Annotated in this window: 36 protein-coding genes and 1 pseudogene; 13 read left to right on the top strand and 24 right to left on the bottom strand. The window is 46.7% G+C overall.

Translation table 11 applies throughout. The annotated features are described in order from the left end of the window. Positions 1-406: 406 nt before the first annotated feature. The 3 genes from EA408_04210 (at position 407) to EA408_04200 (ending at position 3029) form a co-directional block, all read left to right on the top strand. The gene (locus tag EA408_04210) at positions 407-778 is read left to right on the top strand and encodes a type II toxin-antitoxin system VapC family toxin (GenBank protein ID TVR73756.1); all 372 of its coding nucleotides are present in this window, start codon (positions 407-409) and stop codon (positions 776-778) included. A 614-nt stretch (positions 779-1392) separates the two neighbouring features. Beyond that, positions 1393-2205, top strand: coding sequence for a transcriptional regulator (locus EA408_04205; protein ID TVR73755.1), 813 nt, complete (start codon positions 1393-1395; stop codon positions 2203-2205). Then, on the top strand, positions 2202-3029 hold the full coding sequence (locus EA408_04200) for a nucleotidyl transferase AbiEii/AbiGii toxin family protein (GenBank protein TVR73754.1): 828 nt from the start codon (positions 2202-2204) through the stop codon (positions 3027-3029). Before EA408_04205 ends, EA408_04200 begins: the two co-directional genes overlap by 4 nt. A 389-nt stretch (positions 3030-3418) precedes the next feature. On the opposite strand, the gene EA408_04195 is transcribed toward EA408_04200, so the two are convergent. From EA408_04195 to EA408_04120, 16 genes and pseudogenes are all read right to left on the bottom strand, one after another. Then, positions 3419-4741: a hypothetical protein gene (locus EA408_04195; protein ID TVR73753.1), complete on the bottom strand. Its 1323-nt coding sequence runs from the start codon at positions 4739-4741 to the stop codon at positions 3419-3421. Positions 4742-4917: 176 nt separating this feature from the next. Then, positions 4918-5979 carry an arsenical-resistance protein gene (gene arsB / locus EA408_04190; GenBank protein ID TVR73752.1) on the bottom strand — a complete coding sequence of 354 codons (1062 nt, stop codon included), beginning with the start codon at positions 5977-5979 and terminating at the stop codon, positions 4918-4920. Positions 5980-6078: 99 nt separating this feature from the next. Next, positions 6079-6504, bottom strand: coding sequence for an arsenate reductase ArsC (locus EA408_04185; GenBank protein TVR73751.1), 426 nt, complete (start codon positions 6502-6504; stop codon positions 6079-6081). A 14-nt stretch (positions 6505-6518) separates the two neighbouring features. Then, positions 6519-6869, bottom strand: a complete 351-nt coding sequence (locus EA408_04180; protein TVR73750.1) for an ArsR family transcriptional regulator — start codon at positions 6867-6869, stop codon at positions 6519-6521. Positions 6870-7103: 234 nt separating this feature from the next. After that, entirely contained in the window at positions 7104-7370 is a 267-nt protein-coding gene (locus EA408_04175) for a Txe/YoeB family addiction module toxin (protein ID TVR73749.1), read from the bottom strand. Next, positions 7367-7621: a type II toxin-antitoxin system prevent-host-death family antitoxin gene (locus EA408_04170; protein ID TVR73748.1), complete on the bottom strand. Its 255-nt coding sequence runs from the start codon at positions 7619-7621 to the stop codon at positions 7367-7369. Before EA408_04170 ends, EA408_04175 begins: the two co-directional genes overlap by 4 nt. 87 nt (positions 7622-7708) lie before the next feature. Further along, positions 7709-8681, bottom strand: a pseudogene (locus EA408_04165) (efflux RND transporter permease subunit). 204 nt (positions 8682-8885) lie between these two features. After that, on the bottom strand, positions 8886-9689 hold the full coding sequence (locus EA408_04160) for an SDR family NAD(P)-dependent oxidoreductase (protein ID TVR73747.1): 804 nt from the start codon (positions 9687-9689) through the stop codon (positions 8886-8888). A 177-nt stretch (positions 9690-9866) separates the two neighbouring features. After that, positions 9867-11186, bottom strand: coding sequence for a beta-glucosidase (locus tag EA408_04155; protein ID TVR73746.1), 1320 nt, complete (start codon positions 11184-11186; stop codon positions 9867-9869). A gap of 89 nt (positions 11187-11275) precedes the next feature. Further along, positions 11276-12127 carry a LamG domain-containing protein gene (locus tag EA408_04150; protein ID TVR73745.1) on the bottom strand — a complete coding sequence of 284 codons (852 nt, stop codon included), beginning with the start codon at positions 12125-12127 and terminating at the stop codon, positions 11276-11278. A 52-nt stretch (positions 12128-12179) separates the two neighbouring features. Then, complete coding sequence (locus tag EA408_04145; GenBank protein ID TVR73744.1) at positions 12180-13556, bottom strand: beta-glucosidase; 1377 nt, start codon at positions 13554-13556, stop codon at positions 12180-12182. A 30-nt stretch (positions 13557-13586) separates the two neighbouring features. Further along, positions 13587-15044, bottom strand: a complete 1458-nt coding sequence (locus EA408_04140) for a RagB/SusD family nutrient uptake outer membrane protein (GenBank protein ID TVR73743.1) — start codon at positions 15042-15044, stop codon at positions 13587-13589. Between the two features lie 4 nt (positions 15045-15048). After that, positions 15049-18066, bottom strand: a complete 3018-nt coding sequence (locus EA408_04135) for a SusC/RagA family TonB-linked outer membrane protein (GenBank protein TVR73742.1) — start codon at positions 18064-18066, stop codon at positions 15049-15051. A gap of 246 nt (positions 18067-18312) precedes the next feature. Next, positions 18313-21108, bottom strand: coding sequence for a hypothetical protein (locus EA408_04130; GenBank protein TVR73741.1), 2796 nt, complete (start codon positions 21106-21108; stop codon positions 18313-18315). 86 nt (positions 21109-21194) lie between these two features. Further along, a complete protein-coding gene (locus EA408_04125; protein TVR73740.1) occupies positions 21195-21746 on the bottom strand; it encodes an energy transducer TonB in 552 nt (183 codons plus the stop codon). 135 nt (positions 21747-21881) lie between these two features. Further along, on the bottom strand, positions 21882-23249 hold the full coding sequence (locus EA408_04120; protein TVR73739.1) for an NAD-dependent succinate-semialdehyde dehydrogenase: 1368 nt from the start codon (positions 23247-23249) through the stop codon (positions 21882-21884). Between the two features lie 58 nt (positions 23250-23307). Here EA408_04120 and EA408_04115 point away from each other — a divergent pair, with 58 nt between their 5' ends. The 3 genes from EA408_04115 (at position 23308) to EA408_04105 (ending at position 27742) form a co-directional block, all read left to right on the top strand. Then, positions 23308-24360: a 2-hydroxyacid dehydrogenase gene (locus EA408_04115; protein TVR73738.1), complete on the top strand. Its 1053-nt coding sequence runs from the start codon at positions 23308-23310 to the stop codon at positions 24358-24360. A gap of 125 nt (positions 24361-24485) precedes the next feature. Then, a complete protein-coding gene (locus EA408_04110) occupies positions 24486-25997 on the top strand; it encodes a DUF4976 domain-containing protein (GenBank protein ID TVR73737.1) in 1512 nt (503 codons plus the stop codon). Positions 25998-26149: 152 nt separating this feature from the next. Beyond that, positions 26150-27742: a hypothetical protein gene (locus EA408_04105; GenBank protein ID TVR73736.1), complete on the top strand. Its 1593-nt coding sequence runs from the start codon at positions 26150-26152 to the stop codon at positions 27740-27742. Between the two features lie 114 nt (positions 27743-27856). Here the strand turns inward: EA408_04105 and EA408_04100 are convergent, their stop codons facing one another. Together EA408_04100 and EA408_04095 are read right to left on the bottom strand one after the other, a co-directional pair. Further along, on the bottom strand, positions 27857-29266 hold the full coding sequence (locus EA408_04100; GenBank protein TVR73735.1) for a gfo/Idh/MocA family oxidoreductase: 1410 nt from the start codon (positions 29264-29266) through the stop codon (positions 27857-27859). Then, on the bottom strand, positions 29267-30262 hold the full coding sequence (locus EA408_04095; protein ID TVR73734.1) for a sugar phosphate isomerase/epimerase: 996 nt from the start codon (positions 30260-30262) through the stop codon (positions 29267-29269). A 279-nt stretch (positions 30263-30541) separates the two neighbouring features. On the opposite strand from EA408_04095, the gene EA408_04090 reads away from it, so the two are divergent. The 7 genes from EA408_04090 to EA408_04060 all read left to right on the top strand — a co-directional run bounded on the left by EA408_04090 (position 30542) and on the right by EA408_04060 (position 36645). Further along, the gene (locus EA408_04090) at positions 30542-31528 is read left to right on the top strand and encodes an NAD-dependent epimerase/dehydratase family protein (protein ID TVR73733.1); all 987 of its coding nucleotides are present in this window, start codon (positions 30542-30544) and stop codon (positions 31526-31528) included. A gap of 127 nt (positions 31529-31655) precedes the next feature. After that, positions 31656-32300 (top strand): hypothetical protein, encoded by a 645-nt coding sequence (locus EA408_04085; GenBank protein TVR73732.1) that lies wholly within the window; start codon positions 31656-31658, stop codon positions 32298-32300. A gap of 4 nt (positions 32301-32304) precedes the next feature. Beyond that, positions 32305-32850, top strand: coding sequence for a sigma-70 family RNA polymerase sigma factor (locus tag EA408_04080; GenBank protein TVR73731.1), 546 nt, complete (start codon positions 32305-32307; stop codon positions 32848-32850). Between the two features lie 2 nt (positions 32851-32852). After that, entirely contained in the window at positions 32853-33998 is a 1146-nt protein-coding gene (locus tag EA408_04075) for a hypothetical protein (protein TVR73730.1), read from the top strand. A gap of 81 nt (positions 33999-34079) precedes the next feature. Beyond that, positions 34080-34973, top strand: coding sequence for a DUF4382 domain-containing protein (locus EA408_04070; protein ID TVR73729.1), 894 nt, complete (start codon positions 34080-34082; stop codon positions 34971-34973). A 182-nt stretch (positions 34974-35155) separates the two neighbouring features. Beyond that, complete coding sequence (locus EA408_04065; GenBank protein ID TVR73728.1) at positions 35156-36037, top strand: bile acid:sodium symporter family protein; 882 nt, start codon at positions 35156-35158, stop codon at positions 36035-36037. Between the two features lie 98 nt (positions 36038-36135). Next, positions 36136-36645, top strand: coding sequence for a 3'-5' exonuclease (locus EA408_04060; protein ID TVR73727.1), 510 nt, complete (start codon positions 36136-36138; stop codon positions 36643-36645). A gap of 94 nt (positions 36646-36739) precedes the next feature. Here the strand turns inward: EA408_04060 and EA408_04055 are convergent, their stop codons facing one another. The 6 genes from EA408_04055 to EA408_04030 all read right to left on the bottom strand — a co-directional run. Beyond that, on the bottom strand, positions 36740-37465 hold the full coding sequence (locus tag EA408_04055) for a nucleotidyltransferase family protein (protein ID TVR73726.1): 726 nt from the start codon (positions 37463-37465) through the stop codon (positions 36740-36742). A gap of 313 nt (positions 37466-37778) precedes the next feature. Then, entirely contained in the window at positions 37779-39503 is a 1725-nt protein-coding gene (locus EA408_04050; protein ID TVR73725.1) for a sodium:alanine symporter family protein, read from the bottom strand. Between the two features lie 61 nt (positions 39504-39564). Further along, positions 39565-40353, bottom strand: a complete 789-nt coding sequence (locus EA408_04045; GenBank protein TVR73724.1) for an SDR family oxidoreductase — start codon at positions 40351-40353, stop codon at positions 39565-39567. Positions 40354-40418: 65 nt separating this feature from the next. Beyond that, positions 40419-41297, bottom strand: a complete 879-nt coding sequence (locus tag EA408_04040; GenBank protein ID TVR73723.1) for an FAA hydrolase family protein — start codon at positions 41295-41297, stop codon at positions 40419-40421. A gap of 51 nt (positions 41298-41348) precedes the next feature. Next, the gene (locus EA408_04035; protein ID TVR73722.1) at positions 41349-41732 is read right to left on the bottom strand and encodes a co-chaperone GroES; all 384 of its coding nucleotides are present in this window, start codon (positions 41730-41732) and stop codon (positions 41349-41351) included. Between the two features lie 183 nt (positions 41733-41915). Then, positions 41916-42638, bottom strand: a 723-nt coding sequence (locus tag EA408_04030; protein TVR73721.1) for a T9SS C-terminal target domain-containing protein, incomplete at its 5' end; no start/stop codon positions are given.

Raw genomic sequence — 42638 nt, 5'->3', positions numbered from 1 at the left:
ACAACCGGCGCGTAAAGAGAAACAGGATAGGCCTGGAGCATCAGGAACTCCTTATTCATGCAATAATCGGCATAATTGTGATTTGAATCATATTAAGCCCCTGTTATAGTCTGCTTATTTATGGTTACTTTTTAATAAACCCGGGATTTTACAATGAAAAACAAATTATATTTTATTTGATAAGCAATAAAAAGCTTATTCATTTAGTCTTATGTTTACTATATTTGTGTAAACAACAGCGTCATGGGGAAAATAATAGAAGTGAAAAAATCTGTAAGCCGATCGCAGGTTGACAATGAGATTGAGAAAATTACAGCAAAGAAACGCAAATTCAACCTGCGGAAGTACATGGGCAAAGTTCAATTTCAGCATATTGATCCATTGCAATATCAGAAAGAAATAAGGGATGAGTGGGAATAGTCTCTTAGTCGATACCAATATCCTTATCTACCTTTTTAAAGGTAATGAAAGAGTATATGAGCTACTTTACGAAAGGGATTTGTGGGTTTCCTTTATAACAGAGATGGAATTACTCTCTTTTGATGGCCATACTACATTAGAAATTCAGACTATCAGGAGGTTTTTAAGTAATTGTAAGATTATTGATATTAATAGAAGTATAAAAGATACTGCCATTAACATTCGAAAAACCAATAACCTTAAATTACCTGATGCCATTATTGCTGCCACTGCTCATTATCTTAATATTCCGCTAATAACGGCCGATAAAGGATTTAAAACCATAGATGATATTATTTCGGTCATTGTGGATTTTTAGTTATTGGTGTAAACCCTGATTTTTTAAATATTAGATGAGTTTTTTTCGCCAGACTGGTTAAAACTATCTTCCTGCAAGTGAAAAAAGCGTCCCCCGAAAATCCCGCTGAAAGCGGGAAAAAATTGACGACGGTATCCGCCGTGTCAACTGTGTCTGCCGTTTTGTTGAAAAATTAGCCCGATGGTCTGAGGTTCCCGTTTATCCTGACGGCTGATGTGTCCGCCGACCTGCCGAACAGCCCCGTCGCCCGGTTAATATTGATGGCCAACGCATCCCGACGGGTGGGGTGGTCCCTGATAAATATCTGTAATATGTTGATATCTAATTGTCTCTGTGAATTTTTTGTTGAAAAAAAGTTCGAACTTCGTTCAGAAGTTTGCGACATGACAGGACATCTTCCATTTTTTGGTCGGTGTCCTTTACTTTCCTACCCCCACCCGGTTCTCCACAGAGATAATTCATGACTTATCAAACCAGAATTTATTACAGGTAATTACTATCTGTGAATTATCATATTATATATAATAACCGAATAATAATTGTTAATTATTTAACATTTATTATCTTTGTATTGCTGAATAGTGTATAATAACGGGATAATATATATCTGCAAGATGAGAAATACAGTTAGTTGGGACATTATTAAAAGGTTTTCTGGTGCTGATCAGGATTGTTTTACTTTTCAGGATGTGTTGTTTAAGTATCCCGATGTTAATAAAATTTATCTTTCGAGAGTTCTTTCAGGGATGGTTGAAAAGGGCATGTTGATAAAACTTAGCCGGAATCTTTATTACATTGTCCCTCCAAGTGCTGATCCCCAAAAGTATGTTCCGGATTGGCACCTTGTTGCCAAATATTTAATGAGGGGTAAAAAATATTACATTGGATATTATTCAGCAATGCAGGTACATGGATTAATAACCCAACCAAGCCTGAAAGAGATTATCGTAACTGATCTACAGATAAAACCTTCCATAAAAAAAATCCGGGGAGTTGAATTCCAATTTGTATATCACATAGAAAAAAGATTCTTTGGGTTTAAAAACATATGGATCGACAAGCATAATAAAGTAATGGTCAGTGATCTTGAGAAAACATTTGTTGATGCTTTGACACGCCCGCATTTAAGTGGTGGATTGGTTGAAATTGGCAAAGCATTGTATGAAACAAAGGAAAAAATCGATTATCGGAAATTACTTGAGTACTTAAACCGTAATGCAAGCGAGGCCACAAAGAAGAGATACTTGTTTCTTGTGGAATTGCTCGGTCTTACCTGGACAAACCATTATGATGAAATGTTAAAAGAAATTGGTCCAAGTTTTCCAGTTCTCGATACCACCGGTCCAAATCAAGGCCGGAAAGACTCAAAATTCGGCTTGAAGATCAATATTGATATAAGTACTATTATAAACTCAATATTCACATGATCAAATCTCAGGAGATTTTGAAAATAGCAAATAGCGAAGGCGTCAGACCTCAGCAAATTGAAAAGGATTATATTATATCCTGGGTATTATGGGGTGTTTATAGCCATGGTATTTTAAAGGATGCTTTAATCTTTAAAGGTGGAACTTGTATAAAAAAGATCTTTATCGTGGACTACCGATACTCTGAGGATATTGACTTCACGATTGAACCATCATTGGAAAAAACACTTTCGGATGAAGAAATTTACAAAGCATTTAATGAAGTATTTGGAAACATCAGAGAGGCTGCCAATATTGATCTGACTATAACTGAAGATTCAAAGGAAGTTCATGAATCCGGATCCATTAAATTCTACATTGAATATATCGGCCCGCTCGGAGGCAAAAGCTATCATATCAAGACTGATATTGGGAGAGGTGAAAAACTTGAATTTGAAGTTGTGAAAAAACCAATGGTGAATAATTACTCAGATCTTGAGGAAGAGGATGAGGTAACCATTACAAGTTATAGTCTGGAGGAAATAGTCATTGAAAAAATGGTTGCCCTGATGGGAAGGACAATACCACGTGATTTATATGATTTTGAGTACTTAATAAATATACAAGGCATTGAATTACAGGATGTATTTATCGAATTTCAACTGAAAGCAGAACATAAAGGTCATGATTCCAAAGAATTTGTTCAAAAAGTGATTGCTAAGGAGAAAATTTTTGAGAAAGCATGGACAAAGAATCTAAGTCATCAGATTAAAGATCTGCGAAACTTTAAAGATGTGTGGAGGGATTTCAACAAGCAATTGAGAAAATTTGAAAAATGTAAATAATAAATCGGTCTGAATGCCACTGTTCACAAGTATTACAAAGGCTCTTCTATCCAACTCAGCGTTTATAACGAGAGATTATCCTTATGGAATCCCGGCATATTGCTGGATAAGGAGTGGGCTCATAGTTGGCTCACAATGGGCTCAAATTTGGCTCAAATATAAATGCCCTCAACACATAGTTTTTTGTCATATTTCTTTTCCGCCAAAAAACTATTTTCCTGCAAGTAAAAAAAGCTCCCCCCGAAAATCCCGCTGAAAGCGGGAAAAAATTGACGGCGGTGTCCGCCGTGTCAACCGTGTCCGCCGTTTTGTTGAAAAAATAGCCCGATGGTCTGAGGTTCCCCTTTATCCTGACGGCTGATTTGGCAGGTTGTCTTTTTTTGAGAGTATTATCCGGTTGATACTATAGAACCATATATCAATCCGCTGAGTGTTGCCATTACTATCACCAGTCCCACGAAAACCGAAGTCTTTCTGGTTCCCATCACACTATGGATTACCAGCATATTGGGTAATGAAAGTGACGGTCCTGCAAGTAGCAGCGCCAGAGCCGGTCCCTGTCCCATTCCTGACCCGATCAGGCCCTGAAGGATAGGCACCTCTGTGAGGGTTGCAAAATACATAAAAGCGCCGACTACTGAAGCAAAAAGATTACTCCACAATGAATTTCCGCCGACAAGGGTACTTATCCAGTGGTCGGGAATAATACCGGCAATTGCCGTGTCGCCATGAGTCGAACCAAGCAGGAAGCCGGCAATAATAACACCAAGCGCAAGAAGGGGCATGATCTGCTTGGCAAAGTCCCATGACGAAAGGGTCCATTCCCGGTTTTCTTCATCACTGGTTAATGTAATGACAGCCAGGGCAGCTATAGCTACAAGAAACGGCACCATCGGTCCCGGGAAAACAAGTGATGAAATCACTACGGCCAAAGCAGATGCAGCAACTTTCCACCAGGCTATTTTCAGAACCCTTATAAGTGAATATGCCAGAACCAGTCCGAGCAACCCTGTTATATACCATTTATTCGACCAGATGAAATACCATCCTCCGCTCTCAACTCCGCCCTCCGGCGCTCCCCAGTTGGCGAACACGAGGATCAGCACCAGGGTGAAAAAATGGAGCGAAGTCTGCCAGAGAGGACGCTTTTCCGGGGGAGCAGCAATATTCATCTGAGCTTCCTCCTTTTCCTTCTCTTCTTTCCTGAAAAAAAACGCCATCAATAGCCCGATAACAATAGCAAATATAACAGCTCCGACCACCCTGGCAACTCCCAGTTCCCAGCCCAGTATACGGGCTGTAAGAATGATCGCAAGTATATTTATAGCTGGTCCGGAATAAAGGAACGCAACCGCAGGGCCCAGTCCGGCACCTCTTTTGTGAATGCTTGAAAACAGTGGTAAAATTGTACAGGAGCATACTGCAAGTATAGTTCCCGATACAGATGCAACAGAATAGGCCAGGTATTTATTTGCCCGGGCACCGAAATATTTCAATACTGACCCCTGACTTACAAAAACCGCTATAACCCCGGCAATAAAAAACGCCGGGATAAGGCATAGAATAACATGCTCTTGTGCGTACCAGCGAACCAGGTCGAGAGTAGCAGCAACAGCTTCCTGGAAACGGGCACTTTCAAGTGGCATATAATATGCAAGCAGAAAAAAGAAGCCTATCCACCAAAGCTTTTTAACTTCAACTTTCCAATCCATAATAAAATCTTATAATTGTTCGCAAAATAACGAACAAGTATTGAAAAAGTTTCAACAATTACAAAATAAATACTGAAATAATATTCAGGACCTTGAAAGGTCAGAAAATGACTTCAGAAATGTCCAGGGATCCAATATTGCTTATAAATTTATTGTCCGGGAAATCATCAATTAGCTCAAAACTTCTTCCTGTTGGCAAAGGCAACAAGTGAAAGCATGACAGGCACTTCAACAAGTACCCCTACAACCGTAACCAGCGCAGCGGGTGATTGCAGTCCGAACAGGGCAATAGCCACGGCAACTGCCAGTTCAAAGAAATTACTGGCGCCTATCATGGCTGCAGGTGCACAAACGGCATGTGGAAGCTTCAGTTTTTTTCCGCCGTACCAGGCAATAAAAAAGATAAAGTAGGTCTGTATCACGAGCGGCACGGCAGCAAGCAAAATTATCAGCGGATTGTTCAGGATATTCTGTCCCTGGAATGCAAACAACAGAACAAGAGTTATCAAAAGGGCTATAATGCTTACCGGCTTTAACCTGGGAAGGAATTCTTTCTTAAACCACTCTTCTCCCTTTGATTTCATAAGGATCCGCTGGGTGATAACCCCGGCAACAAGAGGAACAACCACGAAGATCACTACACTGGCGACCAGTGTGTCATAAGGAATGATCACATCTGTTATTCCAAGTAACAAGCCAACGATGGGAATAAATGCCACAAGGATGATCAAATTGTTTACGGAGACCTGTACAAGAGTGTAATTCGGGTCTCCATCGGAAAGGTAGGACCATACAAATACCATGGCGGTACAGGGGGCTGCACCCAGAATAATGGCGCCGGCAATATATTCCCCGGCTAAGGCCGGATCAATCCACGCAGCATAAACCTTGGTGAAAAATATCCACGCAAAAAACGCCATGGTAAAGGGTTTTATCAGCCAGTTAATTATTACGGTCCACACTATTCCCCTGGGCCTTTTTCTGATATTCCTGATACTTGAAAAATCTATCTGGAGCATCATGGGGTAAATCATCAGCCAGATAAGAATGGCAACCGGTATATTCACCCTTGCTATCTCCATGCTGCTTATTATTTCAATGCTGTCGCCGGCAATATGACCTATCAGAATACCTGCAAGAATTCCGAGAGCAACCCAGATTGTAAGGTACTTTTCAAAAAGTCCGATGGTTTTTTTTGGTTTATCGGGTATCGTTACCTTTTCGTAACTATTTGTCATGGCAATACAATTTTTCAGATTAACATTACTATTATAAACACACTGTTTTACCGACGCTTATGGCCAGTAAAAAAACTGTTATCCGGTTCCATGTGCATCCTATAATTGAGGTTTAATTTCTTCTTTATACAGTTTGAAAAAGCCTTCCTTTATCTCATTCCTGACACGGATAAATTCGCTGTGAATATATTCTTCAGTTCCGGTAACATGGGAGGGGTCGTCAAAGCCTATATGGAGACGTTTTTTTACATTACCCGTAAATACCGGGCAGTTTTCATTAGCCCCTCCGCATACTGTTATGACATAGTCCCATTCATCTCCCAGGTATTTATCCACAGGGTCGGAAGTGTGGTGACTTATATCGATGCCAATATCTTTCATCACTTCAACAGCCTTCTTATTAAGCTGTCCTGAAGCTTCCGTTCCGGCAGAGCGTACAATCAACCTGTTATCAAATGATTCCATAAATCCGTGTGCCATCTGGCTGCGGCATGAATTTCCGGTGCAAAGGATAAGTATCTTCATCTTATTTTAAATTATCAACAACAATCATTTTCAGTTTTTATAATTCCGGGATCAGTTTTTATCTCCTCAATAAATGATGAGAGTGTTTTTTCCAGCAAGTCCACGGTGGCCGTATTAAGGCAATAATTTGTTTTAACCCCGTCAACTGTACCGGAGATCAGGCCAACTTTTTTAAGCTCCTTCAGGTGCTGGTTCACGGTTGTCCTGCTCAGAGGCAACTCATCGGATATATCACCGCTGATGCATGTCTTTATCTCTGCAAGATATTTTAGTATAGCCAGCCGGGCCGGGTGTCCGAGTGCCTTGAACATTGCGGCGCTGGCCTGAAGTTCTTTTCCGAACAATGAAACCTTTGTTGCTGCCATATTATCATTATTTTATAGAACCAATTTATCTAAATTCACTTGTTTTACAGATATTCCTGATAACCACATTAATATAAATCCGGCTTATTGTGACGCAAATATACGTCATTTAATTTAAGCGACGTAATTTTACGTCACTTATTTTTATATAAATAGTTACCGGGAGTAAATTATCTGGTTTCAGGGTTTGCGGAAGATGCATATAAATAACAAATTGAATATATGCAATGTTTTTTATTTATTGTCATAGTGGTATCTGCAACTATAGATAAACAGATCTTCTTCTTCTACACTATATACAATTCTGTGCTCTCTGTCAATTCGTCTGGACCATAGACCGGCGAGGTCGTACTTTAGGGGTTCGGGTTTCCCGATACCTTCATATGGTGAGGACTGGATATCCTTAATTAGAGAATTAATCTTCTTTAATGTCTTCTTTTCGTGAGTCTGCCAGGATGTGTAATCTTCCCATGCATTTTTTGAGAAAATGATTCTTTTCATTCTTCAATCAGTTCCTTCTGGAATGTCTTCCCACTTTTTATTTGTTCAATTGATTCAAATAACCTGGTAGCATTCTTTTGAGAACTAAGAAGATGTAATGTCTCCATTATTGAGTTATACTCTTCAAGTGAAATCATTACTGCTCCCTTGCCTGTTTTCCTCTTAATAATGAGAGTCTCCTTGTCATTCTCCACACTATCGAGATAATCCTTTAGATGTGTTCTAAATTCTGTAAAATTAGCTGCTATCATAACTACAGGTATTTTTATAAGTACAAAATTAAGTACTCTTATAGTAACATCCAAACTTCTTAGCAATTATTTTCTATTATTACAAACTTATTTTCGTTCAAAAATGTAATATAGACAGGGCAGTAGTAACAGGGTAACAAAAAGTGAAAACAATAGTCCGCCAATGACAGCAATAGCCATCGGTTGAAGCATATCGCCTCCTTCACCTATATTCAGGGCAAGCGGTAAGAGTCCGAGTACGGTAGTTGCCTGGGTCATCAGGATCGGCCTGAGACGCAGGGGCGCACCGGTGAGTATTGCTTCACGGGTACTCATTCCTCCGGCACGGTATTGATTGATAAACGAAATAAGTACCACGCCCTGTGTGGCAATGCCTCCTATCATTATAAGCACTCCGATCAAAACTGTGGCACCGGTGGGATATCCTGTTATAAGCAAAGCTGCCACAACACCTACAAATGCAAAAGGGACTCCAATTAATATCGCCCGATTCCCGTAAATGGGTGGCAACTGTGCCATCAACCAGGCTTCGTACGGAAGTGGCTACCCTGCTGGCAGATAAACCAAAGTCTGCCATCCTTTCTCTGTTAAGATGGATCTGGTATTCAGGTTTGTTGATCTGAGTGCCAATTCTGATATTGGTCAGTCCGTCAATATCACCCATCCGCTGTGTAACGGTGGTTGCCAGTTCATTGAGACGCTCCATGTCAAGACCGCGCACCTTCACTTCAACCTCTGAATCACCCATCCGCCGTATTCCCCTCATCCGTTGTTGTGCAACAACAATACGAACACCGGGCTGAGCAAACTCCATTACCTTCGGCCGAAGCTGGGCCACATACTCACGGGTGCTGTACGGGCGATCAGAACGCGGAACCAGCTCGATATCTATTTGTCCCTCATCGGCAATCTCATAAGTTATAAGTCCCCAAACCCTTCCCCCGGAAAGGGTGAAATATTTATCCACGTAAGGATCATCTCTTACAACCGACTCAATCCTTGCGAGAAGACTATCGGTTTTGGCAATGGAAACCCCTGTCGGCTGTATGGTTTTTATCATGATGCGGCCGTCATCAACGCTTGGGAGAAATTCACTTCCCAGCCGGCCCGCAAAATACAGAAGGGAAGATCGTTTATAATATCCCCGGTTCTGAATGGGAATGGCTAAGAACAGAGAATACTCTGATCACGTATGGCTGTATTTTGTCTCCATCAAGGCTTGACACGGACCATTTTCCGGTTTTTGAACACTGCAATTTTATTGTTAAAAGCAAAATTCTTTCCTGAATTCACGGTGCACAATCAACCGTTTTATCCGTTCAGGAACTATTTTGCTCAAAAACCAGATAAACATATTAAACCTGTTGGGTATTATTACCGTTTTCCCCTTAAACATTTTATTCAGGGTGAACCAGGCAAGCCTTTCAGAATTGATTTGCGTAATCTTTCCGAAAAATCCATGGGCCTTAATACGCTCATTAGTTTCCGGAGTGGTATCGACGCCAGCCGGGCAAACCACACAAACCTTCACTGTCGTATTGTCAAGCTCTATTTGCAGAGCATCGGAAAATGCCAGCACGAAAGATTTTGAGGCAGCATATACGCTTTTATAAGGTATGGTGAAAAAAGCTGACAAACTACTGACATTCAGAATAAATGATTCTTCATTTTCCTTTAAAAGAGGAATGAAGTATCTGGAGAGCAATACAAGCGCTCTGATATTCAGTTGAATTGTTTGATCAATATATTCTTCATTTGAAGATTCGAACTCAGATGTACCGCCGACACCAGCGTTGTTTATCAAAATATTTACTTTATACCCGTTCTCAATACACCAGTTATATGTATTTAGTGGTGACTGGGAATGCGTCAGGTCAATGCCCAGTGAATGCACTTTTACGGGGTATGAACTTCTGATATAATCTGCCGTTTCCTCGAGTTCGGGACCGGGCAGCGCCACCAGCAAAAGATTATGACCGCGTCTGGCACATTCAATTGCAAACGCCTTTCCAATGCCGGCGCTCCCCCCGGTTATCAGAGTGAAAGTCTGACTGGTCATCAGTATCAAATATACAATTTAATTATGAACTGATTTCAACCATGGTAAAACCATTTTAATAGTTTCCTGCAAAAAAATACATTTACAGCAAACCGGCTTTACCGCTTTTTTGCCTGATGCATTCCAACTTTGGTTAATATCTTTTTTACCAGGCCTGGTGTTAATGCCGAAGAGGAACAGAGGCTTTCAATCGTGGTTGTAAAAAAAACCCAGGGACCTAAGTCCGCTATGTATTTCCGGGTTTCTCATAAAGAGTTCCCACAACAGGCCTGAACGGTAATTTTCAATCATCACCACTATCGGTCCCTGGTCTATTGCCAGGTAATTATCGGCGTACCAGTCATGATGGATCGAAAAGGCATCATAAAAACCATATTCGCCGAAAAGCCTCTCTCCCAGCTCATCGTAAAAAAAACGAAGCGCCTTCATCGACTCTTCGGGGGTATAAGGGAATGATGAAAGGGCGGCAGTGGGTGTAATCACTCCCAGGTCGTTGGTGGGACTGTGCGCAGAATAACCCAGGTGGTTATCGCTGGCCGTGAGACCCCAGCACCTGTCCGAGTACCCCTTAAAGCCGTTGGGGTTTTCGACACAATGCCGGTAATTTATCAGTGTATGGTTCCGGTTCTGTTCCCAGTAGCTTGTATGCGAATCATGCAATCCACGCGGGTCAAGACCGAGAAATGAGTAGTGGCTGAAAAACAACGGGCCCCCGTAAGGAAATCCCAGGGGGAGGGTGATCCCGTAATAGGTATTGCCGTTAAGATAATGCTCACCCTCTTTCCATCCCCGGTGATACACCTCCGGAGATACAGGGTAGGTGGGAGATGATGCAGCCAATATGTAAACTATCAGACATTCGTCATACCCTCTGACAGGATGATCCATTTCCCAGTGGTAATCGGGCGACCAGTGCCAGTATAGCCGGTTCTGTCCGTTTGTGTACCATTGCCAGTTCACATCGTGCCACAACCGGGTGATTGTCTCGCGCAGGGTTATTTCACCGGGACTGTTTCCGTCGAAATACTCCCGTGCCGTCAGCAGTCCCTGCAAAAGGAAAGCCGTTTCAACAATGTCGCCACCGTTGTCCTTTTCACTGAAGGGACGGGTTTTGCCGGTAGATCCGTAGTACCAGTGTGACCAGGCTCCATGATAGCGTTCACTCCGCTCCAGGAAGCCGACGATCCTGGTCAGTTGTTCCAGGGCATCCTCCCGGCTGACGAATCCGCGCTCAACTCCAGCGATAACAGCCATAATGCCGAAACCGGTTCCCCCGGTCGTGACAACATCGTTGGAATAGTGCCTTTCATCACTTCTTTCAACAGCCATGCCACTTTCGGGATGAGCAAAATCGGTGAAGTATCTCAGGGTCTGCTCCTGGACCTTATCAAGCAGTGCTTCATCTGTCAGGGCTCCGGTCCTTAACGTATCACCGCACCCGGTTAATATCAACGCGAATAAGAAAGCAGCCTTAATAATGATGTCATTTACTCCTGGCTTGAACATAAAAGTATTATTATGTCATTGTTTATAAGTACATTAAAAAGAGCAAGCCCGGGTCTTTCCCTGAAGGGGACCCGGACTGCATAACTTAACTATTCAGGCTTTTCAGCTTCATATATACGTCCGACCTGCTCTTCCGTCAGTGCCACGTTGAATATCCTCAGATCATCCAGGTCTCCTGTATAATTACCGATCCATTCGTGTGCCGTATTGGGATTCCTTCCGATATAAAATATTGAAGCACTTTCAGGTACCGTTATAGGCCCCATCGGGGTGTCGCCGGCAATCAGTGTATCCCTGGATATCTGTTGACCGTTTATATACATTTCCCTAATACTGTTTTCTCCGTTATATGCATACACGAAATGATACCATCTCGAACTGGGAAACAGAACATCCCTGAGAACTCCATGGTCGGTGTCGGTCCACGCAAAAACATCTGAATCATGATGACGGGTAACAGCCTTGTAACGAAGGGTGTCGCCTCTCTCGCTTCCTTCCTGCCATATGGCATAACCGGCGTTCCAGTCCATTTCCGGGTCGATGAATGAGAGGATAAAGTTGGTTCCGCCGGCCATCTGCTGGGCACGGAGCCACATGCTTACTGTAATACTGCTTACTCTCAGTTCATCAGGGTCTGTAATCATGATGCCTGATGTTGCTGTTCCCTTGTAAGCTGAGTTTTCCCTGCCGTGACGGTCAAATGTATATTGAACATTTGCCCCGATTGTTGTATTACCGTCTTCATCATCTTCATTCCCGTTAAACCGGAAAAAAGCAACCCGGTTGTCAACAGCTACCGTATCGGCAGAAGTAGGCATCTCCCCGTTTCCATTACCGTTATCACCATTTTCAGGATCAACGTCATCGTCTTCTTTTGAGCAGGCTGCAAATGAAACAGCTACTGCCAGAAAAATCCACAATAATAATCTCAGGTTTTTCATAATAGCAGGTTTTAGTTGATAGATTTAGTTAATAATATAATTGTCAAAAACTTCAGTCATAGTAAAAGCCGAGAGCATCAAGTCCCCTATGAATATGTTCATTTCTCATGAACACATCCCAAAGGAGGCCGCTCCGGTAATTCTCGATCATTACAACAATGGGGCCCTGGTCAATTGCCAGGTAACTGCCGGCAAACCATTCATGCTCAAAATTGAAGGCATCCCTGAACCCGTAATTGCCCCACAGATCATCGTACAGATAGTAATAGAAAGTGTTCAGCGCCTTCCTGCTCTCCTCAGGTGTATATGGCATTGATGAAAGAGCCGCAGTGGGAGCAATCGTACCATTGTCTGTGCCATGGTTACCAAAGGGGGCATGGGCCTGGTAACCAACCTCAGGATCATCACTGGCGGTAATGCCCCATAATGAGTCGCTGTAGTGGCAGAAATTTTTTGGATTTGCAATACAATACCTGTGGTTGATAAGGCTGTGGCTGCGGTTCTGCTCCCAGTAGTCCGCATAACTGTCATTTAACCCGCGCGGATCAAGCCCCATAAAAGAGTAATGGGCGAAAAAGAGCGGGCCTCCAAAATCAACTCCCAGCGGAAGCCGGATGTTGTAAAAGTTCCTTCCGTTGACAATATCGCCGTTACGCGCCCATCCATGATGGTAAACCTCCGGTGATACAGGATAAGTGGGCGAGGCGGCAGCCAGTATATAGACGATCAGCGCCTCATTCCAGCCGCGCACCGGCAGGTTGATCTCAAATTCGTATTCGGGCGACCAGTGCCAGTAGAGAACATTCTCCCCGCGGGTGTACCACTGCCAGTCAACACCATGCCATAAGGTATCAATAAGGGCCCTGAGAGAATCTTCCAAAGGCGTTTCACCGTCAAAATACTCCCTGGCCGATAAAAGCCCCTGCACAAGAAAGGCTGTTTCAACCAGGTCGCCACCGTTGTCTTTCTCGCTGAAGGGGATCGTTTTGCCGGTTGTTCCGTCTATCCAGTGTGCCCAGGCGCCATGGTAACGCTCCGCATTAAAAAGGAAATTGCCGATTTTCAGCACCCTTTCAAGCACATCTTCCCTCCCTATGAATTCCCGTTCGGCACCCGCTATCATGGCCATTATGCCAAAACCGGTTCCTCCGGTTGTAACAAGGTTCCCCGACGTGTTTCGTTCGCGCGCCATACCGGATACCGGCTCGGCAAAATCCCAGAAATATTTCAGTGTTTGCATCTGCACCTTATCAAGCAGTTCATCCAGGGGCATCTCCTCCGCGATGACCCTGGAAAGCGGCGGACAAACCTCTGATACGTCGTTATCGTTATTGCCGTTTTCACCCGGGATATCATCATCATGCTCTCTTCCGCAGGAAACAAGGAAGAAAAGAAGAATAAACGCGTAAATATCAGATCTGATGATCATTATGTTATTTTATAATAACCTTACAATACGCTAGTACCCCGGATTCTGAACCAGCACACCGTCACTCAGGTCGATCTGTGACTGGGGTATGGGGAACACCTCATTTCTGCCGGACTGGAATCCGCGGGGACCGAGAACCTCCGGTGCCCTTCCTGTCCTAACCAGGTCAAAAAAGCGATGTTTTTCCAGTGCAAATTCAGCCCTCCTCTCATCCCACACATCCTCCGGGGTGGGAGCATCTATTGGCTCAAGGCCTGCCCTCTCCCTTACAAGGTTCAGGGGTGTGGCTGCATCTTCCCCGGTATGCAGGGCTGCTTCAGAATTCATAAGAAGCACCTCAGCATAACGGATATACCTTATATTGTGATCGAGAGCATAATCAATCGTATTATATTTAAGTTCGGTATAGACCTTATTGTTGTAATATGGGTTGGGGCAGTTTGCACTTATGGAATCGCCGGCAGGCGTTCGTGAACCTCTGGGCAGGACAGTGGCAAACTTGCGGATTTCATCACCCCTGCTGTCAAAGAAATCTATCAGCCTTGCCGAAGGCACGTTGAAACCCCAGCCCTGCAACCTGGAGAAGTTGTTTCTAGGACCCTGCACAAAACCGTATTCGCACCTGTACCTGCCCTGGTCCCTTGACGTAAGCTGCAATTCAAAAACCGATTCAGAAGAGTTCTGTCCTACTACCCTGAATAACTGGTAGAAATCCCTGTAAAGAGCATAACTGTTTGATAATATGATCTCATCAGTCTGCCCCCTTACTTCCGGCCAACGCTCCTGGTACATGTATGCCCGCGCCAGCAATGCCCTGGCAGCTCCGCTGGTAGCCCTGCCTGCTTCATTTAATGAATAGGCAGAAGGGAGGTGGTCAATGGCAAAAAGCAGGTCGCCTTCAATGAAATCATACACCGCATTTACCGGAGATCGCGGTATCTGTGCAAACTCTTCGGCCGTAAGGGTGGTTTCGACAAGAGGAACCCCACCGAAGGCAAGGTTCAGCCTCAGATAAAGAAAAGCCCGAAGGAATTTTGCCTCGGCTACAAGGGCATCCCTTATGTCATCATTTTCAAAATTAAGATCATTCAACGTATTGACAGCAAAGTTCGCATTGCCTATCACCCTGTAATGGTCGTTCCAGAAACCAAGCAACAGGTCGTTCGCAGGATCATAGGTAAATGAGTTCATCTCAATCATTGAAGGAGCATCATCGGGAGTACTGCCCTTGTCTGCATCATCACTGGTAATTTCGAACATCCCTATATACGGGAATACACTTATTCCCCAGCTCCTTAAACCGGCATAAACGGCACTTACATACCTGAAGCCTTCCTCTGCAGTCGGCTCTTTTTCATAGTCGACGGGAAGCTGGGCCTCAAGGGGTATATCCAGAAAATCTTCGCAGGCCGTAAAAAGAGGTACTGAGATCATCAGCAATAATATAACTGCCGCCTTTATTCTTATATGAAGTTTTTGCATGGCCATGTTTTTAAAAATTCACATTAAGACCCAGTGTGTAGGTAGCGCTCAGAGGATAAGTATCATTGTCAATACCTGTCGCAATGGGTGATCCTCCTATCTCGGGTGTATAACCGTTATACCTGAAAAAGGTAACCGGGTTCTGTGCGCTCAGGTACACCCTCATATCATTGATCCTGAGATTTGACATAACATCCGCCGGCAAAGCATATCCTATCTGGATGCTTCTCACCCTTATATAACTTCCCGGCTCCACAAAAAATGAATTTGGGAAGATATTTCTCCTCGTAAGTGCTGCTGAAGGGTATGTGTCGGAAGAGCCGGAGCCCGACCAGTGGTTTTTGTAAAAGTCCATGTCATAGTTGGCATCGGGAAAAATATTCCTGTTGGCTCTTTTTGCATTATAAAGCTTGTTCCCGGATACTCCCTGGATAACAAGAGAGGCGTCCCACTGCCGGAACCCGGCGTTGGCAGTGAACCCGAAAAGGAATTTTGGGATAGGACTTCCCAGCATCACACGGTCGGCATCATCGATCCGGTCATCGCCGTTAACGTTCTCAAACCTGAAATCGCCGGGTATGGCATCTGGTTGCAGAATAACTCCGTTGGGGCTTGTATAATTGTCTATCTCCGTCAGGCTCTGAAACACGCCGGCAACCCTATAGCCGTAAAATGCGCCGACGGGCTGCCCAACCACCGTCCTTGTAAGGAACTGACCATTTGTAAGTGCCCCGAAAATGACACCCGATTCATTGTCTATCTCCAGCACCTCATTGTCAACAGTTGAAAAATTCCCGGAGAATGAATAGCTCAGTTCACCCGAACGGTTATGATCGCTCCATCCGAGAGAAAAATCGATGCCGCGGTTACGGATCTTCCCGTTGTTGCCCAACAGGTTGCTGGTACCCGCAACCCCGGGTATGGGTGCGTAGAATACGGCATTATTGGTAATGCGGTTGTAAAAGTCCGCTTCCAGGCTCAGTCTTCCGCCAAATGAGAAAACTTCAATACCGGCATTCAGCTCTTCCACCGTTTCCCAGACCAGGAAATTATTGAAAACGGTCTGAAAGGTAAGTCCGGGCACAGGGTTGTCTCCACCGAAAATTCCTGTTGTCCCAGGTCCCGGTCTGCCGACAATAACCGATGAATTGGCGGGCACATTGTTGTTTCCCAACTGGCCCCAGCTGGCACGTATCTTCAGGTGATCAAAATAATCCTGTCCGGCCATAAAATCTTCCTGGCTTATGACCCATCCAAGCCCGATCGAAGGGAACACCCCCCATTTCTCATTATACTTGGAAGATCCGTCGGCCCGGACAGTAGCTGTAACCAGGTACCTGGAATCATAGTTATAACTGGTGCGCGAAAAAAATGACAAAACCCTGCTTTTGAATCCACCGTCAGAGGCATTGCGGTTGGTATCATCACCCAGCGATATATACCGGGTCTCATCTGACAGCTCGGGCACATTGAATGCATTGCCGCTCAGGTATGTGGAAAAGAACTCCTGCACCGATGATCCGGCCATCAGTTTGATATTGTGATTATTGATTAACCTTGTATATTCCAGGGTATTGTCAAACTGGATATTCCTGTTAAAATCGTTGTTCCTGTTCAATGATGATGTGTTATTGTTCTGCAAGCCCGACACATAATATGTAGGATTGAAATTTTTGCGCTGTCCAAATTCGAGAGTTGCATTGAAATTGCTTCTAAGCTTGAGGTTCTCCCGGATATCAACAGTCAGCCATGTGCTGGGGATGATATTATACAGATCAGTTCCCGAATTATAATAATATGCACTTGCGAGAGGGTTCGCAAAAGGGCCCGAAAACCCGAGTGCCGTCGGATCCGTCCAGTCAAAGCTGTCATCTCTTGCCCGGAAAGCCGGGGGAGCAACATATGCCTGGAAAAGCGAATAATTGTATGCATGGGTGCTGTTGTTCTTTGAGAAGATCAGGTTATACCCGATCTTGATCCTGTTGAAGAGATACTCATTTTTAGCCCGGAAATTTAACCGGTTGAAGTTATTTGCATTCCCCGGATTATGAGTATGAAGAATACCGTCCTGGTAAAAGTAGCCTATTCCGTAGCTGTACGATGAATTCTCAGATCCGCCTGATATGCTTAATTCGTGACTTGAAACCAAAGCGTTCCGCGTCAGTTCATTGTACCAATCGGTGCTCTCGCTGAAGTCCCCGGGATCAAAGAAATTCCCCACACCGGTCAGCCCTGTCCTCTGGTTCAGGAGTTGAATATACTCTTCTGTACCTGCCATCTCAAGAATGTTGGTAACCTGCTGAAAGCCTGTGTATGTTGAAAAATCAACACGCGTTGGCCCCTCTCTACCCTCCTTTGTTGTGACCAGTATCACGCCGTTGGCTGCCTGTACACCATAAATTGCACCTGCTGATGCATCCTTCAGGACTGTGATTGACTCAATGTCGTTGTTATTCAAGAAATTAATATTATTAACAATTATCCCGTCTACAACATACAGGGGCCCCCCTCCTCCCGCAAAAACGGTACTCACCCCACGTATCCTGATTGTGGGCTGACTTCCGGGTTCGCCGAAGTTGGTAACCATCATCCCCGCAACCTTGCCCTGAAGTGCCTGTGCCGGATTGACGGTTGTCTGGCGGGATATCTCTTCAGACCTGATAGTGGTTACAGGTGCGGTGAGATCCTGCTTTGTGCCTGTGCCGTAACCTATAAAGACAACCTCCTGCAAAGATGCAATCTCCTGTTCAAGAGCTACATCAATAACAGTCTGGCCATCCACGGGTATCTCCGCAGATGCCATCCCGATAAATGAAAAAACCAGGACCGCATCTTCTGAAACTGTGATCTGGTACGTTCCGTCCATACCGGTTTGTGTTCCCTCTGCTGTATCCCTGACCAGTACCGTGGCACCCGGCAATGTTGTTCCGTCAGCAGCATCTGTAACCGTACCCCGGACTGTTACCTGGGAAATTCCAGATATCGCCGTGCAAAAAAGAAAGAGAAGAAAAAGGATCTTATACTTCATAATGCAGGGCTTTTGAGAATAAAAGAGATAATTATTTTCTAATGGCTAAGGCTCATGCCGGAAATTCGAATTGCATATGCCTGTTTTGAAAGGAAATTTCGGTCAAATTGGGCCGAATGTCAAATTATGCGAGTCATTTAGTTTTCACAGTCCGCAATTCAGCAACTGAGTGAACCTCATCATTACTTTCACCGACGATATCAAAAAGCTGTGTTGCTGCACCTTAAACCGGAAATAAGTTACTTTTCACTTTTCGGGTTCCGCTTTCATCAGAAACTCGAACAGATTCTCATCCTGACTGAGTTTAAGCTTTTTCCGCAACCTGTGCCTGCTTATCTCAACGCTTCTTGTTGAAATATTGAGAAGCTGGGCAATCTCTTTTGTATTGAAGTTCATCCTCAGGTATGAACACAACCTCAGGTCATTGGGTGTAAGCTGGGGATACCTCTTCTTGAGCGACTTAAAGAATCCCTGCTGGGTGAGTTTCAGTGTATTCATTGCATTTTCCCACTCTGAACTCTGAACCCCCAAACCTTTATTGATAACCTGTTCCATCTTGTTAATAGATTTGACAGGATATTTTGAAGACTCCTCTTTGATGGCCAGTATCTGCTCCTGCAAGTCCTTCAGGATGCTGTCTTTCAGCAGCAGATGCCTCATTGTAAGCATCAGTTCATAACTCTTGTAATTGAGCTCCTTCTCCAGTGACCTCTGCCTCATCTCCATGGCTGTAAGTTCTTTATGCCGGCTTATTTCATAGCTGAAGAATTTCCTGAGCGACCAGGCTAATAATGCCACTATGATCGCATAAACCATCAGCGCAAAGTGTGAATGGTACCATGGTTTACCTACCGTAAAAGGAACGGCGACAATATTCTCACCAATGCCTTTCAGCTCAAGGGTATATTTCCCGGGTTTCAGACCGGGTAAAACAACCCGGTCTGAAATTGTATTCTGCCATGTAGGGTCAAGTTCGGCGATCCGGTACCGGAAAGGTTTTGAGGTACGCCCGAACAGCGAAGGGTCGGAAAATTGAACCGCCAAATTGTTAACATTCCATGGCACGGCAACATCCCTGAAGAATTCGAAAAAAGTAACAGTATCGCGCTTTCCGTAGAAAAGCAGCTTATCAATACCCAGCCTTGAAACATCAGTCTTCATTTCATGCTTCGATATATCAAAAACATCAAAGCTGTGAGGGTTGGAAATAATTATAGAATTATCGTCAAGAGGTAACAATCTGATTTCTCTCTGAGGGAGGTTGATATTTTCATGCTGTATCTCAAACAGCTTGCGGGTCGAAAAGTCAAGTCCGATTTCAAAAAGAGCAAGCTTGTCGTCCCTGATGAACCAGTATTGGTTCGGCTTATGCTGACTGATCTGTGCAACATAACGGAAATCGCCCAGATGCTCCGTCAGAGCTTCAAAGGGAACGATCTGATTTCTTACGAAGTCAAAGGTATATATATCCTCAGGAGTGACAAACACAACCCTGTTGTTAATCTTAAATGTCTTGATATTGAAACCCTTACCGTAAATACTCGGAAAATACTCAACCTTTACAGCCTCAGTAAGGTCGCCCGACAATTCTATCTTGTATATGCCCCTTTGATGGTGTGATGCCCAGACATAACCAAGGTAGTCGGTTTCAATATACCTGGTCGGTTCATTGAAATTTTCAACCTTGTGCATGTACTGCCAGGTTCCGATATGATCTCTTTCGAGGAAAATAATACCTGTATAGGTGCCTGCGATGATATGACCGCCGAATGGCTTTAGTGACCACCCGCCTGTTATTGTCGAGAGAGTTTGCAGGCGGCCGTCATCCACCAGGAAGGTGCCGTCATTATGGCCGCACAGGATCTGTCCGTCAAATATTTCAAGCGTCCATACCTGTCCGTGACTCCCCGGAACAAATGTAATATTGTCAAAATTCCATAACTGGCCCTTTCTCTGAATATCTGCCCTGAAAAGGCCGTGATTGGTGCCGATATAAAGGAAATTATCGTGCTTCAGCATTGCATATATCGTACCCATCGTGCCGTTTCTGCTCTGGTAATGAGTGAACGGCGAACAGAGGTCAATATAGTTAACCCCATGGTCCAGACCGACCCACAGTCCATTGTCAGCATCCGCAAAAAGTGAAAGCACCGTATTGTTTTCGAGTCCGTTATCGGTGTTATGGACACTCAGGATATTACCATCCCTGTCTGTTATGATCACCCCATTGAGGATACTGCCAAAAGCAAATGTCGAATCGTTGAGCCGGCTGGCAGCATTGAATGTATACCTCTCCAGAAAAGCAGAGGCCTCAGATCTGAAATAACTGAAATCACTGCCGTCATAAATGTAGATGCCGTCATTGCCGGTGCATACGAGCCATCTTTCATCATCATAGCCTATTATTGCATGCACCTTCTTGCCGGCAAATATCCCGCTGTTTTCAATAAACTCAAATTCCTCACCATCAAACATGTAGAGCCCGCCATCAATTATCTGGGCAATGAACCGGTCACCCGGAAGGTGCATGAAAAGCATTGTATAGGGAGCAAGGATCTTTTCCACCTTCCCGCTATCATATATGTAAACTGATGTGAACGACTGGAAATATACCTTCCCGCCAAGGATGTAAATTTTCCATATCTCATCATTTCTTTCGACTTCGGTAAGATGTGTCAGTGAGTTGTATGTCAACTGCCCGCTCCCGTCATATTGCCAGAAACCGAATTCCTCGAAAGAGCCTGTAAAGATCCTGCCTGAAGAATCAACCGCCACCGATCTGACAGGAAGGTTGTCCTCGAGAATATATTCTCTGAACCTGATACCGTTGTATTCAATAAGCCCGCCTGAATTGGCCAGGTAGATAAAATAACTGGAGGGATCCTGGTCAATGCTCCAGTTCTGGTTGTGCAGGTCAAACTCGCTTACAAGAAAGGGTATCAGTCTGGGTGTTTCAAAATCATCAGCCACGGCAGGAATAACCGAATACCAGGAAAGGATCAACGCCGGCAGGATATGTTGAAGGAAATTCATGGCTCCCATTGACTTTAACAGCAAAGTTAATGCAATTTGATTAATCAACTGCCATTGTCAACTTACGGAAGCCAGCCTCCTGGCCAGGCCGGGAATTACTCCTCAGGCTCCCCTTTTGGCGGACTGGAGGTTACAGTCATAGTTAAGACTTCCTCATCAGGCTCCCCGCCGGGAAGCAAAAAGGTTACAGGCATGGTGAACACGACATTGACCGGTTTGCCATTCTGCATACCGGGGACCCAGCGCGGCGATGCCTCAACCACCCTCACGGCTTCCCGGTCAAGCAGAGGATCGGCTCCCCTTACAACATTTACGTTGCCTACACTTCCGTCATCCTTTACGGTAAGCTGCACGAAAACCCTGCCCTCTATGCCCTGTTCCCGGGCCTCCTCAGGGTAACGGATGTTTTCAGCAATGAATTTTCGAAATCCGTCATAACCCTTACCCTCTTCTTTGAAGTAGGGCATCTGCTCAACAACAAAATAGAGATTGTCACTTCCGGGTGCAAGCTGGGGAACCTGCAGTTGCCCGGGCGGATCCTGCTGCATCAGGATCTCCTTGGTACAGGTGGCCGCAAAAACTGCGGTTGCAGCGAGCAGTGACAGTATCAGTGCCCTTCGTACTCCATTGTTTTTGAATAGTTGCATCTTAAGATATTTTAGTTTGACAAATCAGATCCTTGTCAAAGATACAACTATTTTTATAGTTCGCAAACTAATTTCATAGGTATTGCTGATGCAAGGCTAAAAATCTGCTTCAAATAATCTGTAAATGGTTGTTGGTCAGCCGGAAAAAACCGCCTTGATATTGACAAACTCCCGGATGCCGAAATATGAAAGCTCCCTGCCGTAACCGCTCTGTTTTATTCCGCCGAAAGGCAGGCGGGGATCCGACCTTACCATGTCGTTCACAAAACAGCAGCCGGCATTCAACTCCTTTTCAGCAATGGATGTGCCCTTTTCCGTATCGCGCGTAAATACCGCGGCTCCGAGTCCGAATTGCGTATCATTGGCGATCCTGATGGCCCCGGGCTTATCTTCAGCGCCTATGATCGCCGCTACCGGCCCGAATATCTCTTCGTCATACGCGGGCATACCGGGTTTGACGCCCGTTAACACAGTTGGAGGGTACCAGGCCCCGGGTTTCTCCGGCACCGTACCTCCAAGAATGCATTTTGCACCCTTGTCAATGCTTGCGGCAACCTGCCCGTGAAGCTCATCCCTCAGCGCAACTGATGCCATGGGGCCGATATCTTTCTTCTTATCCATGGGATCGCCCATCATTTTGGCAGCCATCAGCGCGGTAAAACGCTCCGTGAACTCCTCCAGCATCTGCCTGACAACAATAAAGCGCTTGGCAGCAATGCAGCTTTGTCCTCCATTTATCAGCCTGCTGTTGACACACACCTCAACAGCTTTATCAAGATCGGCATCTTCAAGAATAACATACGGGTCACTCCCGCCAAGCTCAAGAACGGTCTTTTTCAGTTCCGCCCCGGCCTTTGCAGCCACCGCGCGTCCTGCCCCGACGCTGCCGGTAAGAGTTACCGCGCTTACAAGCGGGTTTTCTATGACCTGGCCTACAGCGTCGCTGCCGATCTTAAGTGTTCTGAACAGGTTGGGGGGCAATCCTGATTCCCTGAAGATGTTTTCAATTGCCAGTGCCGACCCGGTAACATTTGAAGCATGTTTGAGCAGCGCTCCGTTTCCTGCCATTAATGCCGGTGCTGCAAACCTGAACACCTGCCAGAAAGGAAAGTTCCAGGGCATGACGGCAAGCACCACGCCAAGGGGACTGAAGGCAACAAAGCTTTCGGCTCCGCCGGCTTCAACATACTCGCGTTCAAGGTACCTGCCGCTATTTTCTGCGTAATGATCGCATACACCGGCGCATTTTTCAACCTCTGCAAGCGACTGAGCTATTGGCTTTCCCATCTCAAGGGTGATCAACCGGGCATACTCTTCTGAATTTTGCCTGAGATTTTCTGCAACCTTCAGCATCAGGTCAGCCCTGTGGCTGAAATCTGTGAGCCCCCAATCATGCTGTTCATTGGTTACAAGGGATATGATACGGGCAGCCTCGCCGGGTGTATGCCGCTCATAGGTGGCAACCTGCTCTCCCGTTGCCGGATTAACTGTTCTCAACTGCATATCTGCCGGTTTTTGTCAGTTTATTACTATTTTTAACATTGATAAATAACCATTCAATATGAGTACAAAGATCGCCTTTTTCGATACAAAACCCTATGACAGGGACATGTTTGATGAGCTGAACAGGGATTTCGGTTACGAGATCAAGTATCACAAGTTCAATATTACTGCCGACAATGCCATGCTGGCCGAAGGTTATGATGTGGTATGCGTTTTCGTAAACGATGTTGTATCTGCTGAAGTAATTGAGAGGCTTCATTCATGCGGTATAAAGCTGATAGCACTGAGATGTGCGGGATACAACAACGTCGATTTCAAGGCTGCATACAAAAAGATACATGTGGTAAGGGTACCGGCCTATTCACCCAATGCAATTGCCGAGCATACCGTGGCGCTTATGCTGTCACTCAACCGTAAAATCCACAGGGCTTACTGGAGGACAAGGGATGCCAACTTCTCACTTGGGGGACTAATGGGCTTTGACATGTACCGTAAAAAAGCGGGCGTCGTCGGAACTGGCAAGATAGGGAGGGCGCTGATCAGAATATTGCTTGGGTTCGGCATGGACGTGCTGGCTTACGACCCTTACCCTGACAGGAAGGCTGCAAAGGAGAATAACTTCAGGTATGTTCCGCTTGACGAACTGTACAGGAGCTCCGATATAATCTCGCTCAACTGCCCGCTTACAAAAGAGACCGAATACATGATCAACAGGAACACAATCGAGATCATGAAAGATGGTGTCATGATAATCAATACCGGGAGGGGCAAGCTGATACGCACGGCCGACCTGATATGGGGGCTGAAAAACGGAAAGGTGGGGAGCGCCGGGCTTGATGTTTATGAAGAGGAAGCTGAGTATTTCTTTGAGGATCTTTCCAACAGGGTCCTGACCGACGATATACTCGCAAGGCTGCTTACCTTCAACAATGTAATCATAACTTCGCACCAGGGCTTCTTCACAAGGGAGGCAATGCACAATATTGCCGAAACAACCATGAACAATATCAAGGATTTCACAGAAGGGAAAGTTCAGGATAATGAGCTGTGCTACAGATGCCTTAAATCGCCGGCGGAGTGTCTGAAAAACAAGGGGGAGCAATGTTTCTGAGATGACTGCACAGCCGGCCGGCATGGATCCCGCCGGTATCCGGCAAACAACATGCATTATCATAAAAACCAACTAACCTTTAGACCATGAAGTACTCCAGACATTTAATCATTACGCTGCCGGCAATGTTTGCCGCGTGCCAGCCGGGAGGCGAGCAACCTGAAGAGAGGCCAAATATCATCTTTATCTTCAGCGATGACCATGCAACACATGCAATCGGCGCCTACGGACCCAAAAACAATAACCCTGAGCTTCACAAGCATGTAATAACCCCGGCGCTCGACAGGCTGGCCGCTGAGGGAATGCTTTTCGAGAACGTCTTTTGCACCAACTCCATCTGCGGGCCCAGCCGGGCTGCCATACTAACGGGCAAGCACAGCCATTTCAACGGCATGCTGCGCAACGATACCATCTTTGACGGATCCCAGCAGACCTTCCCCAAACTGTTGCAGGAGGGCGGTTATAAAACTGCCTGGATAGGCAAGTGGCACCTGTTCTCAGATCCGACCGGCTTTGACGATTGGGCAATACTGACCCAGTGGGGTCAGCAGGGCACCTATTACAATCCCATTTTCGGCACAAGCGAAGGTACCATGGAGCCTGAAACAGGATACACCGCCACGCTGATAACCGACAGGGCCATCGAATGGCTGGATGCGAACCGCAACGGCTCACAGCCTTTCTTCATGGCCTACTCCCATAAGACACCCCACCGAGAATGGGTGCCGGGACCTGATGAATATGAGCTTTACAAGGATATTGACCTGCCGGTGCCCACCAATTTCTTCGATGATTATTCTAACAGATCCACCGCAGCGACCATGCAGGAGATGGAGATAGCACGGCACATGAACGAAAGGGATCTGAAACTGATACCGCCCGATTATCTGAACGATGAGCAGCTTGCCAGGTTTATGGAGGCCTACGGCCCGGAAAATGAAGCCTTCGAAAAGGCAAACCTGCAGGGCGATGAACTTGCACTGTGGAAATACCAGAGGTACGTAAAGGATTTTCTACGGTCGGTTACATCGATGGACAAGGAGATAGGTCGTCTGCTGGACTACCTGGAGGAGAGCGGACTGGCAGAGAATACCATTGTTATATACAGCTCAGATCAGGGCTTTTTCCTTGGCGACCATGGCTGGTACGACAAGAGGTGGATGTACGAGGAGTCACTCAGGATGCCCTTTATAGCAAGATGGCCGGGAGTTACCGGACCCGGTTCCCGCAATTCACATATTGTGCAGAACATCGACTTTGCAGCCACCTTCCTCGATATGGCCGGGCTGCCCATACCGGGCGACATACAGGGCCTCAGCATGCTGCCGCTTCTGAAGGGGGATGATCCTGAAGAGTGGAGGGAGTATGCCTACTATCATTATTATGCTTACCCCGACTGGCATATGGTGAAACCCCATTACGGGATCCGCTGCGACCGCTACAAGCTGATACATTATTATACTCTTGATGAATGGGAACTGTTCGACCTGGAGAGGGATCCGGATGAGATGCACAGCGTCTACCCCGACCCGGAATACTCAGACCTGGTAAGCTTTCTGAAGAAGGAGCTGGAAAAGACCCGCGTGGCGGAAGGCGACACGGTCGAGATGAGCGCCCCGTCAAGGCATTACAGGTAGCAGTAACAGTCCGGTCACTTTCCGGTCAGTACTGGTTAAAAGTCTGTTGCTGTTTTTGGGTACCGGTTGGTGCCTGTTAGTACTGTTTGATGATTTCGCCGGCGTGGCGATATATACCACAATACGACTGTAAATGAGCCTAAAAGCAAATTATGAAGCTGTTTCTTAAAATACTCAAATACGCGGCACTTATCCTGCTTGCGCTGATCATCGTGCTTCTCCTGATCGCCTTTTACAACATGAGAGACCGGCACCGCGGTTATTCGATTGACATCGATGTGGAAGCCCCTCCGCCGGGAACCCTCATGGCCGGGTTCGCTGCCCGTACCATAACCCCGGAGGTTGTTGATACCTGGACCGACGTAAAGGGTAATGCAAGGTATAACCCTGATGAGGGCGACACTTTCGTGGATGTTACCGGTACAGGCCGTTTTGACGCGGTGTGGATGGCCGGATTCAGCAACAGCAAACCGGCAAAGGGAGTTTACGATGACCTGTGGGCACGGGTAATGGTACTGGATGACGGACATACAAGGCTTGCATGGGTGGCGCTCGATGCGATCGGGATGTTCGGATGCGATGTGATCGATATCAGGAAAAGCCTGCCCGCAGAGCTGGGCATTGACTATGCCATAGTCTCAAGCAGCCATACCCACTCGGCCCCCGACCTGATGGGACTGTGGGGACCCGGGACCTTTAAATCGGGGGTTGACCCCGGCTACATGGAGTATGTCAAAAGCCGCAGCGCTGAGGCAATAGCCGAAGCCGTATCAAACCTCAGGCCCTCAAGGTTCAGGTTTGCCACCGACAGCGAAAGTGCGGCTTCACAGATAACCGATACGCGAAAGCCCTGGGTGATTAACCCCGAACTGCGTATCATGCAGTCGCTCGATGCTGAAACGGGCGAAACCCTGGGCACGCTGGTGCAATGGGACAACCACCCTGAGACGATATGGAGCCGGAACCTGATGATCACCTCCGACTTTCCGCACTATCTGAGGGAGGGTATCGAGAGAGGGGTATGGCATGGCGATTCCCTCGTGACAAGCGGACTGGGTGGTGTTGCCATGTTTGTTACCGGGAATATCGGGGGACTGATGACCACTTCACCTTCAGTGGGAATTGAATGCCCCTTTACAGACACTGTCTATTATGAGCCTTCGTTCGAAAAGGTGCGTGCGCAGGGACTGTCACTGGCACAGATGACCATATCGGCGCTCAGCGGGCCCGATGCAACCGAAATCGACCGGGGCGGAATATCCCTGAGGGCAAGGTCTATAAACCTGCCGCTCGACAACAGGCTGTTCAGGCTTGGAGCCGCCATCGGATTATTCAACAGGGGGCTTACAGGGTGGATGCAGTTCCGTTCCGAGATCGCGTTCTGGCAACTGGGGCCGGCAGATTTCCTGCATCACCCGGGTGAATTGTACCCCGAGATAGCCGACGGGGGCATCGAGGCGCCTGAGAACAGTGACTTTGATACCGGCCCGGTCGAGGTGCCTCCGCTAAGGCAGGTGATGCCAGGCCGCTACAAGTTCATAACGGGACTGTCGAATGACATGATAGGATATATAATCCCAAAAAGCCAGTGGGATACAGAACCTCCCTATACATACGGATATGAGAGCCGCCCTTACGGAGAGATAAACTCACTCGGGCCCGAAACCGGGCCATTGCTTCACTCAGCTATCCTGGAGCTGATAATTGGCAACGAACTGATAACACCATGGAGCGACCTCCATTAAACACCGTCGATGCACTTTCAGGACCCCGGGCATTTTCCAAATTGGCACGTGCCTTCAGCAGGGATCTGCCCTGATGCAGGGTCACCTGCCCTAATGCCAGGTCACAGAAAAGATCTATATAAGCAGGGTATTCCCGCCCTTTTCAAGGTTTATATCCATCAGCGGCTTGTTGGTCTTCCAGGCACCGGCTGTGAAATCGGGTATGTCAACCGGCATTGAGCGGTTGGCAACCGACCATTCACTCAGAGGTATTATACTGCTCCATGCAGCGGCATCATACACATCCATATCGAGCGGCAACCCGTTGCGCAGGCAGTCGATCAGGCGCCAGTCCATCAGCGTATCCATACCGCCATGGCCGCCAACCTGGCGGGCCATCTCCCCTACCCTTTTCGTGATTTCAGGGGTGTACTGCTCCTCCAGTTTCCTGAACTCCTCATCTGGCAACCAGCCGTGATGGCTTGTCGCAATCCTCGCCGGGGAGGGCCATTTGCGGGCAATCCCTTTTGTGCCGCTTATCAGGTGAATACGTGTATAAGGACGTGGCGAAGAAACATCATGCTGGATCATAATTGACCGGCCATTGCTGGTCTTGATAAGCGTGGTGTTAATGTTACCCCGGTAATCCCTGCCTGCATAATCCTGCCAGAACTCATCCTCTGTAGCAAGCTCCTCTGCACGCCTGCCCATCATAAAATCATTACTTGAGAGAGAGACAAGATAATCCATCCTGTCGCCGTAGTTGACATCCATTATCTGGGCTACCGAACCAAGTCCGTGCATCGGGTAAAGGCTGCCGTTGCGGCGGGAGTTCTCCTCCAGGCGCCACATGTTGGCATAGGCGGTTTTTGAGAAGTTCATATCCATAAGATCATGAATGTAAGCACCTTCGCCATGAATAATCTCACCAAAGAAACCCTGCCTGGCCATATTAAGTGTCATCATCTCAAAGAAATCGTAGCAAACGTTCTCAAGCATTATGCAGTGCCTGCGGGTCCTCTCTGATGTCTCAACAAGCTGCCAGCACTCATCCATGGTCTGAGCTGCAGGAATCTCTGTTGCCGCGTGCTTGCCGTTCTCCATGGCATAGACAGAATTGGGAGTATGTAGGTGCCAGGGAGTGCAGATATAGACCAGGTCAACATCATCACGCTCGCAAAGCCCTTTCCAGGCATCCTCGCTCCCGGAATAAACCGCCGGATCATGGCCGTGGTCCCTTACAAACTCACGTCCGCGGTTAACCCTGGCCGGGTCAAGATCAGCCAGTGCAGTAATCTGCAAACCCTCTATCCTTACATGTCGTCTCAACGCGCCAAATCCCCGGCTGCCCACACCTATAAGCCCCACTCGTACGGTCTCAAGCCGGGGTGCTGCATATCCCGACATATTGAAAACCTGGTTATGGGTCATCCTGAAAGGAGCCTCCTGAACCTGACGGTCAGTACAACCGGCAAAACCGGCACCTGCAAGGCCGGCCCCTGCAAGTCCGGTCAGCCTGATAAAATCTCTGCGGCTGGTCTTCATCTACTCACTTTTCATCACATCATCAAACGCCTGGGCTGAAGGTTTGAAATCCACAGCCTTTACAAATTCGCAGGACTCTTCTGCCCCATGCTCCCTGTCCATCCCGCTGTCTTCCCATTCAACAGAAAGAGGGCCATCATAACCGATATCGTTCAGTGCCCGGATAACACTTTCAAAATCGATCCTCCCGCGGCCGATACTGCGGAAATTCCAGAAACGCCGGTTATCGCCAAACTCCGTATGACCTCCAAAAACACCGATGTCACCCGGAAAATCATTCCAGTGAACATCCTTCATATGAACATGGAATATCTTGTCGGCAAACTCATAAATAAACTTAACATAGTCTACTCCCTGGTATCCAAGATGGCTGGGATCATAATTGAATCCGAAAGCAGGGTGATTATCCACTGCCTCAAGTGCCCTCCTTGATGTTTCAATGTCAAACGCAATCTCAGTCGGATGGACCTCGAGACAGTATTTTATGCCAAGCCGTTTATACTCGTCAAAGATGGGTCCCCAACGGTCGGCAAAATCCTTGTAGCCTGCATCGATCATCTCTTTTGGCACGGCCGGGAAAGAATACAGAAGATGCCATATCGAACTGCCGGTAAAACCGACGACATTCTCAATACCAAGCCTTTTGGCCGCTTCAGCCGTTTTCACCATCTCCTTTGCAGCCCTCTGCCTTATCCCCTCAGGATCACCGTCACCCCAGATATATGATGGCAGTATCGCCTTATGCCTCTGATCAGGTATATCGCACACAGCCTGACTTGCAAGGTGTGTTGAAATAGTATACAACTGCAGGTCATACTTTTTAAGGATCTTCAGGCGATTGTCACAGTATGCCTGGTCAGCCTTGTCGATCTCCATGTGATCTCCCCAGCATCCCAGCTCAATACCATCATAACCGAACTCTTTTGTTTTCTGACACATTGTCTCAATGGGCAGGTCGGCCCACTGTCCGCTGAATAAAGTTACTGGTCTGGCCATAATAATTCTATTTTTTTGGTTTTTGGTTTATTTGTTGGTGCTGCTCTCAAATTTAGGTTTTATTATCAATATACCATAAATTTTACTGGTTTTTCATTTCCGATCCAGCTTAAAGCACCGTTGACCGGACCATGACAATCCTAACTATCAATTAGATAGCTCAACAATAATAGTAACAGTCATATTATGGCATAAGTTTTTTAATTTTACGCCAACACATATCCTCACAGAAAAAAACCAGGGTCAGGAAGAAGCTGACCAAACAACAAAAAAACCGGAATGTCAACAGTACTTGTAACCGGTGCAAATGGTTTCCTTGCTGCCAACACAATTGCAGAGCTTCTTGAGCGGGGTGCAAATGTGAGGGGCATGCTGAGGAAAACGGCATCACCAGTACCAGATCACGACAGGTTCACCCCGTTCTACGGCAATCTAACATCTCCGGAAGATGTTTTCGAAGCGGTCAGTGGATGCGAAACGGTTATCCATATTGCGGCGGTAACAGATCAGTCGATAGCCCGCAAAAGCATATACCGCAAAGTTAATACCGGCGGCACCACCAATATTGTGCAGGCATCGCTGCAGCACAAGGTTAAAAAAGTGGTACTTGTGAGTACTGCCAACGTGTTCGGTCACGGATCCAGGGAGCGGCCCGGTAACGAGGAAAAACCGATGAAACCTCCCTTCACATCCTCTCCATACGCCCTGAGCAAAGCAGAGGCCCGGGACACTGCAATTGAAAGTCTGAAAGGGACAGGTGTCTCCATTACTGTGGTCTGCCCTACATTCATGATCGGCCCCAACGACAATAAGATCAGCTCCAACCGGATAATACTCAGGGCGCTCGGAAGGAAGGTCCTGCTAATTCCCCCCGGAGGGAAAAATTTCATACATGTGAAAGATGCGGCAACCGGTATCTGCAATGCTATAAGCCGGGGGAAAGACGGTGAGAGCTACATCCTGGCAAATGAGAACATGACCTACAGGGAGTTCTACAAGACCATGGAGGAAGTTTCAAAGAGACGCCAGGTGCTTGTTACCATACCCCGGCCTCTCCTTTACCTTGCAGGCCTTGCAGGCAGCATGGCACGGCTTGCAGGGATAAATACAGAGTTAAGCCTTACAAACATGAGAATACTCTGCACCTGCAATTTCTATTCAGGAATAAAAGCGATCGATCAGCTGGGGTTACCGCAAACCCCGGTAAAGACAGCCATCAAAGAAGCTATCAATTGGTTTGACCAAATTCCAACCTTTGTTGAATAATTTACGTTATACAAACAGTAACAATGCATATCAATATAAAAACCGCCGATAAATGCGAAGGAGTATAACCTTGCTTCCGGTCATCTTTTTACTGGTGTTACAATCCTGCACCAAGGATGAACTCACCTTGCCTGCTCCCGTGCAGTTCACTTTTGAAATGGTGCCTCACGAAGAGGGAAATAACCTGAAAAGCGTTCGGCCCCCTGTCATACCTGCCGGCAGATTACAAATTGACAGGGGATTACTTGTAATTTCATCAATCGAATTTGAAGGACGCAGAGATGAAGGGAAAGATGTCTTTTTCGGGACCAACTTCCCGGAACCTGTCACGATAAACCTTGATACGGGCGAGACCAGCCATGAACTGACATTCGATATCCCCCAGGGGGTATACAACCGGATTGAAATAATCCTTGAAATAGGCGGAGATAACGGCATCCCCATGGTCCTTGAAGGTGAGATCGTAAAAGGTCAGACCGACAATATACCGCTCAGGTTTGAATATAATCTCAGAGACCGCATAAGGATCAGGGCAGAGCCGGGGGAGCAGCATAACAGTATCGTGCTGAGAAAAGATAAAATGAGCGTTGCCACGATAAGTGTGGATGCAGGGGAGGTGTTTCGGTTCATCAGTTTCCAGTCACCTCCGGGCGGACTTGATTCGCTTCAGATCACAGAAGGGACGGTGCTGATATCATCACAGCTGAACACCGGCCTTTTCAACAATATGGCCAGCAGGCTTGAAAGATCTTTCAGGGTGATATTTGACTGATCGTATGACAGAATTGCCATTTGTAGAAGACGAGGTTATAGCCTCCTGCCGCAGGAACGACAGGCGGGCTCAGGAGGTGCTTTACAGACATTTTGCCAAAAAAATGTACGGTATATGCCTGGGGTACGCCGGAGAACGACCCATGGCGCAGGACATACTGCAGGAATCTTTCATCAAGGTATTCAGAAACATCGCACAGTATAAACAAGACGGATCCCTTGAGGGCTGGATCAGAAGAATAGTGGTAAACACAGCCATCGATCATATCAGAAAAAGAAAGAGGTCCTATGAATATATCGATTCAGAGCCGGCAGACAACAGTCTCCACATACAGAACCATGCGCTTAAAATGATGGGGTACAAAGAGATAATGCAACAGGTACAACGTCTGCCGGAGGGAGCCAGACTAATCTTCAGCCTCTATGCAGTTGACGGATATACACACAAAGAGATCGCAGAAAAGCTTGAAATAACCGAAGGCACTTCCAAGTCACAGTTTAACAGGGCAAGGAAGCTGCTTATGGGATTTTTAGGGAACATGAACTTATAGCCATGGACTTCCTGAACTGGTATAAAAACATATTTGAATCAGCCGGCGAGGAGCCACCCGGGGAGGTATGGGAGGCGATTCAGGACGAGCTTGATATTGACACGGTGTGGTCATCAGTAGAAAATGAACTCTCCTCCCGTGGCAGGACCAGGTATATTTATGCGATGGCTGCTGCTGCATCACTGGTCGCCCTTATAGGGATAGGTGCGTTCCTGTTTTTTCTCTCAAACGATCCGGCCGCTGTCCGGGGCCGGCTGCACACCTGGCATACCGCACCCGAATATTCAACAGGAGATCCGGCAATAAGGGTCCCGTTCATGACACCCCTGCCATTTCCTGCTGCCAGGCAGGTCATACATCCTGAAACAATGGTGGTGACTGCAACGCAAGAGCTCCGACCGGACCGGGAGGAGGTCAGATTATTTCCGGCAGGGCCTTTACCAGGTTATATACCCAGATCTGAAACAGATTTTCTGCTTGCTGAAGTTAATGTTTTCCCTTCCGGGGAAATGTACGCTGTCACGGAACCGGGCATTGAAGCCATTCGTTTCTGGGGCGGTTTCTCCGGACACCTGGCCAATACCTGGTTGCTGAACAACAAAACAGTGATGGGCCTGAGACCGGATGAGTTTACAGCCTCTCTGCCATCATTCGGGTACAATCTGGGTATTGTCACAGGTGTTGAGATAACCGGCAGGTTCGCCCTCCAGGCAGAATTTAGCTTCATCTCACTTGCCAGGCAGGATTACAATGAATACCTGTACGGGAAATATATTACGAACAGTATGCAATTCGATTACAGCAGGCTCTCCCTTTCGGGAAAATGGACCTTTGCCGGAAATGGCACCAATGGAAAGCACTGGATCATACTCGGAGGTTATAGTGGTCTGCTCCGTGATGCAAGACAGGATCTTGGCGGGGAACTATTGTCCCTGAAAGAGGATTACAATAATATCGACTACGGAATTTTAACGGGTTATGAATATGAACACCCGGTGAGCGGGAGACTGTCCGCCACCCTGGGAATAAATTCAAAAATCGGCATCAGAAACATATTCGCCGGAAATGAAATAGTACCATATTACCTCAACAGTACCCGCAATATGTCAGTAAATCTGACCATGTCATTACGATATAACTCCAGATAGTTTTTTCGCAGTTTCCAACCTTTTGCTTCCCGGCCCCGTCTTACAGACAGAAACATATTTATTAACATAAACCAATATACCATGAAACGACTAGTATTATTTATGACTGCAGCGATATTACCGCTGTTTATTTTCACTGCGTGTGAAAAAGAGGGAGGGACAAAGGGAACTATTAACCTGTCAATAACCGATGCTCCTATAGACACTGACGGCATCTCGGGAGTTTTCATTACTGTATCCGGGGTGCATTATCACACATCAGAAAACGACTGGCAGGTCTTTGAAGACTTCGAAGGGCCAATGAACTTTAACCTGCTCGACCTGCAAAGAGGAAATTCCGAACTACTGGGTAGTTTTGAGCTTGAAGCCGGAACCTATACACAATTAAGGTTTATGCTCGATGCCCCCGTTTTTGGAATGGGGCCGCAATCCACCCCGGGCTGCTACCTTGAATTTGAAGACGGTTCAACAGAAAATCTGTTTGTGCCCAGTGGTTCACAGACTGGCTACAAAGCTGTGGGGCAGTTTACTGTACCTTCAAACGGCGAAGTGGATGTCACGGCTGATTTTGATGTAAGAAAATCTGTTGTGAAGGCTGGAGCCAGCGGAATGTACCTGCTGAAACCAACAATCAGGCTTATTGTGGATAACCAGGCAGGTCAGATCGCTGGTGGCGTTTCGCATATACCTGATGAAAAGGGAATTGTTATCTACGCCTATGAGGAAGGCACATATGAAGCCTCAGAAGCTGACGAGCCGGCAGCAGAAGAGCCCAGGTTCCCCAATGCAGTTACAAGCGACATGGTTGATGGCGAGGGAGCTTATCACCTGGCCTATCTTGCACCGGGTACATATGACCTGGTGGTTGTTGCAACAACAGAAGGAGAGTTCGATGAGGTACTGGGTATCGTTGAGGATATCCTGGTTGAAAGCAATAAAACAACCAGTGTACAGATCGATATTGAAGAGCTTTAAAACAGCGTCAAACAATTAATTTAGAGGAGGCGGGCCGAAGGGCCCGCTTTTTTTATCAACAAACCTGTCAAAAATGTCAACCTGAGCAACCGTAGTTGGGTTGAACTTGCTATATTGCACGTTTTGTAACATAAAGGAACTGCGGTGAAAAGTCCGCAATCCGGAACCAAAACCGTTAGCATATGGAAACCAACTACCTGACAGACATTATGCTCCCCCTCTCACTGGCAGTCATTATGCTGGGAATGGGACTCTCCCTGGTACCTTTTGACTTTAAAAGGGTTGCCTTGTATCCAAAGGCAGCGACAATCGGCTTAATTAACCAGCTTGTTGTTCTACCGGTTGTGGGGTTCCTGCTGTTGCTTATTTTCAATCTGGAGAGCCCTGAACTTGCCGTCGGTATAATGATACTCGCCGCCTGTCCGGGAGGTCCCACCTCCAACCTCATAAGCCATATTTCCAGGGGAGATACCGCCCTGTCAATAACATTAACGGCTATATCAAGCCTTGTGGCTGTCATTACTATCCCGCTTATTGTAAACCTGGCACTGGCATACTTCATGCAACAGGGTGAGTATATACCGCTGCCTGTATTCCGGACCATTATCAGTCTCACCCTGATAACCCTGGTACCTGTAAGCATTGGCATGATCATCAGATCCAAAGCCGTCAGGTTTTCCGAAAAGATGAACAAACCTGTCAAGATCATTTCAGGTCTGCTCCTGTTTATTATAATTTTTGGAGTGATACTGGAAAACAGGGCTATCATAATCAGTTCATTCAGGGATCTTGGGCCGGTCGCTCTTTCACTGAACGTAGTCATGCTTCTGATAGGCTTTATGTCTGCCAGGATACTTAAGCTCAACACTTCCCAGAGCATAACCATATCGGTCGAGTCGGGGATACAGAACGGCACACTCGGCATTACCATTGCCAGCATACTTATCGGCAATGATGTAATGGCCATCTCGCCCGCCCTTTACAGCCTTATCATGTTCATGACGGCCGGATTTATAATTGCATGGGCTAACCTTGGATTAAAAAAAGTGGAGGCGCCAGGCTGAGGCGGTACCGGCAGCACCATGACAAACGTTTGACACTATCCGGGCTTGTGCCTGTGCTGCGGGCATAGAATATCAAACAACCGGGAGACTGTAGCACTATGTACAGCATTATTGATATCGAGACAACAGGAGGAAGCCCTTTAAGGGACAAAATAACCGAGATCGCCGTTATAAACCATGATGGTACAGGAGTAACCGGACAGTTTTCAACCCTGATCAATCCCGAACGGGAGATTCCGGCATTCATAACCCGAATGACCGGCATCAGCAACGGGATGGTTGCAGGCGCCCCAAGGTTCTTTGAGGTGGCCCGTAAAATTGTTGAACTCACTGAGGGCAGGATATTTGTTGCACATAATGTATCGTTCGACTTTGGCTTTGTAAAGGAGGAATTCCGGCAACTGGGCTACAGCTACCAGCGTGAAAAGCTTTGTACCGTGAGGCTTAGCCGCAGGATAATACCCGGACACAGATCCTACAGCCTGGGGAAGCTTTGCCGGGCACTTGATATCAGTCTAGAAAACCGGCACAGGGCAATGGGTGACGCCCTGGCAACAGCCAGACTTTTTGAAAAGTTGATCAATAACGGCTACACGGGTATTCCATAGTGCAGTCCCGGAAAGATCGGGTCCCGAACACCGGCAGAAGACATGCCTCTGCACCGTCACCCCGGCAGAACTATCAAAACGGAGATCATCCCGGTCAGTTCTTCCTGAACAGCTTCTCTGCCTCGATAACCCCTTCTGCACGTGCAAGGTCCATCCATATCGATTCGTTGTCGATATACCCCCTGATAAGGTGCCTGCGTGCAAGTTGCAGGTAAATATCGACCAGTGAGAAGACATCTTTACAGGGCATCAGGTTGAATATTGCCGGACTTAATACCTGTATCCTGCTGAATGCATACTTTTTCAGGTTTCCCCTGTGGTCAGCGAATATTACCTCTTCCCCCGTTTCGGTGTTCTGCCACCCGCAGAGCCTCATATTATCATCAAACAGCATGTACCTGGAGCTTTCACGCTCCCTTACCAGCAGGGTTACAAGAGCTCCTGACCGCAAATGATTCTCATACATCAGGGCCGGGTCGGTTTCGCTCAGTACCTCAAGGTAATATAGCAGGAAAGGCCGGGCATCATCAAAGAACCTCGCCACCTTTTTGAGGCCCCCTCCGGAATCCAGCACCAGGTCAGTCTCATCGGACAATTCTATCCGGATATCCCCGAAATCCTTCAGGCTTATAAATTCATAAATTTGCCTGGCAAAATGATGTACATTAACAATGATCTCGTCGAATCCCTTATCTGCCAACCTCCTGAGAAGCATGCCAAGGAGCGGCTCCCTGTTTATCTCGATTAGAGCCCTGGGTCTGCCGGAGCTTTGCGGCTTCATACTGCTTTCAAGCCCGCCCGTATAGATCATCGCCTTCATAAAGCAAATATAAAACAAGCCCTTTAATATGATGCAACCTTAGCAGATGACCGCAGAGTACAGGTCCGGAATGGCATGGCCAGCCGGAAGTCCTACTTCAGTTTTGATGGTTTGCAGAGATGTTTCTTTTTGGCAGCCATCAGTCCGCATTTGGAACAAACATGTTTCACAGGAGACTTTTTATCCTCCTTATGATTATCACCTTTCCTCCTGCCTTTCTTCTTTTCACATGCTTTCAAGGCCATATCCGGAAATTATCTCCCCCCAGTTTTACAGTCGCTGATTATTTTTTCGTACCAGGAATGATTACTGGCTATTCGGGGGCCTTTTCACCCGGGTGTTCCTCCTTGAAGGTTACCCAGTACTCTTTTATGGTAGCTTTTATCTCCTTGTGCAACAACAGCAACCCAATCAGGTTGGGAATGGTCATAAATGCAATGGTGATATAAGAGAGCGTCCAAATGATAGTTGTATCGGTAAATGCCGCAACAAAAAAGAGCAGCACATATACTATCCTGTAATATATAACATATTTCGAACCTGCCAGATAGGTAACCGCCCTGTCGCCGTAATATGACCATGATATGGCCGTGCTGAAAGCAAACAACAGCAGCCCGATCGAAACAATGTACTGCCCGAATCCTCCGAAAAAACTCCTGGTATATGCCTCAGCTGTAAGCGGGGCACTGTGTATCAGCGACCGTCCGCTAAGTCTTACCGTGGGACCGATCTCCTGGATATTTCCGTTGATGACAGGCAGGCTTCCCGAGTAGGGAACTCCGTCTACAGTTACTGTAACATCTTCAGCTATAGAGCGTGAATGAACCAAAGTAATTTCCCTCTCCTGCTTCTGCACAATCCTGCCGTCTACTATTTCAAGGCTGCCGGAGAAGGCCGGCACAGGCTGGCGGCCATCCAGAACCCTGAACAGATTTTCCACATCACCCTCATCAGATTCATCGAAGTACTCAGCCAATATACGCATGTCGGCGCGCTGGAAGTCATTATGTACCTTGTCATGCCATACACCCGACGACAACAGAACAAGGCCCGTCAGCGTACAGATACAAATCGTGTCAATAAAAGGTTCAAGGAGCGCTACTATCCCTTCTGAAACAGGTTCGTGTGCACGTGCGGCTGAATGGGCAATAGGAGCCGATCCCTGGCCTGCCTCATTTGAGAAAAGTCCCCTGTTCACCCCCCTGTTGAAGGCGTAGGCAATTGATGCCCCCAGGAATCCTCCGGTTGCAGCGCTGCCGGTAAACACATCAGAGAATATTGAAACTACCGATGGTATAATATTGTCGTAGTTGTAAAGAAGCACTGCAAGCGCTCCCAGTATATATACAAAAGCCATTGCGGGCACAAGTCTCGAAGTGACCTGTGCTATCCGCTTTATCCCTCCGAGTATCACAAATGCAAGTAAAACTGCAAGCACACCTCCAACTACTATATGCGGAATGCCAAAAGTGGCATACATGGCATTGGAAATGCTGTTTATCTGGGGCATGTTTCCTGTCCCGATCGAAGAAAGGATTGTGGCGCCGGCAAAAAAGGCTCCCATCCATGCCCCAATGTTCAGTACCTTTTTATTTGGCAATGTAATGTTTAGCCTCTTTTTCATATAGTACATCGGGCCGCCAGCAATACGGCCTTCACTGTCAAGTTCCCGGTACTTGTGGGAAATGGTAACCTCAACCAGCTTAAGGGTCATCCCGAACATCCCGGTTACCAGCATCCAGAATAGCGCTGCAGGACCTCCAAGATGGATAGCCAGCGCAACACCGGCAATATTCCCTGTCCCCACAGTCCCCGAAAGGGCTGTCGTCAATGCCTGGAAATGGGAAGTATCGCCCACATCAGTCGACCTGTCATATCTTCCGGTAACCACCCTTATCGAGTGCCTGAAATACCTTACTTGCGGGAACCACAGGTAGAGTGTGAAAAAAATACCCGTAAAAAGGAGAAGATAGACAAACCAGGGACCGCCGCCTATATAACTGTCGATAACCAGAAGAAAGTCATTAATCTTTTGCATGTCGGAATTATTTTGCCGCTAAAATAATATTTTTTTGTTTATGCATTACCGGCAAGGCATGTCATAGTGGGAAGTTGACCAGCCCGCCGTCAACTGCAATGCTTTGACCTGTGATATAGCCATTTCTGTCGGACAAAAGGAAGGCTGCAAGTGAAGCAATATTAACAGGGTCGCCAAATCTGCCGGCAGGGATGGTTGCCTTCCGCCCGGCTATAACCTCATCAATGCTTTTTCCTGAATTCTCTGCAATCCTGCTGTGCAGCGAAGCAAGCCGCTCAGTTTCGGTAGCCCCTGGGAGGAGCGTATTGATTAAGACATTATCGGCCGCCACTTCAGCAGATAGTGTCTTAAGATAGGCACCTGCCGCCTGGCGTATGGAATTGCTCAGCACAAGCCCCTGGATGGGCTGCTTGACGCCAGTTGAAGATATATTTATGATCCGCCCGAACCTCCGCTCCCTCATTATCGGAATGAATATCCTGGTCAGCCTGACAACTGACATAAGAAGTGTATTGACAGCCTCCATCCAGGTTTCATCGCTGTGCCCGAGAGCTGAACCAAGCGGAGGACCGCCGGCATTTATCAACAGTCCGTCAATATACCCGAAACGGGCTGTTACAAACTCCACAAGAGCATCAATATCCTCCGTGCATGATACATCGGCAGCAAAAGTCAGTAATTCTCCCCCGTTTTTATCAATGCTGCCAACAGCTGATAGCAGATTGTCCTCTGAGCGGGATGAAATTATCAGATCAGCCCCCTCTGCAGCAAGCACCGAGGTACATGCAAGGCCTATTCCCTTGCTGGCACCAGTAACCAGGATCCTCTTTTTATTCAGCCTAAGGTCCATTTCTAATTGTTTTTTTTCAGAACTTCATCGGAACGTACAATCCCAAACCTGCCGAGTTATGAATATTATCTCTTTTTTTCGTCAACTACATAATTCTTCAATGCACTGAAACCATCTATCTTGGCCTCCACCGCATCGCCATCATTAATAACCGCGGCACCTGGTGTTCCTGTGGATATAATATCACCCGGCATTAATGTGAACACCGAGGAATAAACAGAAACAAGCTGATCAGGGGGAAAAACCATATTTGAAACTATGTTTTCCGCTACAACATTTCCATTCAAAACAGTTGATATACGCTGACTGCCCAATGGAAGAACCTCATCGGGTGTAACCAGGAAGGGGCCGAAGCTGAAGAAACTGTCGAAGCCTTTGGCAAGTGTGAGAAACCTGGGATTCAGCACCAGGATATCCTCTGCTGTCACATCAACAATACATGTAAAGCCGGCAACCACATCAGACCAGTTTTCCCTGGGAACATTTTTGGCCTTCCTGCCAATAATAATCCCAAGTTCGGCTTCGGCAGTTGTCCGGTCCGACATCCCCGGGATGCTGATAGTATCTCCGTAACCAATTACTGACGTATCCGGCTTCATGAAGGTCCCGGGAAAATGCTCCGGCTGCTTCTCTGAAAGGTTAACAATATGGTCAGGGTAATTCAGTCCTACTCCTATGATCTTTGATGGTTTCCTGTATAATGGAAGGTACCTGATATCTGCAAAAGGAATGATCTTATCGTGCAGCCTGGCAGCCGTTTTACCCTTATCCTTTATAAACCAGCTAACAATATCATCAAGCTGGCCACTTTTAATAATCTGCAAAAGATTAGTTTTCCAGCTTGACCCGGTATGGGCTGTTATTGCCGATACAGTCAATGCGCCTTCCGGATAAATAATGGCGGCCTGTCCCTTACCGCCTGTATGCACTGAAGCTATCTTCATAAAAGACCAAATATTGTCATCCGGGCATATTACTGCCGGCAAATCCATTTATTATTCAAGGAGATCCTCGTCTCTTATCAGCATGAGAATACCAGAATGAGGTACTATAACATACTTTTCCTTATTGAACTCAATCAGATATGAACTCTCCTGCAGGAAAACCGCAAGATCACCAGGTTTTACCTGGAGCGGAAAATAGTTCTGCTTTTCTTCACTTTTCTTCCAGGGCTCCTGTATCTCCGGTAAGGATGGGATAGGGTAACCCGGACCGGACTTGATCACATAGCCGCATCCGACCTTCTGCTTATCTTCAAACCCCGGGGGAAGAAAAAGCCCTGACCTGGTTTTCTGCTGAGGACTCTTTGGTTTAAGCAGCACCCGGTCACCAATCACAATAAACTTATCAGAATCCTGGTTATCGAGAAAAAAAGACATTACCCTGTTCGGTTATTTGTTCATAAAATCCTGTAATCAGGTCAAAGGTAAAAAAACTTTGTTATTTACACTGCGGTGTCCGTTTAGACTTGCCCTCGAAGTAATCGATCATGCTTATCAGATAAAAAGGGAGGTTGCCCCTCACAGGCAGCCTCCCTTTAAAAGTTAGGACATTCCAGTTACTTAGTTAACAACCTGCAGCCTCAGCACCACACTCTCTGTATTAGCTCTGAGCCTTACAATATAAGACCCGGTACGGAAGTCGGAAACTGATTTGCTGATGGTATTGTCACCGGCAGGCAGCATACCCAGGTTTGTATCGGAAATCTTTTCTCCGGTAATGGAGTAAATTTCCATTGTAACATTCTGCATATCATTCAGCTGGAAACTAATATTTACATATTCCCTGGCAGGATTCGGATAGATCGTTGCATCCATTTGCCTGAACTCAATAATACGCTCAGCACTGGTTACTTCAGGAACAAGTACTGCATCAATAACATGTACAACACCGTTCTGAGCCTCAAGGTCAGCTACCGTCACCTGGGCATCGTTGATAAAGACACCGTCCTGGTTGATCGTAACAACGATGTCGGCTCCGAAGACTGTCGTAATCTCCTGGCCATCGCTAAGATCAGTTGACATAGCCTTAGCCCCAACAACATGGTAAAGAAGAATGTCGGTAAGATCACCACTGGGATCAGCCAGTAAATCATCCAGTAAGCCATCAGGCAGCGCAGCAAAGGCTGCATCGGTGGGTGCAAATACCGTGAACGGCCCCTCACCCTGCAACGTCTCAACAAGATCTGCTGCAGTCACTGCTGCGGCCAAAGTCTCATGATCGTCGCTGCCGACAATAATGTCAACAACCGTTTCAGGAAGCGGGTCCTCTTCGGCCTCAGGAAC

It is taken from the genome of Marinilabiliales bacterium (genome assembly GCA_007695015.1).
Taxonomy (GTDB): Bacteria; Bacteroidota; Bacteroidia; order Bacteroidales; family PUMT01; genus PXAP01.
Note: the sequence above shows the minus strand (reverse complement) of the source record. Positions and strands in the feature narration are given on the sequence as shown.

Coding starts and splice junctions, on each gene's coding strand:
- EA408_04210 (TVR73756.1), top strand. CDS start 407: ATGAGTGGGAATAGTCTCTTAGTCGATACCAATATCCTTATCTACCTT.
- EA408_04205 (TVR73755.1), top strand. CDS start 1,393: ATGAGAAATACAGTTAGTTGGGACATTATTAAAAGGTTTTCTGGTGCT.
- EA408_04200 (TVR73754.1), top strand. CDS start 2,202: ATGATCAAATCTCAGGAGATTTTGAAAATAGCAAATAGCGAAGGCGTC.
- EA408_04195 (TVR73753.1), bottom strand. CDS start 4,741: ATGGATTGGAAAGTTGAAGTTAAAAAGCTTTGGTGGATAGGCTTCTTT.
- arsB (TVR73752.1), bottom strand. CDS start 5,979: ATGACAAATAGTTACGAAAAGGTAACGATACCCGATAAACCAAAAAAA.
- EA408_04185 (TVR73751.1), bottom strand. CDS start 6,504: ATGAAGATACTTATCCTTTGCACCGGAAATTCATGCCGCAGCCAGATG.
- EA408_04180 (TVR73750.1), bottom strand. CDS start 6,869: ATGGCAGCAACAAAGGTTTCATTGTTCGGAAAAGAACTTCAGGCCAGC.
- EA408_04175 (TVR73749.1), bottom strand. CDS start 7,370: ATGAAAAGAATCATTTTCTCAAAAAATGCATGGGAAGATTACACATCC.
- EA408_04170 (TVR73748.1), bottom strand. CDS start 7,621: ATGATAGCAGCTAATTTTACAGAATTTAGAACACATCTAAAGGATTAT.
- EA408_04155 (TVR73746.1), bottom strand. CDS start 11,186: ATGTTCAAGCCAGGAGTAAATGACATCATTATTAAGGCTGCTTTCTTA.
- EA408_04150 (TVR73745.1), bottom strand. CDS start 12,127: ATGAAAAACCTGAGATTATTATTGTGGATTTTTCTGGCAGTAGCTGTT.
- EA408_04145 (TVR73744.1), bottom strand. CDS start 13,556: ATGATCATCAGATCTGATATTTACGCGTTTATTCTTCTTTTCTTCCTT.
- EA408_04140 (TVR73743.1), bottom strand. CDS start 15,044: ATGGCCATGCAAAAACTTCATATAAGAATAAAGGCGGCAGTTATATTA.
- EA408_04135 (TVR73742.1), bottom strand. CDS start 18,066: ATGAAGTATAAGATCCTTTTTCTTCTCTTTCTTTTTTGCACGGCGATA.
- EA408_04130 (TVR73741.1), bottom strand. CDS start 21,108: ATGGGAGCCATGAATTTCCTTCAACATATCCTGCCGGCGTTGATCCTT.
- EA408_04125 (TVR73740.1), bottom strand. CDS start 21,746: ATGCAACTATTCAAAAACAATGGAGTACGAAGGGCACTGATACTGTCA.
- EA408_04120 (TVR73739.1), bottom strand. CDS start 23,249: ATGCAGTTGAGAACAGTTAATCCGGCAACGGGAGAGCAGGTTGCCACC.
- EA408_04115 (TVR73738.1), top strand. CDS start 23,308: ATGAGTACAAAGATCGCCTTTTTCGATACAAAACCCTATGACAGGGAC.
- EA408_04110 (TVR73737.1), top strand. CDS start 24,486: ATGTTTGCCGCGTGCCAGCCGGGAGGCGAGCAACCTGAAGAGAGGCCA.
- EA408_04105 (TVR73736.1), top strand. CDS start 26,150: ATGAAGCTGTTTCTTAAAATACTCAAATACGCGGCACTTATCCTGCTT.
- EA408_04100 (TVR73735.1), bottom strand. CDS start 29,266: ATGAAGACCAGCCGCAGAGATTTTATCAGGCTGACCGGACTTGCAGGG.
- EA408_04095 (TVR73734.1), bottom strand. CDS start 30,262: ATGGCCAGACCAGTAACTTTATTCAGCGGACAGTGGGCCGACCTGCCC.
- EA408_04090 (TVR73733.1), top strand. CDS start 30,542: ATGTCAACAGTACTTGTAACCGGTGCAAATGGTTTCCTTGCTGCCAAC.
- EA408_04080 (TVR73731.1), top strand. CDS start 32,305: ATGACAGAATTGCCATTTGTAGAAGACGAGGTTATAGCCTCCTGCCGC.
- EA408_04075 (TVR73730.1), top strand. CDS start 32,853: ATGGACTTCCTGAACTGGTATAAAAACATATTTGAATCAGCCGGCGAG.
- EA408_04070 (TVR73729.1), top strand. CDS start 34,080: ATGAAACGACTAGTATTATTTATGACTGCAGCGATATTACCGCTGTTT.
- EA408_04065 (TVR73728.1), top strand. CDS start 35,156: ATGGAAACCAACTACCTGACAGACATTATGCTCCCCCTCTCACTGGCA.
- EA408_04060 (TVR73727.1), top strand. CDS start 36,136: ATGTACAGCATTATTGATATCGAGACAACAGGAGGAAGCCCTTTAAGG.
- EA408_04055 (TVR73726.1), bottom strand. CDS start 37,465: ATGAAGGCGATGATCTATACGGGCGGGCTTGAAAGCAGTATGAAGCCG.
- EA408_04050 (TVR73725.1), bottom strand. CDS start 39,503: ATGCAAAAGATTAATGACTTTCTTCTGGTTATCGACAGTTATATAGGC.
- EA408_04045 (TVR73724.1), bottom strand. CDS start 40,353: ATGGACCTTAGGCTGAATAAAAAGAGGATCCTGGTTACTGGTGCCAGC.
- EA408_04040 (TVR73723.1), bottom strand. CDS start 41,297: ATGAAGATAGCTTCAGTGCATACAGGCGGTAAGGGACAGGCCGCCATT.
- EA408_04035 (TVR73722.1), bottom strand. CDS start 41,732: ATGTCTTTTTTTCTCGATAACCAGGATTCTGATAAGTTTATTGTGATT.